The organism is Actinacidiphila epipremni (assembly GCF_012034175.1).
Taxonomy (GTDB): domain Bacteria; phylum Actinomycetota; class Actinomycetes; order Streptomycetales; family Streptomycetaceae; genus Actinacidiphila; species Actinacidiphila epipremni.
Map to the genome: position 1 here is coordinate 114,702 of NZ_JAATEJ010000018.1, position 55,737 is coordinate 170,438.

Annotated in this window: 48 protein-coding genes and 1 tRNA gene (2 of these 49 running past the window's edge); 21 read left to right on the top strand and 28 right to left on the bottom strand. The window is 74.3% G+C overall.

Annotated features, from left to right (window positions below):
• Together HCN08_RS21560 and HCN08_RS21565 are read left to right on the top strand one after the other, a co-directional pair.
• Positions 1 to 623: the 3' portion of a PAC2 family protein gene (locus HCN08_RS21560; RefSeq protein ID WP_167984828.1), read on the top strand. The gene continues 439 nt to the left of window position 1, outside the view; the window shows 623 of its 1,062 coding nt (coding positions 440-1,062); the start codon falls outside the window, past its left edge; it ends in the stop codon at positions 621 to 623.
• Positions 624 to 934: 311 nt separating this feature from the next.
• Positions 935 to 1,201 (top strand): helix-turn-helix transcriptional regulator, encoded by a 267-nt coding sequence (locus tag HCN08_RS21565; protein ID WP_167984829.1) that lies wholly within the window; start codon positions 935 to 937, stop codon positions 1,199 to 1,201.
• Positions 1,202 to 1,400: 199 nt separating this feature from the next.
• Here HCN08_RS21565 and mshC read toward each other — a convergent pair whose 3' ends face one another.
• From mshC to HCN08_RS21585, 4 genes are all read right to left on the bottom strand, one after another.
• The gene (gene mshC / locus HCN08_RS21570; protein ID WP_167984830.1) at positions 1,401 to 2,630 is read right to left on the bottom strand and encodes a cysteine--1-D-myo-inosityl 2-amino-2-deoxy-alpha-D-glucopyranoside ligase; all 1,230 of its coding nucleotides are present in this window, start codon (positions 2,628 to 2,630) and stop codon (positions 1,401 to 1,403) included.
• Positions 2,631 to 2,811: 181 nt separating this feature from the next.
• On the bottom strand, positions 2,812 to 3,723 hold the full coding sequence (locus HCN08_RS21575) for an SCO1664 family protein (protein ID WP_167984831.1): 912 nt from the start codon (positions 3,721 to 3,723) through the stop codon (positions 2,812 to 2,814).
• Complete coding sequence (locus HCN08_RS21580) at positions 3,687 to 4,277, bottom strand: DUF3090 domain-containing protein (protein WP_167984832.1); 591 nt, start codon at positions 4,275 to 4,277, stop codon at positions 3,687 to 3,689. Before HCN08_RS21580 ends, HCN08_RS21575 begins: the two co-directional genes overlap by 37 nt.
• Positions 4,278 to 4,398: 121 nt before the next feature.
• Entirely contained in the window at positions 4,399 to 5,109 is a 711-nt protein-coding gene (locus tag HCN08_RS21585; protein ID WP_167984833.1) for a histidine phosphatase family protein, read from the bottom strand.
• 223 nt (positions 5,110 to 5,332) lie between these two features.
• Between HCN08_RS21585 and HCN08_RS21590 the strand changes: the two genes are divergently transcribed.
• Positions 5,333 to 5,944 (top strand): hypothetical protein, encoded by a 612-nt coding sequence (locus HCN08_RS21590; protein WP_167984885.1) that lies wholly within the window; start codon positions 5,333 to 5,335, stop codon positions 5,942 to 5,944.
• A gap of 74 nt (positions 5,945 to 6,018) precedes the next feature.
• Here the strand turns inward: HCN08_RS21590 and HCN08_RS21595 are convergent, their stop codons facing one another.
• The gene (locus HCN08_RS21595; RefSeq protein WP_167984834.1) at positions 6,019 to 7,068 is read right to left on the bottom strand and encodes an LLM class F420-dependent oxidoreductase; all 1,050 of its coding nucleotides are present in this window, start codon (positions 7,066 to 7,068) and stop codon (positions 6,019 to 6,021) included.
• Positions 7,069 to 7,329: 261 nt separating this feature from the next.
• Between HCN08_RS21595 and HCN08_RS21600 the strand changes: the two genes are divergently transcribed.
• Both HCN08_RS21600 and HCN08_RS21605 read left to right on the top strand, forming a co-directional pair.
• Entirely contained in the window at positions 7,330 to 8,310 is a 981-nt protein-coding gene (locus tag HCN08_RS21600) for an aldo/keto reductase (protein ID WP_167984835.1), read from the top strand.
• A 155-nt stretch (positions 8,311 to 8,465) separates the two neighbouring features.
• Positions 8,466 to 10,565, top strand: coding sequence for a helix-hairpin-helix domain-containing protein (locus HCN08_RS21605; protein WP_240970300.1), 2,100 nt, complete (start codon positions 8,466 to 8,468; stop codon positions 10,563 to 10,565).
• Positions 10,566 to 10,649: 84 nt separating this feature from the next.
• On the opposite strand, the gene HCN08_RS21610 is transcribed toward HCN08_RS21605, so the two are convergent.
• The gene (locus tag HCN08_RS21610; protein WP_167984837.1) at positions 10,650 to 11,255 is read right to left on the bottom strand and encodes a hypothetical protein; all 606 of its coding nucleotides are present in this window, start codon (positions 11,253 to 11,255) and stop codon (positions 10,650 to 10,652) included.
• 47 nt (positions 11,256 to 11,302) lie between these two features.
• Between HCN08_RS21610 and HCN08_RS21615 the strand changes: the two genes are divergently transcribed.
• Positions 11,303 to 11,491 (top strand): DUF5703 family protein, encoded by a 189-nt coding sequence (locus tag HCN08_RS21615; RefSeq protein ID WP_167984838.1) that lies wholly within the window; start codon positions 11,303 to 11,305, stop codon positions 11,489 to 11,491.
• Positions 11,492 to 11,586: 95 nt separating this feature from the next.
• Here HCN08_RS21615 and HCN08_RS36650 read toward each other — a convergent pair whose 3' ends face one another.
• The 3 genes from HCN08_RS36650 to HCN08_RS21630 form a co-directional block, all read right to left on the bottom strand.
• Positions 11,587 to 12,339, bottom strand: coding sequence for a chaplin (locus HCN08_RS36650; protein WP_206319053.1), 753 nt, complete (start codon positions 12,337 to 12,339; stop codon positions 11,587 to 11,589).
• A 159-nt stretch (positions 12,340 to 12,498) separates the two neighbouring features.
• The gene (gene chpH / locus HCN08_RS21625; protein WP_167984839.1) at positions 12,499 to 12,732 is read right to left on the bottom strand and encodes a chaplin ChpH; all 234 of its coding nucleotides are present in this window, start codon (positions 12,730 to 12,732) and stop codon (positions 12,499 to 12,501) included.
• Between the two features lie 147 nt (positions 12,733 to 12,879).
• Complete coding sequence (locus tag HCN08_RS21630; protein ID WP_167984840.1) at positions 12,880 to 14,226, bottom strand: M20/M25/M40 family metallo-hydrolase; 1,347 nt, start codon at positions 14,224 to 14,226, stop codon at positions 12,880 to 12,882.
• A 224-nt stretch (positions 14,227 to 14,450) separates the two neighbouring features.
• Here HCN08_RS21630 and HCN08_RS21635 point away from each other — a divergent pair.
• From HCN08_RS21635 to HCN08_RS21645, 3 genes are all read left to right on the top strand, one after another.
• A tRNA-Leu gene (locus tag HCN08_RS21635) sits at positions 14,451 to 14,538 on the top strand.
• 129 nt (positions 14,539 to 14,667) lie between these two features.
• On the top strand, positions 14,668 to 15,627 hold the full coding sequence (locus HCN08_RS21640; RefSeq protein WP_167984841.1) for a phosphotransferase family protein: 960 nt from the start codon (positions 14,668 to 14,670) through the stop codon (positions 15,625 to 15,627).
• A 154-nt stretch (positions 15,628 to 15,781) separates the two neighbouring features.
• A complete protein-coding gene (locus HCN08_RS21645) occupies positions 15,782 to 17,020 on the top strand; it encodes a hypothetical protein (protein WP_167984842.1) in 1,239 nt (412 codons plus the stop codon).
• A gap of 23 nt (positions 17,021 to 17,043) precedes the next feature.
• Here HCN08_RS21645 and HCN08_RS36655 read toward each other — a convergent pair whose 3' ends face one another.
• Positions 17,044 to 19,254 (bottom strand): tetratricopeptide repeat protein, encoded by a 2,211-nt coding sequence (locus HCN08_RS36655; protein WP_167984843.1) that lies wholly within the window; start codon positions 19,252 to 19,254, stop codon positions 17,044 to 17,046.
• Positions 19,255 to 19,491: 237 nt separating this feature from the next.
• Here HCN08_RS36655 and HCN08_RS21655 point away from each other — a divergent pair, with 237 nt between their 5' ends.
• A complete protein-coding gene (locus tag HCN08_RS21655) occupies positions 19,492 to 22,599 on the top strand; it encodes an AfsR/SARP family transcriptional regulator (protein WP_167984844.1) in 3,108 nt (1,035 codons plus the stop codon).
• 441 nt (positions 22,600 to 23,040) lie between these two features.
• Here HCN08_RS21655 and HCN08_RS21660 read toward each other — a convergent pair whose 3' ends face one another.
• Complete coding sequence (locus HCN08_RS21660) at positions 23,041 to 24,063, bottom strand: zinc-dependent alcohol dehydrogenase family protein (RefSeq protein ID WP_167984845.1); 1,023 nt, start codon at positions 24,061 to 24,063, stop codon at positions 23,041 to 23,043.
• Between the two features lie 53 nt (positions 24,064 to 24,116).
• Positions 24,117 to 25,895: a multicopper oxidase family protein gene (locus tag HCN08_RS21665; RefSeq protein ID WP_167984846.1), complete on the bottom strand. Its 1,779-nt coding sequence runs from the start codon at positions 25,893 to 25,895 to the stop codon at positions 24,117 to 24,119.
• Between the two features lie 274 nt (positions 25,896 to 26,169).
• Between HCN08_RS21665 and HCN08_RS21670 the strand changes: the two genes are divergently transcribed.
• Complete coding sequence (locus HCN08_RS21670) at positions 26,170 to 27,285, top strand: LacI family DNA-binding transcriptional regulator (protein ID WP_167984847.1); 1,116 nt, start codon at positions 26,170 to 26,172, stop codon at positions 27,283 to 27,285.
• Between the two features lie 13 nt (positions 27,286 to 27,298).
• Here HCN08_RS21670 and HCN08_RS21675 read toward each other — a convergent pair whose 3' ends face one another.
• From HCN08_RS21675 to HCN08_RS21690, 4 genes are all read right to left on the bottom strand, one after another.
• Positions 27,299 to 27,691, bottom strand: a complete 393-nt coding sequence (locus HCN08_RS21675; RefSeq protein WP_167984848.1) for a VOC family protein — start codon at positions 27,689 to 27,691, stop codon at positions 27,299 to 27,301.
• A 70-nt stretch (positions 27,692 to 27,761) separates the two neighbouring features.
• Positions 27,762 to 28,205: an SRPBCC family protein gene (locus HCN08_RS21680; RefSeq protein WP_167984849.1), complete on the bottom strand. Its 444-nt coding sequence runs from the start codon at positions 28,203 to 28,205 to the stop codon at positions 27,762 to 27,764.
• 64 nt (positions 28,206 to 28,269) lie between these two features.
• Positions 28,270 to 29,301, bottom strand: coding sequence for an aminoglycoside phosphotransferase family protein (locus HCN08_RS21685; RefSeq protein ID WP_167984850.1), 1,032 nt, complete (start codon positions 29,299 to 29,301; stop codon positions 28,270 to 28,272).
• Between the two features lie 63 nt (positions 29,302 to 29,364).
• Complete coding sequence (locus tag HCN08_RS21690; RefSeq protein ID WP_167984886.1) at positions 29,365 to 30,777, bottom strand: SDR family NAD(P)-dependent oxidoreductase; 1,413 nt, start codon at positions 30,775 to 30,777, stop codon at positions 29,365 to 29,367.
• A 297-nt stretch (positions 30,778 to 31,074) separates the two neighbouring features.
• On the opposite strand from HCN08_RS21690, the gene fahA reads away from it, so the two are divergent.
• The gene (fahA, locus tag HCN08_RS21695) at positions 31,075 to 32,310 is read left to right on the top strand and encodes a fumarylacetoacetase (protein WP_167984851.1); all 1,236 of its coding nucleotides are present in this window, start codon (positions 31,075 to 31,077) and stop codon (positions 32,308 to 32,310) included.
• Between the two features lie 255 nt (positions 32,311 to 32,565).
• Here the strand turns inward: fahA and HCN08_RS21700 are convergent, their stop codons facing one another.
• Entirely contained in the window at positions 32,566 to 35,544 is a 2,979-nt protein-coding gene (locus tag HCN08_RS21700) for a beta-galactosidase (protein WP_167984852.1), read from the bottom strand.
• Positions 35,545 to 35,840: 296 nt separating this feature from the next.
• On the opposite strand from HCN08_RS21700, the gene HCN08_RS21705 reads away from it, so the two are divergent.
• Positions 35,841 to 36,347, top strand: coding sequence for a DUF6328 family protein (locus HCN08_RS21705; protein WP_167984853.1), 507 nt, complete (start codon positions 35,841 to 35,843; stop codon positions 36,345 to 36,347).
• A gap of 176 nt (positions 36,348 to 36,523) precedes the next feature.
• A complete protein-coding gene (locus tag HCN08_RS21710; RefSeq protein WP_167984854.1) occupies positions 36,524 to 37,777 on the top strand; it encodes a copper resistance D family protein in 1,254 nt (417 codons plus the stop codon).
• A 91-nt stretch (positions 37,778 to 37,868) separates the two neighbouring features.
• On the opposite strand, the gene HCN08_RS21715 is transcribed toward HCN08_RS21710, so the two are convergent.
• The 7 genes from HCN08_RS21715 to HCN08_RS21745 form a co-directional block, all read right to left on the bottom strand.
• Positions 37,869 to 39,122, bottom strand: a complete 1,254-nt coding sequence (locus HCN08_RS21715) for a cytochrome P450 family protein (RefSeq protein WP_167984855.1) — start codon at positions 39,120 to 39,122, stop codon at positions 37,869 to 37,871.
• Positions 39,119 to 40,378: a cytochrome P450 gene (locus tag HCN08_RS21720; protein ID WP_167984856.1), complete on the bottom strand. Its 1,260-nt coding sequence runs from the start codon at positions 40,376 to 40,378 to the stop codon at positions 39,119 to 39,121. The genes HCN08_RS21715 and HCN08_RS21720 overlap by 4 nt, the downstream gene beginning before the upstream one ends.
• A complete protein-coding gene (locus tag HCN08_RS21725; RefSeq protein ID WP_167984857.1) occupies positions 40,375 to 40,971 on the bottom strand; it encodes a GTP-binding protein in 597 nt (198 codons plus the stop codon). The genes HCN08_RS21720 and HCN08_RS21725 overlap by 4 nt, the downstream gene beginning before the upstream one ends.
• A complete protein-coding gene (locus HCN08_RS21730) occupies positions 40,952 to 41,308 on the bottom strand; it encodes a DUF742 domain-containing protein (protein WP_167984858.1) in 357 nt (118 codons plus the stop codon). Before HCN08_RS21730 ends, HCN08_RS21725 begins: the two co-directional genes overlap by 20 nt.
• Positions 41,305 to 41,754, bottom strand: a complete 450-nt coding sequence (locus tag HCN08_RS21735) for a roadblock/LC7 domain-containing protein (protein ID WP_167984859.1) — start codon at positions 41,752 to 41,754, stop codon at positions 41,305 to 41,307. Before HCN08_RS21735 ends, HCN08_RS21730 begins: the two co-directional genes overlap by 4 nt.
• Positions 41,747 to 43,168, bottom strand: a complete 1,422-nt coding sequence (locus HCN08_RS21740) for a histidine kinase (RefSeq protein ID WP_240970301.1) — start codon at positions 43,166 to 43,168, stop codon at positions 41,747 to 41,749. Before HCN08_RS21740 ends, HCN08_RS21735 begins: the two co-directional genes overlap by 8 nt.
• Positions 43,169 to 43,237: 69 nt before the next feature.
• Positions 43,238 to 43,438 (bottom strand): hypothetical protein, encoded by a 201-nt coding sequence (locus HCN08_RS21745; RefSeq protein WP_167984860.1) that lies wholly within the window; start codon positions 43,436 to 43,438, stop codon positions 43,238 to 43,240.
• A 1,126-nt stretch (positions 43,439 to 44,564) separates the two neighbouring features.
• Here HCN08_RS21745 and HCN08_RS21750 point away from each other — a divergent pair.
• The 3 genes from HCN08_RS21750 to HCN08_RS21760 all read left to right on the top strand — a co-directional run bounded on the left by HCN08_RS21750 (position 44,565) and on the right by HCN08_RS21760 (position 48,241).
• Positions 44,565 to 45,716, top strand: coding sequence for a permease (locus HCN08_RS21750; RefSeq protein WP_167984861.1), 1,152 nt, complete (start codon positions 44,565 to 44,567; stop codon positions 45,714 to 45,716).
• Between the two features lie 312 nt (positions 45,717 to 46,028).
• Complete coding sequence (locus tag HCN08_RS21755; protein ID WP_167984862.1) at positions 46,029 to 47,504, top strand: cellulase family glycosylhydrolase; 1,476 nt, start codon at positions 46,029 to 46,031, stop codon at positions 47,502 to 47,504.
• Between the two features lie 110 nt (positions 47,505 to 47,614).
• Positions 47,615 to 48,241 (top strand): TetR/AcrR family transcriptional regulator, encoded by a 627-nt coding sequence (locus HCN08_RS21760; protein ID WP_167984863.1) that lies wholly within the window; start codon positions 47,615 to 47,617, stop codon positions 48,239 to 48,241.
• 15 nt (positions 48,242 to 48,256) lie between these two features.
• Here HCN08_RS21760 and HCN08_RS21765 read toward each other — a convergent pair whose 3' ends face one another.
• The 3 genes from HCN08_RS21765 to pdxR form a co-directional block, all read right to left on the bottom strand.
• Positions 48,257 to 49,501 carry a globin domain-containing protein gene (locus tag HCN08_RS21765; protein WP_167984864.1) on the bottom strand — a complete coding sequence of 415 codons (1,245 nt, stop codon included), beginning with the start codon at positions 49,499 to 49,501 and terminating at the stop codon, positions 48,257 to 48,259.
• A gap of 152 nt (positions 49,502 to 49,653) precedes the next feature.
• A complete protein-coding gene (locus HCN08_RS21770) occupies positions 49,654 to 50,100 on the bottom strand; it encodes an RrF2 family transcriptional regulator (RefSeq protein ID WP_167984865.1) in 447 nt (148 codons plus the stop codon).
• An 81-nt stretch (positions 50,101 to 50,181) separates the two neighbouring features.
• Positions 50,182 to 51,588 carry a MocR-like pyridoxine biosynthesis transcription factor PdxR gene (gene pdxR / locus HCN08_RS21775; protein ID WP_167984866.1) on the bottom strand — a complete coding sequence of 469 codons (1,407 nt, stop codon included), beginning with the start codon at positions 51,586 to 51,588 and terminating at the stop codon, positions 50,182 to 50,184.
• A gap of 47 nt (positions 51,589 to 51,635) precedes the next feature.
• Here pdxR and HCN08_RS21780 point away from each other — a divergent pair, with 47 nt between their 5' ends.
• Together HCN08_RS21780 and HCN08_RS21785 are read left to right on the top strand one after the other, a co-directional pair.
• Positions 51,636 to 52,847 carry an MFS transporter gene (locus HCN08_RS21780; protein ID WP_322974600.1) on the top strand — a complete coding sequence of 404 codons (1,212 nt, stop codon included), beginning with the start codon at positions 51,636 to 51,638 and terminating at the stop codon, positions 52,845 to 52,847.
• Positions 52,848 to 52,948: 101 nt separating this feature from the next.
• On the top strand, positions 52,949 to 53,848 hold the full coding sequence (locus HCN08_RS21785) for a ketopantoate reductase family protein (RefSeq protein ID WP_167984867.1): 900 nt from the start codon (positions 52,949 to 52,951) through the stop codon (positions 53,846 to 53,848).
• Between the two features lie 71 nt (positions 53,849 to 53,919).
• On the opposite strand, the gene HCN08_RS21790 is transcribed toward HCN08_RS21785, so the two are convergent.
• On the bottom strand, positions 53,920 to 54,567 hold the full coding sequence (locus HCN08_RS21790; protein ID WP_167984868.1) for a CGNR zinc finger domain-containing protein: 648 nt from the start codon (positions 54,565 to 54,567) through the stop codon (positions 53,920 to 53,922).
• Positions 54,568 to 54,588: 21 nt separating this feature from the next.
• Between HCN08_RS21790 and HCN08_RS36660 the strand changes: the two genes are divergently transcribed.
• Both HCN08_RS36660 and HCN08_RS21805 read left to right on the top strand, forming a co-directional pair.
• Positions 54,589 to 55,608 (top strand): VOC family protein, encoded by a 1,020-nt coding sequence (locus tag HCN08_RS36660; protein WP_322974601.1) that lies wholly within the window; start codon positions 54,589 to 54,591, stop codon positions 55,606 to 55,608.
• Positions 55,609 to 55,671: 63 nt separating this feature from the next.
• Positions 55,672 to 55,737, top strand: the 5' portion of a protein-coding gene (locus HCN08_RS21805) for an aldo/keto reductase (RefSeq protein ID WP_167984869.1). The gene runs 873 nt beyond the window's last position; only the first 66 of its 939 coding nucleotides appear in the window; its start codon is at positions 55,672 to 55,674; the stop codon falls past the right edge of the window.

Here is a 55,737-nt window from a genome sequence, read left to right on the forward strand (position 1 = left end):
ACCCGGACCTGGCCACCGCGCTGAACCTGGAGGAGTCCCGCTACGAGGGGCCCACCGGCATCGTCGGCATCCTCCAGGAGGCGTGCACGCACGCCGGCATCCCGGCGGTGAGCCTGTGGGCGGCGGTGCCCCACTACGTGTCCCAGCCGCCCAACCCCAAGGCGACCCTGGCGCTGCTCAACCGGCTGGAGGACCTGCTGGACCTGCGCATCCCGCAGGGCGAGCTGCCCGAGGACGCCCGGGCCTGGCAGGTCGGCGTCGACCAGCTGGCCGCCGAGGACAGCGAGGTCGCCGAATACGTGCAGACCCTGGAAGAGGCGCGCGACACCGCGGAATTGCCCGAGGCGTCGGGCGAGGCGATCGCCAAGGAATTTGAGCGTTATCTGAGGCGCCGCGATCCGCAGCCCGGCGGTTACGCGAGCGAGGGCGCCGACGGGGTGCCGCAATTCCGCGAGCACGGCCGGCAGCGGCCGGAGGAAAAGGACACCGGCGACGGCCCCGACGCGCCGGAAAACGACACCGGCGGCGGCGCCCACGGCACCCGCGGCACCCACGACTCCGACAGCTCTGACGACACCGGCGGCACCGGCGGTTCCGGGGACGACGGCGGCACCGGCCGATAGGGCCCCGCGGCCCCGCATGCGACGCATCGTCAAGACAGCGGGCACGCACTGCCAATGCGGAACCCCGCCCGCCGCTGCCATGCTGGGCGTGCCCGGTCGGCAGCGAAGGCTCAGGGCCGATCGGGCACCGGAGGCAGCAGTGCACAGGGAGCACACAGCGGGCGGATACGGTCTTTCCGTACGTTGCATGCGCCACCCGGGTACGGCCCGGCGGCGTGACATTCACCGGATCGTCAATTGCGCCGCTGAACTGTCACCGGTTACCATGAGGCGGATTCATCCGTTGGCGTACCTTCCCCGGGGGGGGGATCATGGTAATCGACGAACGCATGGACGACGTGGATTTCCGGATACTGGCATTAATGCGTGAAGGGTTTTCCGACGCCACTATCGGAAGAAAGCTCAGTTGCGGGCACCGGACGATCCAGCGCCGCATCTGCCAGATGATGAACAGTCTCGGCGTCACCGGCCGGTTCGCACTCGGCCTGAAGGTGGCGGAACTCAATCTGCTGGCGGCCGGGGAGATCGTCCCCGCGCACGCCGGCGAGCTGGCCGGGCACGCCCCGGCCGGCTCGTGACAGACCGGGCTCCCGCGAGGGCGCCCGACCGGGGGGGATGCAGGGGGGAACCCCGGAGGTAAGGGGGGACGAGGGGCGGTCATCGACCGGGCGACCGGCGGTGCTCGCCCCTCGGCATGTCCGGGTACGGGGGATGCCGCGCCGGTGCCCGGCCTGACAGCCGGGCACCGGGTCGGTCATCCGCGGCTCGGGCGCCGGATCACAGGGCCACGCCGAGCAGCGCGTCGACCGCGCGGCTCACCAGGCCGGGGGCGCCGGTGTCGGTGCCGCCGCCGGCCTCCTGGGCCGCCGCCCAGGCGTCGACGGCCGCGAGCGCGCCGGGCGCGTCCAGGTCGTCGGCCAGCGCCGCACGGATCTGCGCCAGCAGCTCCTCGGCGGCCGGTCCGTCCGGCCGGGACACCGCGGCCCGCCAGCGCGCCAGCCGGCCGAGCGCCTCGGCCAGGACGGCGTCGGTCCACTCCCAGTCCAACCGGTAGTGGTGGGCCAGCAGCGCCAGCCGGATCGCGGCCGGGTCCACGCCGTCGCGCCGCAGGGTGGAGACGAAGACCAGGTTGCCCTTGGACTTCGACATCTTCTCGCCGTGCAGCGCGACCATCCCGGCGTGCACGTACGCCTTGGCGTACGGGTACTCGCCGGTGAGCACCTGGGCGTGCGAGGCGCCCATCTCGTGGTGCGGGAAGACCAGGTCGGAGCCGCCGCCCTGGACGTCGAAGCCCATGCCGAGGTGGTCCAGGGCGATGGCGACGCATTCGATGTGCCAGCCGGGCCGCCCCGGGCCCAGCGACGCGCCGTCCCAGCTGGGCTCGCCCGGGCGGGCGGCCATCCACAGCATCGGGTCCAGCGGGTTCTTCTTGCCCGGGCGGTCCGGGTCGCCGCCGCGCTCGGCGGAGAGGGCCCGCATGGCGGCGGCGTCGAAGCGGGAGACACTGCCGAAGTGCGGGTCGGCCTCGACGGAGAAGTAGGTGTCGCCGTCCAGCTCGTAGGCGGCGCCGGCCTCCCGCAGCCGCTCGATGAGCGGCACGATGCCGGGGATGGCCTCGACGGCGCCGATGTAGTGCGCCGGCGGCAGCATCCGCAGCGCGGTCATGTCCTCGCGGAAGAGCGCGGTCTCGCGCTCGGCCAGGGCCGTCCAGTCCTCGCCGGTGGCGCCGGCGCGCTCCAGCAGCGGGTCGTCGACGTCCGTCACGTTCTGCACGTACTGGACCTGGTGCTTCGTGTCGAGCCACACGCGCTGTACGAGGTCGAACGCGTTGTAGGTGGCCGCGTGCCCCAGATGGGTGGCGTCGTACGGGGTGATGCCGCAGACGTAGAGGCGGGCGACCGGGCCGGGCTCGATGGCCACCAGGCCACCGGTCGCCGAGTCGTGGAGACGGAGTTCGCGTCCAGTGCCGGGAAGGGCAGGGACGTCGGAAGCGGGCCAGGCATGCATGTCATGAGATTAACCGCCCGGGACCGGGTCAAACGACCGGGAGCAGCACGTTTGCCCTGGCAAGGGGCCCATCCGCTGCGTTTCGGTCAGCGATACGCCTTTCGGCTCGGCCGACGGTCGTACCGCGGGTCGTATCGCCGGTCTCGCCGGTCATCGCGCCCGGCGGGCCGTACCCGCCGCTTCACACCGGCGGCCACGGTATGGACGGCCAGTCGCCGCCCGGCCCCGGGTGCACCCCGGTCTCCAGCAGCCGCGCCACCCGGGCCCGCAGCGCCGCGATCTCGGCCGCGGTGAGCAGCGGCTCCAGCCGCGCGCCGAGGTCGCCCGCCAGCGCGGTGGCCAGCGAGCCCAGCACCGCGACGGCCTCCGGCGGCAGCGGCTCGCCGGCCCAGCCCCACAGCAGGGTGCGCAGCTTGTCCTCGGTGTGGAAGGTCACGCCGTGGTCGATGCCGTAGAGCCGGCCGCCGGGTGCGGGCAGCAGGTGGCCGCCCTTGCGGTCGGCGTTGTTGATCACCGCGTCCAGCACCGCGAGCCGGCGCAGCCGGTCGTCGTCGGCGTGCACGAGCAGTGCGGTGCGGCCCTCGCCGACCTCCGCCTCGGCCACGGCCTTCCAGCCGGGCGCCGGCTCGTCGTCCTCGGTGAGCGCCAGCAGCGCGGGGCCGGCGGCTTCGGGGGCTTCCGCGGCTTCATCGGCCCCGGCGTCCCCGGCGTCCCCGGCACCGTCGGGCCCGTCGGCCCCGCCTGCTCCGGCCGCCTCGATCCACAGCTGCACCATGCCCTCGCCGTACGGGCCGTCGCGCAGCACGGTGGGCGGCACCAGGCCCCAGCCGGTGGCCTCGGAGACCAGATACGCGGCGACCTCGCGCCGCGCCAGGTTGCCGTCGGGGAAGTCCCACAGCGGGCGCTCCCCCGCGACGGGCTTGTACACGCAGGCCGCGGTCCGGCCCTCGTGGGCGACCTCGCAGTAGAGCACCGCGTTGGACGCGTCGCGCACCTGGCCGCGTACGGTCAGCTCGCCCTCGGTGAGGAGGGTCAGCTCCGGCGCCGCGGTGGCGCTCAGGCCGACCTCCGGTACCCGTTCTGACGCGGGCATACGTGTCCTTCCGGATCCAGGGGCAGGCTGCACAGCGGGCACGGCGGCCGGCCGGCGGAGACCACGTCGAGGGCGCGCTTGGCGAAGGAGCGGGCCTGGGCGCCGGTGAGCAGCACCCGCAGCAGCGGCGGGCCGTTCTCCTCGTCCTGGAGCATCTGCTCCTCGGCGGCCTCCAGGTCGTCCTCGTCGTCGCCGCTGAGCTCGACCAGCGCCTGGGCCTCGATGACCATACGGTCGTGGGCGCCGTCCCAGGCCAGCGCCATCGTGCCGACCCGGAACTCCTCCTCGACCGGTACGTCCAGCGGCGCGGAGTCGGCGAGTTCGGTGGGGGCGACGGCCGGCACCGGGGCGTTGCCGCCGCTGCGCCGTACGACCTCGTCCAGCAGCTCGTCGATGCGCTCGGCGAGCGCGGCCACCTGGGTCTTCTCCAGGGCCACGCTGGTGGTCCTGCCCTTGGCGGTGGCTTGCAGGAAGAACGTACGCTGACCCGGCTGGCCGACCGTACCGGCCACGAAACGGTCCGGGTGCTCGTAGAAGAAGACCTGGCGGGGCACGTCCTGCTCCGTTTGCTGGGCTAGTGGATCCGGCTGGGGTTTCGACTGGGGTTTCGGCTGGGGTCACGCGGTGGGTGTCACCGTGCGGAGGCTGTGGCCACCACACTACTGCGGAAGCCGATCACGGGGCGCCCGTGGAGCCGCCGACGACCGCGTCGCCGGCGTCGGCGGCGGTGTCGCCGGGCGGCGCGGGCTGCGGGGCCAGGCCGCCGAGGTCGCCGGTGTCGCCGAGCCGCAGCAGGAAGGGGCGGTGCGGGGTGTAGCGGATCGCGGTCACCGAGCACGGGTCGGTGCTGATCCGCTGGAAGAGGTCCAGGTGCATGCCGAGCGCGTCGGCGGCCAGCGCCTTGATGATGTCGCCGTGCGAGCACAGCAGGTAGAGCGCGTCCGCCCCGTGCTCGACCTCGATCCGGGCGTTCCAGTCGCGTACCGCCTCGACCGCGCGGGCCTGCATGGAGCGCAGCGACTCGCCCTCGGGGCCGGGGAAGACCGCGGCGGAGGGGTGCCGCTGGACGGTCGTCCACAGCGGCTCGTCGGCCAGTTCTGCGAGCTTGCGGCCGGTCCAGTCGCCGTAGTGGCACTCGCCGATCCGCTCGTCGGTGTGCAGCGGCAGCCCGGCGCGGGTGTCCAGCAGCGGACGGACCGTCTCCTGGCAGCGCTGCAGCGGGCTGCACACCACGGCGGCCAGCGGCAGCGCCGCCAGCCGGGCGGCCAGCGCGGTGGCCTGCGCGCGGCCCGTCTCGTCGAGGGCGACACCGGGGGTCCAGCCGGCCAGCACCCCCTGCGTGTTGGCGGTGGACCGGCCGTGCCTGACAAGGATCGCGGTGGGCATGTCCGCCACCGTAACCCTTTCCCGTCGCGTCCGTTGTGCTGGGTGACGGCCGTGGCGGGGATGATCCCCCCGAGCCCCCACCACGGCCGCGGAATTCCGCGCGGCTCCCGGAGATTCGCACGATCCGCTGTCGCCGGCATAGGTCCGGCGCTCCCGCCCCCTCGGTAAGGTGCACCAGGGGTCGAGTGGGCCCCGGGACGCCGGTATCGCGAAGCGGGTGGAGATGTTCAGCAAGGCGACGAGAAGCCGCCCGGCTGCGAGCGGGACGCATCCCGCGGGCACCGACTGGTCTCCGTACGCACGGCTGGAGGACGCCGCCGAGGTGTACTTCCTGCACGCGGACGTCGCGCTGGACGCCATCACCGGGGTGCTCGGCAGGCGGCGGGTGCGCGGCTTCACGCTGGAGCGGGTGGTGGACCTGACCGAGGCGGGCGCCTCGGTGTGGCAGGAGGCCGCGGTGTGCGACGGGCGGCGGCTGATCCTGTGGCACAGCGAGGAGCTGGCCGACTCCTCCGCGCCGGGCGGCACGGTGCTGGACTCCTCGGTGCAGGTGCTGCCGCTGGACGCGATCGGGCATGTGGGGATGCGCACCCTGGTCGGCCACGACCAGCTCGGCCGGCGCATCGACCGCGGGGTGTACCTGGTGCTGGCGACCGCGATGCCGCACGAGCTGAGCGCGGTGCCGGCCGACCCGGACGCGGCGTTGCCGGTGGCCTCGGCGAAATTCCGGCCGGAGGCCTTCCGGTTCAGCAAGTCGCTGGACGACGGGGGCGCGGGCCAGATAGCCCGCCTCATCGACTTCGGCCGCCTGCTGGGCCGCCTCGTCCCGGGCTGAGCCGCCCCGCGGGCCCTCGGCGCGCGTACGGGCCCGCGGGGCGGGCGTGGGTGGGGCGTGGCAGGGCGTTGGCGCTACGCCAGTCCGGCGTGCTCCAGGGCCTCGACGCCGGCCCGCAGGCCCGCCACGCGCTCGTCCAGGGTGAAGCCGGCCGGGGCGAGGGTCAGCGTGGTGACGCCGGCGTCGGCGTACGCGCGCATCCCGTCGGCGATCCGCTCGACCGGGCCGAGCAGGCAGGTGGACTCGATGAGCCGCTGCGGTACGGCCGCTGCCGCGCCGTCCTTGTCGCCGCCCAGGTACTTGTCCTGGATCTCGGCGGCCTCCTTCTCGTAGCCCATGCGCTGGGCGAGCTGGTTGTAGAAGTTCTGCCGGCGGCTCCCCATGCCGCCGACGTACAGCGCGGTGTACGGCCGGAAGAGGTCGGCGAGCGCGGCGACGTCCTTGCCGACGGCGAGCGGCAGCGTCGGGCAGACGTCGAAGCCGTCCAGCGTGCGGCCGGCCTTCGCGCGGCCGGCGCGGATGTGCCGCAGCGCGGTGTCCTCCAGGTGCGCGGCGGAGGGGAAGATCAGCAGGGCGCCGTCGGCGATCTCGCCGGTCTGCTCCAGGTTCTTCGGGCCGATCGCGGCGATGTAGAGCGGGATGTGCTCACGCGTGGGGTGCACGGTGAGCTTGATCGGCTTGCCGGGGCCGCCGGGCAGCGGCAGCGTCCAGTGCTCGCCGTCGTACGACAGCCGCTCGCGGGCCATGGCCTTGCGGACGATCTCGACGTATTCGCGGGTGCGCGACAGCGGCTTGTCGAACTTGACGCCGTACCAGCCCTCGGAGACCTGCGGGCCCGAGACGCCGAGGCCGAGCCGGAAGCGACCACCGGACAGCGAGTCCAGCGTCGCGGCGGTCATCGCGGTCATCGCCGGGGTGCGGGCCGGGATCTGGAAGATGGCCGAGCCCACGTCGATGCGCTCGGTCTGCGCGGCGACCCAGGACAGCACGGTGGGCCCGTCGGAGCCGTAGGCCTCGGCGGCCCAGCACACGGAATAGCCGAGCCGGTCGGCCTCCTGGGCGACGGCCAGGTTGTCCGCGTCCATCCCGGCACCCCAGTAGCCGAGGTTGATCCCGAGCTTCATGGCTCTCCCTTGAGCTGGTCGGTGGCGATGTGTCGGTGGTGCTGTGTCGGTGGTGCTGTGCGGTGGTGCTGTGTCGGTGGCGATCGTGCCGCGCCCTGCTCGGCGCGGTACGTCCCCGGTGGGCGCCGGCACCGCCACGGGTGCCGTACTCGCCGGTAACGTCGTTGTCCCACCGGACTGTAGCGTGCGCCGCCGCCACGGGACCTGTCAGGTACGTCACTGCCGCCCATTCGGGCGGTGCGGGCAGTAATCTCAGCGCCCATGGAGCAAAGGCACCTCGGCCGTACCGGTTTGCGCGTGTCCCGGCTCGGGCTCGGCACGCTGACCTGGGGCCGCACGACCGGCGAGCGCGACGCCGCCGACCAGCTCAAGGCGTTCTGGAGCGCCGGGGGCTCGCTGGTCGACACCGCCGACGTCTACGCCGACGGCGGGGCCGAGTACCTGCTCGGGCGGCTGGTGGAGGACCTGGTGCCGCGCTCCGACCTGGTGATCGCGACCAAGGCGGGCAGCGTGCCCGACCCCGACCGGCGGTTCGACACCTCGCGCGGGCATCTGCTGGCGGCGCTGGACGCGTCGTTGCAGCGGCTCGGCACGGACTACGTCGACCTGTGGCAGGTGCACGCCTTCGACCCCGGCACCCCGCTGGAGGAGACGCTCCAGGCCCTCGACATCGCCGTGAGCTCCGGCCGGGCCCGCTACGTCGGGGTGTCCAACTTCTGCGGCTGGCAGCTCGCGAAGGCCGCGACCTGGCAGCTGGCGAGCCCCGGGCGGACGCCGCTGGCCAGCACGCAGATGGAGTACTCGCTGCTGCAACGAGGGGTGGAGCGCGAGGTGCTGCCCGCCGCGCGGGACCTCGGGCTCGGGCTGCTGCCGTCCTCGCCGCTCGGGCGCGGCGTCCTGACCGGCAAGTACCGGGGCGGTACGCCGGAGGACTCGCGCGGCGGCTCGGAGGACCTGGCCGCCTTCGTCGCGCCCTACCTCGACGACACCGCCCGGCTCATCGTGGACGCGCTGGCCATAGCGGCCGACGGCCTGGCCGTCTCACCGCTGCACGTCGCCCTGGCGTGGGTGCGCGACCGGCCCGGCGTGACCGCGCCGCTGCTCGGGGCGCGCAACGCCCAGCAGCTCACGGCGGCACTGTCGGTGGAGGCGCTTACGCTTCCGGATGAGATCTGCATGGCGCTCGACGACGTGTCGGCGCCGCTGCACCGCTACCCGGACCACGACTGGAGCACGCTCTGAACGCGCGCACCACTCCTTCCACGGAGGCCGCGATGCCCCCCGCCGACCCTGCTTCCCCCGCTACCCCCGCTGCTCCGGCTGCTTCGGCTGCTCCCGCCGCTCCGGCGCCCGGCGCTGGCCGGCCGGCGGCCGATCTCGCCGGCCTCGCAGCCGCGATGCGCTCCATCGAGCGCGGCGAGAGCGCGGCGGCGCCTGCTCCGCGCGGTGACGCGGCGGCGGCCCGGCGAAGGCGCCGGGAGGCGATGGCGGCGGAGGCGGAGGCGCTCCGGGCCGCGGAGGCGGCGCAGGCCGCGGGCGTTCCGGCGCCGGCCGCCGCGGCGGGCGAGCCGGGGGCTGCTGCCGAGGGCGCTCCGGACGGGGGTGGAGCCGGCGCGGACGGCGCCGGGTCGGGCGCCGCGGCGGCGGAGCAGGGCGCGGAGCCTGAGCCGGAGCCCGGGGCGGACGGGGGTGCCCCGCGGCCGGGGGGCGCCGGGCGCGCTGCCCGGGCGCGCGGTGAGGGCAGGCGGGCCGCGCGGGGCGAGCCCGTCGCCGTGGACCCGGCGGCCGTCGCGGCCGTCGCCCAGGTGCTCGGCGAGGGCGGCGCGCCCGCGGAGCTCGCCGCCGGGGTCGTACGGCTGCTCGGCGAGGGGGCCGCGCAGGTGCTGCGGGACGACCCATGGGCGCTGCTCGGGCTCGCCGGCGTACGGGTGGAGCAGGCGGACGGCTTCGCGCGGGAGCTGCTCGGCGCGGCCTGCGGCCCGGCGGACGAGCGGCGGGTACGGGCGCTGGTGACGCGGGCGTTCGAGGACGCGGCGCTGCGCGGCCACACGGCGCTGTCGCCGGCGGACGCGCTCGCCGCGCTCGGGCGGTACGGACTCCCCGACGCGCAGGGCGCGTTGGACGCGGCCGTCGCGGAGGGGCAGGTGCTGGTCTTCCGCGAGGGCGGCGCGGACGCGGCGGACGGCTCGGCGGACGGCTCAGCGGACGAGGAGGAGGGCGCCGGGGAGGGCCCGGTGCTGCTCGGGCTCGACCGTTACGCCATGGCCGAGGACAGCCTCGCCGAGGGCTTCTTCCGGCTGCTGCGCTCCTTCGCGGAGTCCGGCGCCGGGCAGGAGTGGGATGCCTCCGCGGCGCCGTCGCGGTCGGCCGCGGAGCTGATCGGCGCGGTCGCCGGCAGCGGGCTCGTCGCGCACACCGGCGGCGAGGCGGCAAGGGCCGAGCCGGCGGCGCTGGTGGTGGCCGCGCGGGCGGCGGGCCTGCGGGCGTACGCGGCTGCGTACACCGAGAACGGCCGGCGCAGGCTCGCCGCGCAGGTCGGTGCGGACGCGGCGGTGACCGTGGACGGGCTGATGTCGGGCGCCGAGGGGCCCGGCCGCGCGCCCGACGGCAGCCTGGACCTGGACCTGCTGGCGGTGCTGGACGCGCCGCAGTTGTCCGTCGAGGAGGCGGCGACGCTGGTGGAGTCGGTGCCGGACGGGGCGCGGCTGGTGCTCAGCGGTGATCCGCACGGCCTGTGGTCGGCCGGGCCCGGCCGGGTCTTCGCCGATCTGCTGGCCTCCCGGGCGTGCCCGCGGGTGGTGTCCCGCACGCCGGACCCTGGGCCGATCGGCGAGCTGGTCTCGTGCGTCGGCGAGGGTGAGCTGGTCGCGGTGGAGGCGCCGGGCAAGGAGGTCGTGGTGGTGCCGGTCCGCGACCCCGGCGAGGCCGTGCACCGTACGGTCCAGCTGGTCGCGGACTCCGTGCCGCGGGCCTTCGGCGTCGAGGGGCCGCAGGTGCAGGTGGTCACCACCGGGCACGGCGGCCCGGTCGGCACACAGGCGCTCAACGCGGCGCTTAAGGAGCGGCTGAACCCGGGGCCCGGGCGCTTCGGCGGCTTCGACGCGGGCGACCGCGTCGTGTACGTGCCCGGGCCCGGCCGTGCCGTCCCCGCGACGGTGGCCGGCGCCGAGCCGGGCGGCCTGCGGCTGGAGGCCGAGCGCGGCCCGGTGCTGGTGCCGCGCGAGGACGTCCCGACGGCCGTACGGCACGGCTGGGCGGTGACCGGCCACCAGGCGGCGGGCATGCGCTGGCCGGCCGCGGTGGTCGTCGTCCCCGGCGACGCGGGCCCGCTGCTGACCCGCTCCTGGGTCCACACCGCCTTCAGCCGCGGCGAGCGCCACCTGTCGGTGGTGCAGGGCGCGGAGGGCCGGCTGGCCCAGGCCGTGGCGGGCCCCGCGGCCCCCGAGCGCACGACCCGCCTGACGGCGGCGCTGCGCGAGCTCACCGCGCAGAGCTGAGCGGACCGCCCCGGGCGGGGGCGGCGGGGCCCCGGGCGGTCCGGCGGCCGGCCGCCCGGGGGCTAGTCCGGGGCCGGTCCGGGGCTAGTCCGGGTCGAGGAGGCTCAGCTCGTCGTCGAAGACGGCGCTGACGTCGAAGCGGCAGATGACCAGGCGCGGGTCGGCCTGGTCGAAGGGTGCCTCCAGCCACTCCCCCGGGTCGGCGGGCTCCGCCGCGGAGACCCACACCGTGGAGTCGCCCTCCTCCAGCCCGAAGTCCTTGTGGCGCTGGGCGATCTCGTCCGGCTCGTACTCGCCGAAGATCACCCCGAGCGCCGCGTTGACGGACGCGGTCGCCGAGCCGTCGGTGTCCTCACTGGCATGTCTGGCCTGCGAGTAGAGCCGGTCGGGCGCGACGATCGTGTAGTCGCGGCGGACGAGCACGGTGATCGCCTCGGGCTCCTCGGGGCCCTCGTACTCCGGCATCTCCCCGCCGGGCACTTCCAGCGGCGTGACCTCGTCGTAGACCTCGTACAGCAACTCGTCATACGACTCGGCCGCCGAGGCCAGCGCCTCGAACGCCTCGTGAACGGCGGGGTCGTCCTCGCCGCTGCGCTTCTCGATCGCCTCGAGATGCCGGTCGAGCGCGGCCTTGACCACCTCGACTGCGGCACGAACACCGGCCGCCGTGGGCTGTACGTCATCAGACATGAGGCAGACGCTATCCGCACCGGGGCGTTGCTTGCACAATAGATGCGATGCCGGAATACGAATTCAGAGAGATGTACGTGCCGCGCGGGGTCTCCCGCAAGGACGCGGCGCGCCTGCTGACCGACGAGGCGGAGTATGGCCACTGGGAGCTGGACCGGCTCCGCCTCTACCCGGACGGGAGCAGGCGCGTGCGGCTGCGGCGACGGATCATCCGCCAGTTGCGGGCGACCTGGTGATGTGACCGGGTCGCCCTCACCCGTCCCCTGACCCTGCTCTTGCCTCTGCTTCAGCCTCAGGCTCAGCCTCAGCCGCTACCGCGGGCTGCCGCCGCTCAGCGTCGAGCGGCCCGGCCGCGGCGGTAGAGCACCGCGCCGCCGAGGACGAGCGCGCCGGCCGCGAAGGCGCTGAAGCCCATGGCGTCGGTGCCGGTGTGCGCGAGTTCGGCTGCGCCGGGGCCGGCGGGGACGTCGACCGGTGTGGTGCGACCGGGTGCGCTGCTGCCGCCGCTGCCCGGGGTGTCCGTGCCAGGGGTGCCCGGGGTGCTGGGCGTACCGGGGGTGCCAGGGGTTCCGGGCGTTCCCGGGTTGCCGGGCGTACCGGGCGTACCCGGAGTGCCGGGGTTGCCCGGCGTTCCCGGGTTGCCGGGGGTTCCGGGGTTGCCGGGCGTTCCCGGAGTGCCGGGCGTACCGGGGTTGCCCGGCGTCCCAGGGGTGCCCGGATTGCCCGGCGTCCCAGGTCCTCCCGGATTCCCGGGGTTGCCGGGGTTGCCCGGCGTACCGGGGTTGCCGGGGCCTCCCGGGGTGCCGGGCCCGCCCGGCTGGGAAGGCCCGCCCGGCGGGGTGTCGGTGTTGGCGCAGTGGTTGCCGAACGCCGGGTTCAGCAGGCCCACCACGTCGATGGTGTTGCCGCACACGTTGAGCGGGATGTGCACCGGGATCTGGACCGCGTTGCCGGCCAGCACGCCGGGCGAGCCGGCGGCCGTACCGGACGCGCCCGCGTCGGCGTGGGCGAGGCCGCCCGTGGCGGCGAGGACGCCGCCGGTCGCGATCACAGTGAGCAGGCCCTTGGTTGCGACCTGTCGCATTGCTCTTCTCCTTGCTTGCCCTGCGCCTCGCGCAGCCCCGCCCCTGCGGGCGCCGCGCGCGCACATGCGGAAAATGCCGAGCGGCCCCGGAGCGCGCGAGGGCGCGCCCGGGGCCGGTTCTGGGCCGCCGGCCGCGGTCGGACCGCGGCCGGGGCGGGATCACCCGTTGACGCAGGCGTTGCCGAAGGCGGGGTTGAGCAGCCCGATCACGTCGATGGTGTTGCCGCACAGGTTGACCGGGATGTGCACCGGGACCTGGACGACGTTGCCCGACAGCACGCCGGGGGACTGCACCGCGGCGCCCTGGGCGCCGGAGTCGGCGGCGGCGATGCCCGCACCCGCGAGCACCAGACCACCGGTGGCAGCCGCAGCCGCGACGACCTTCTTGAGCATGTACTTCCTCCTCATGGACACGTGCGGTCCCAGCCTGCGGACCACACCGTCGTAACGACGCCCGGAGGAATAGAGCTACGAAAGCACCGGCCCCTTCACCCGTACCGGCGACGCCGACCGCCGGTACGGGTACGGGTGTTCGGCCGCTCAGCTGTGTTCGATGAAGCGGTCCAGGACGCGGACGCCGAACTTCAGCCCGTCGACGGGCACGCGCTCGTCCACGCCGTGGAACATCCCGGCGAAGTCCAGCTCGGGCGGCAGCTGGAGCGGCGCGAAGCCGAAGCAGCGGATGCCGAGGTCGTCGAAGGACTTGGCGTCGGTGCCGCCGGAGAGCATGTACGGCACGGCGCGGGCGGCCGGGTCCTCCGCGACGAGCGCGGACTGCATGGCGTCCACGAGGGCGCCGTCGAAGTCGGTCTCGACGGCCTTGTCGGAGTGCACGGACTCGCGCTTGACGCGCGGGCCGAGAATCCGGTCGAGGTCGGCGAGGAACTCGTCCTCGTAGCCGGGCAGGAAGCGGCCGTCGACGTGCGCGGTGGCCTGGCCGGGGATGACGTTCACCTTGTAGCCGGCGCCGAGCATGGTGGGCGCGGCGCTGTTGCGCAGGGTCGTGCCGATCATCCGGGCGATGCCGCCGAGCTTGGCGAGGGTGGCCTCCATGTCCTCGGGGTCCAGCTCGGTGCCGAGCGCGTCGGACAGCGCGTCGAGGAAGCCGCGGACGGACTTGGTGACCCGCACCGGCCACTCGTGCCGGCCGAGCCGGGCGACGGCCTCGCACAGCTCGGTGATCGCGTTGTCGTTGTTGGTCATCGAGCCGTGGCCGGCGGTGCCGTCCACGGTGAGCCGCATCCAGTGCATGCCCTTCTCGGCGGTCTCGATGAGGTAGAGCCGCAGGTTCTCGTTGACGGTGAAGGAAAAGCCGCCGACCTCGCCGATCGCCTCGGTGACGCCCTCGAAGAGGTCGGGGTGCTTGTCGACCAGGAAGCGGGCGCCGTACGTGCCGCCGGCCTCCTCGTCGGCGAGGAAGGCCAGCACGACGTCGCGCGGCGGCTTGCGTCCGCTGCGCAGCCGGTCGCGGACGACCGCGAGGGTCATGGCGTCCATGTCCTTCATGTCGACCGCGCCGCGGCCCCATACGCACCCGTCGGCGATCTCGCCGGAGAAGGGGTGGTGGGTCCAGTCGTCGGCGTTGGCCGGGACGACGTCGGTGTGGCCGTGGATCAGCAGCGCGGGCCGCGAGCGGTCCTCGCCCTCGACCCTGGCCACGACCGAGGCGCGGCCCGGGTGGGACTCCAGGATCCGCGGTTCGAGCCCGACCTCGGCCAGCTTCTCCGCGACGTATTCGGCCGCGCCGCGCTCGCCGGGCCCGGAGTGGTCCCCGTAGTTGCTGGTGTCGATACGGATCAGCTCGCTGCACAGGTCGACGACCTCGTCCTCGCCCGTGACTCCCCCGCCGCTGCCGCCGGCCCTGCCGCCTGGCCTGGACTCGCTCACGCTGTCTCTCCCTTGTCGTCGCCCACCCGCCCGCCGCACGCGCCGGATGCCACCCCCATCCTGCCCCCCGACCCACCACCCGCCCAAGGCTCACCCCGCCTGCCTGCCCTTTTCCCCACCCTCCGGCCCCCGCCCCGCAGCTGATCGGCCGGTGATCGGCCCCTCCCGATCTTTGCTATGGTTTACCCCGTCGCCACGGCCCGGAGGCCGTGACGTCAACACCCGTCCGGGTGGCGGAATGGCAGACGCGCTAGCTTGAGGTGCTAGTGCCCTTTATCGGGCGTGGGGGTTCAAGTCCCCCCTCGGACACCACCAGAAACCCCAGTCCACCTGGGGTTTTTCTGTTTTCCCGGCCTACCGCACAACCGACCGCGCGGCGGGCCGCGGGCGGGGCCGGATAACCGGTTGCCGGCCGGTGGCCGGGTGCATAGCGTCCCCGCCATGGCGCAGCCTGATCGACCGCCCCTGGGGGCGGGGTGGGCCGAGGGGTTGCTGCGGGAGGTGTACCCCGCAGCGGAAGTGGTCGAGGCGGTGCCGCGGACGGGCGGCCGGTCGGGTGCGGTGTACGAGGTCCGCTGTGCGGATCCCGCGCATACGGTGATCTTCAAGGTGTACGCGCCTCGGTGGGCGTGGAAGCAGGCCAAGGAGGCCCGCGTCTACCGGATGCTCGCGGGCCTCGGGTCCCTGCCGGTGCCGAGCGTGCTGCACCGCACGCCGGGCGGGGGCCCCGGCGGCGGGGCCGTCACGATCCTGAGCCTGCTCGAAGGACGCCCGCTGTCCGAGGCGTCCAAGGATCTGGACCAGCGGCTGATCCCGTCCTTCTACCGCGAGATGGGCGCCGTCCTGGCCTCGGTGCACCGGGTCGGCCAGGAGGCGTACGGATACCTGGCCGACGGGATCGTCGATCCGGTGGCCGGCAACGGGGACTACATGCGCCGCCGGTTCGCCGCGAAGCTGGCGGAATTTCGGGAGTTGGGCGGCGACGAGCGGCTGCACGACGCGGTCGCCCGGCGGGTCGCGCGCGACGGGGCGCTGTTCGACAACTGCGGGTCCGCGGTGCTCTGCCACAACGACCTGCACGAGGGCAATGTGCTCGTCGCACCCCGCCCGGGCGGCTGGGCGGTGACCGGCGTGATCGACGTCGAGAACGCGATCGCCGCCGACCCGCTGATCGACCTGGCCAAGACCACCTACTACGCGCTCGGCCGCGGCGCCCCGGAACACCGCGCCCTCCTCGAAGGCTACGGCCCACTCCCCGCCGACACCCCCGACCGCCTCGCCCTCTACCAGCTCTACCACGCCCTCGAACTGTGGGACTGGTTCCGCTCGCTCGGCACGACCGAGCCCCTGCCCGGCATCACCGAGGACATCGCCCGCCTGACCGACCACCCCGCCCGATGAGCCGGCCCGCGGCGCGGCGAGTACCGCCGCCCGGAACCCGGCGGCAGCAAGAATTCGTCAAGCCCGCGCCAAGGCTTCCGCCGGAGCAGGAGGACACCACTCTCTCGTACGGTCCCACCGCCCCGGCAGGGGCTGATGACAAACGAGGAGTGTCGTGTTCAACGGGGAGTTCACGGAAGGCCGGACGACCGAAGGAGGGGGTGCCGACCGGTGGCGTACGCTCACCGGCCGCAAGAAGCTGCTGGTCCTCGCGCACACCGAGGTCTATCGCCGGCGGCTGCAGGATCTGGTGGCGCTGGTGGAGTCCGACCTGCGGGTCGAGGTCACCTTCACTGTCCCGCCGCACGCGTTCAACGGCGGGGTCGCCCGCTTCCTGACCGGGGTCGGGGCGGAGGTCATGCCCTGGGCCGAGGCGGTGCGCACCGATTTCGACCTGGCGCTGGCCGCGGGGTCCAGGGGAATGGAGCAGGTACGGGCGCCGCTGCTGCGGGTGCCGCACGGCGGCGGGGAGATGTCACTGGTCGCCGCGGCGCCCGGGGCGGCATCGGGGGATGCCGTCCGGGTACGGGAGCCGGCCGGGATCACCGGCCGGAGCTATCTCACCTGGCGGGGCGCGGTCGTGCCGCGGGCGGTCGCCCTGCCGCACCGTGACGACCTGCGGGCGCTGCGCCGCTGGTGCCCCGAGGCGCTGCCGGTCGCCGAAGTGGTGGGGGACCCCGCGTACGACCGGATCGCGGCGAGTCTGCCGTTCCGCGAGGCATACCGCGCGGCGCTCGGCGTGGAGCCCGAGCAGCGGCTGGTTCTGGCGACCTCAACCTGGGGTCAGCGCTCGCAGTTCAACCATCTGGACGCGCTGCTGCCCCGGCTGCTCACCGAGCTGCCCAGGCGGCACTTCCGCACCGCTCTGCTCATCCACCCCAATGTACTCGCCCGTCACAGCCGTCTGCGGGTGCGCTCGTGGCTCGCCGACTGCAGCAGGGCGGGCGTGCTGGTCGTACCCCCGGAGGCCGACTGGCGGGCGGTGCTCGTGGCCGCCGACCTGGTGGTCGGGGATTTCAGCTCGGTCACCCTGTACGCGACGATGACCGACGCGCCCATCCTGCTGGCCCGTTACCCGTACGCGGACGCGAACCCGGCCTCGCCGGGTGTCGACATGGCGCTGGCCGCGCCCGCGCTCAGCCCCACCTGGCCGCTGGCCGACCAGCTGGCCTACGCCGCCGCCCACTACCCCAGGCGCGAATACCGCAGGATCGCGCGCCGCATCTCCTCCGAGCCCGGCCGCTTCGGGCTGCGGACGCGCAGGCTGATGTACCGGCTGCTGGGTCTGGGCGAGCCGGCTTTCCCACCGGTGACGGAGCCGGTCGCCCTGCACGCCGGGGAGCTGGCCCTGTGACCCGCGCCCCCGTCCCGGAGCGCTCAGCGCTCGTCGAGGCCCCGTAGCCGTTCGCCGAGCCGGTGGGCGTCCCGGGGGCTGATCGGCCCGTAGCGGGCCAGGGACTGCCGGTAGCAGTCCCTGGCCCGCCCGTAGTCGCCGCGTTCCTCGGCGTTCACGCCCTGCATCTCCAGGACCCGGGCCTGCCAGCCGACGGCACCGCACGCGTCGAGTTCGCTCAGTGCCTGGCCCAGCTCCCACTCGGAGAGCGCGATGTCGGCCTCGGGCCCGGTGGCGTGGGCGACGCCGAGGAAGGCCAGGGCACGCGCCGCGTCGTACGGGTCGGGTACGGCCAGCAGGTCGGCACGGGCGCGGGTCAGCAGGTCCACCGCTTCCCGCGGTGAGCCGGCGTCGAGCGCCAACTGGCCCAGCGACAGCCGGGACAGCGCGGCGCCCCGGGTGTATCCGATGGCCTCGCGCAAAGCGAGGGCGTGGCGGTAGTAGGCCGCCGCGCTCTCCGGCCGGCCGCCGAACTGGTGCGCCTGGCCCAGCCCGTGCAGGGCCTGCGACTGCGCCCTCCGGTCGCCGGTCTCCTCGCCGAGGCTCAGCGCGCGGCCGAACCACTGCGCCGCCTCGTCGAACAGCCCGGCGTTGCACAGCCCTCCCCCGCCGGTGGTCAGCATCTGCATGACCGCCGTCGGCCGCCCCGCGCGGTCTGCCGCGGCCAGGCCCAGCCGGTGTGCCTCGACCCACATCTCCGCGGGGCGCAGCCTGACCCAGAGCGGCTGCATGCTGTCGACGATCTGCCAGGCGGTGTCGTCGAAGCCGAACCCGATGGCCGTGTGGACGGCCGCCATCAGGTGCAGGCGCTCCGCGTCGAGCCAGGCGAGCGCGCCGGCGGGGCTGTCGAAGGGGGGCTCCTCCTCGGGTATGCGCACATAGTCGCGGCGCAGCCGGACATGGGCCGGTGCCAGCAGCGCCCGCGCCTCGGTGGCCGTCCACAGGTACCAGTCGAGGGCGCGGCGCACGGTCGTCGCGCGGACCGCCTCGGTGTCCTCGGCCGCCGCCCGCTGCGCGGCGTGCAGCCGGATCAGGTCATGGAAGCGGTAGCGGTCGGGCCCCAGCTCTTCGAGCAGGCTGACGTCGACCAGTTCGTCGACCAGCTCCCGCGCCGCCGCGGAGGGCAGATCGCAGGCCGCTGCCGCGATCCCGGCACCGAAGTCGGTCACCGGCAGCAGCCCCAACTGCCGGTATCCGGCCGCCACGTCGACGGCCAGTGCTCCGTAAGCCCCGTCGAGCACCGTCTGCACGGCGAGGTCCCGGCCGGCCCTGAGGCTCGCCAGCCGGTCACCGTCCCGGCTCATCGCCGCGACGAAGGCGGTCAGCGACTGGCGCGGCCGGGCGGCGATCCGGGCGGCGGCCACGCACACGGCGAGCGGCAACCCCGCGCACAGCCGGGCGATCGAGGCCACCGCCTCCTCCTCGCGCGCCGCGCGTTCCTCCCCGAGTCGTCTGCCGAGCAGTTCCACGGTGGCCGCGGGGGGAAGGACGTCGAGGTGGTGGAAGCGCGCTCCGTGGACACCGAGGCCCGGCAGCCGGTTGCGGCTGGTCACGACGACCAGGGAGCCGGGCGACGCAGGCACCAGCGGGAGGACCTGTGCGGCGCTCAGAGCGTTGTCGAGCAGGACGGCGACCCGCAGGCCCGCGGTGACCGTGCGCCATAACGCTGCCATCTCGGCGAGTTCTGCGGGCAGCCGGTCGACCCCGAAGCCGCGCAGGAACCGCCCGAGCACGGCGTCGGGCGGTACGGGATCGCCGTCGTCCGCGTGCCCGCGCAGGTCGACGTAGAGCTGGCCGTCGGGATAGTCGCCGACCCCGTGGTGCAGCCAGGTCACCGCCAGCGCCGTCTTGCCGACACCGGCCGCTCCGGTGACCACGACGAGCGGTGCGCCGCTGCCGCCGCCCGCGCTGCGCAGTGCGTCCAGCGCCACCAGGTCGGCTACCCGGTCGGTGAAGTGCGCGGGGGGCGGTATGAGTTGTCGCGGCACCGGGGAGGCGGAGGCGTGCGGCGGGCCTTGCGTACGGTATTCGTGCAGGTGGATGCCGCCGGTGACGCTGCCGGCCTGGACGACGGGGCCGCTCACGGTGGCGCCGGAGACGGCGTTGCGGGTGGCGTTGCGGGGGGCCGTTTCCGCGGCGGGGAGGGTGTCGCCGCCCGCGGTGGGCTCCGGCTCATGGATGGGCGCCTGGTCCACGTCTGCCTCCTGGTGCGTCCCGACGCCGTGTCACCGCGCCCATCCAACGGGGTGGCCAATACCCGCTCGGACCTGCGCGCACCACAAAAGCCCGTTCTCGACCATGAAAGACCGGTAACGACAAAGTAAGAAACGATTCGGCCAATCATTTTCCACGTTCGAGTGACCCTATTGCTCGAAGTTGACGGCGTGTCACTCTTGACTCCCAGGGTGTGTACCGGCGTGAGGAGCGTGCTGGTGGACATCGACATCCGGGTCCTCGGCCCGGTGGAACTGTGGGTCGACGGCCACTGCCGTATGTCCGGCGCCGCCAAGGCGACCCACCTGCTGGCCGCCCTCGCGATGGACGTCGGCCGTTCGGTGCCGCTCGACACGCTCGCCGACCGGCTGTGGGACGACTCCCCGCCCAACAAGCCCCATGCGTCCCTGCATTCCTACGCGACCCGGATCCGCGACAAGCTCGGACGCGACCGCGTACCGCACCTGGCGCATGCCTACCGGCTCGACGTCGAACCGGACGCGGTCGACCACCACCGCTACGAGCGCCTCACCGCGCAGGCCCGCGCCCTCGCGGCCGGCGGTGACGACGCCCAGGCGCTGGAACTGCTGCGGCAGGCCGAGTCGCTGTGGCGCGGCACACCGCTCACCGGCTTCACGGGACTGTGGAGCGAGCAGGTCAGACGCCGGCTGGCAGAAGCGCAGCTGGGGGCGAGGGTGCTGCGGGCGGAGGTCGTCATGCGCGCCGGCCGCTTCGCCGAGGCACGCGCGGACCTCGCGGACCTCGCCGAGCAGCACCCCGAGGACGAGACGGTCGCGGCGCTCCTGCTGACCGCCGCGTACGGGGCGGGCCGCCAGTCCGAGGCGCTGCGGGCGTACGAGACGCTGCGGCGGCGGCTGCGGGTCCACGGCGCCGAGCCCGGCGAGGCGCTGGTGCGCGTCTACCACGGCATCCTCCGCCGGGCCCCGGCCGGCGAGCTGCTGGCGCATCGCTCCCCGGCACCGGCGGAGACCGCGCCCAACACCCTCCCGGCGCACAGCCCCGTCCTCATCGGCCGGGCGACGGAACTGCGGGCGCTGCGCGCGCCGGAGCCGGGGGTGGTGGCGCTCCAGACGGTCACCGGTATGCCGGGCGTCGGCAAGACGCAGTTGGCACTGCATGCGGCGCGGCGGCTGGGTGAGCGCTATCCGGCACAGGTCTACATCAACCTCCAGGCTCACTCCGGCCGGGCCCCGCTGTCCCCGCACGCTGCCATGACCGTACTGCTGCGGCGGCTGGGGGTGCCGGCCGAGACGCTGCCGCACGACGAAGACGCTCTCGCCGCCGTGTGGCGCACGGTACTGGGCGGTCGGCGCGCTCTCGTCGTGCTGGACGACGCGGCGGGGCCCGAGCAGGTGCGGCCACTGTTACCGGGGGACTCGCAGTCGCTCGTGATCGTCACCAGCAGACGCCGCCTCACCGGGCTGCCGGGCGTCCGGCACCTCACGCTCGACGTACTCCCGCCCGCGGATGCCGAGACGCTGTTCACCACGCTCGCCAACGACGGCAGGACGCACGACCCCGCCGACGTGACCGCGCTGGCCCGGCTGAGCGGCTACCTGCCGCTCGCCCTGGAACTCACCGCTGCCCGCCTTCGGTCGCACCCCACCTGGACCGCCTCCCGCCTGGTCGCAAAGCTCTCCCGCAGCCCTGGAGGCAGGCTCGCCGAGATCCGGGACGGGCAGAAGGAACTGACCCACGCATTCGCCGGGTCCTACGACGACCTCCCGCCGACGCACCGCCGGGTCTTCCGCCTGCTCGGCTTGCACTTCGCGCCCACCTTCTGCGCGCACTCCACCGCAGCGCTCGCCGGCCTGAGCCCCGTGGAGGCGGAACGGGTGCTGGAGGCGTTGCACGATTTCCATCTCATCACCGAGCCGGCACCCGAACGGTACGAGCTCCATGACCTCCTGGCCGTCTACGCGCGTTTCCTGGTGAACCAGGAGCCACCGGAGGAGCGCCGGTCGGCGCTCGACCGGCTGGCCGGTTACTACGTGAGCGCCACGGCGACCGCCGACCGGGCGCTCTTCAGCCGCCGTCTGCGGCCCGATCTCGAACCCCTTGAATCCGCCTGGCCGGCGCCGCCATGGGCCGACGAGAGCCAGATACGGGAATGGCTCCAGCGCGAAGCCGACGCCCTCGTCGCGGCCGAGCTCCATCTGCGGGGGCGAGGGGAGCGTCGGCAGGCAGCACGCCTGGCGCACCACGCGGCTTCGTACCTCGACGCCGAGGGACGCTGGGCGGAAGCGGAGAACATGCACACGAACGCCGCCGCATGGTGGCGTTCGACGGGTGAGCTCTCGGCAGAAGCGCACGCGTTGCTGGCGCTGGTGGTGGTGCAGACCCAGACCGGCCGCTACGAACCGGCCGGCCGGAGTGCCGAGCAGGCCCGGATCGCGGCAGCCGCCGCCGGTGACCGGGCGGCCGAGGCGGAGGCGCTGTCCGCGGCAGGGCTGGTGCGCTGGAACCTCGGGCAGTACGCCGAGGCCCGGGATCTGCACCGGCAGGCGCTCAGCCTGGGGGAGCAGCTCGGCGACCCGTACAATATTGCCCGCTACCATAACAATCTGGGCATCGACCAGCTGCACTTGGGCGAGCACGCGCCGGCGATGCAGCAGTTCCGCGAGGCATTGGCAGGGTTTGCGGGGACCCGGGACCTTCGGGGCGAGGCGCAGGCACTCAACAATCTGGGCAATCTGCACCATCTCCTCCTTGAGCCCGAACTCGCTCGCACGGCCTTCCATCGCGCCCTGGACCTCTTCCACCGCGCGGGCAGTCGCCACGAGGTGGCCGTCGCCCGCCTCAACCTGGCCGGGGTGATGCCCCTGCCGGAGCAGTTGGCGCCCGCCCTCGACATGTGCCGCGAGGCGCTTGCCGTCTTCCGGCAGATCGGCAGCCGACGCGGAGAGGCGGCTGCCCTCAACACCATCGGCACCGCCTTCAGAGGCGCGTCCCGGGACGATGAGTCCGTGGCCCACCACACCGCCGCGCTGGCGGTGGCCCAGTCCATCGGCGCAGGCCAGGAAGAGGTCGAGGCCCTCCAGGGAATCGGCCTGGCCGAACTTCACGCGGGGCGCATGCCCAACGCCGCCGAACGGTTGTCCGCCGCACTGCTTCTCGCTCAGCGCATCGGGGCGTCGGAGCACGAGGCGAATGCCCACACAGCACTCGCCGACTGGCATGCGGAAGCCCATCAGTACGATGAGGCAGAACGACACTTGCGCGTAGCTCACACGATCCAGATGAGGCTCCACTCTCCAATGGCCGCGCTCACCCTTCGCCGGCTGCGCCGGATAGCCTCCACCTGATCAACCGTCAGAAGCGGCAGGTGACGCGCATACCATGCGCAAGTCAAGATCGACCAGCGTGACGGACAGACACCGGGCGATCACCTTATAGTGCTTACCCAATCGCCGTGCGAGGCACGCATTTACTACGCAGAACCTCGCGCGCAGTACGCACTATGGAGCCCAGAGTCCTATGCTCATCACCCTGCTTGTCCTCACCTTTTCCCTCAGCCCTTCGCCGATCATCAGCGGCGGGCAGGACGCTTCCGTCCACTGGGCGCAAGCCGCCGAGGTGATATCGGAGCCCACCAGCGCGAGCGAGCCGGCACACGGCCCGACCCGCATGGAGCCCGCCGGTCTCTGCACTCCGTCACTGGCCGGTTCGCCGTGGCGAGCTGAGCCGCTCCCGAATGACCCCGCAGCCCCGTCACGCGGGGTGCGGGGTCACGGCGTGAGGGCGGGTCAGGGGATCAGGACGGCCGCGCCGTTGATGTGGTCGGTGGCGAGGTCGTGGAGGGCTTCCGGGGCGGCGGTGAGGGGGTAGCGGGTGATCGTGGGGTGGAGGGGGATGCGGGTGGCGGTGGTGAGGAAGTCCGTGCCGTCGGCGCGGGTGTTGGAGGTGACGCTGCGCAGGTCGCGCTCCTGGAAGAGGTGGTCGGCGTAGGTCAGGGCGGGGATGTCGGTGAGGTGGATGCCGGCGATCGCGAGGGTGCCGCCGCGGTCGAGGGCTTCGAGGGCGACGGGGACGAGGTCGCCGACCGGCGCGAAGAGGATCGCGGAGTCCAGGGGCTCGGGCGGGGCGTCGTAGGCGTCGCGGGCGGAGGCCGCGCCGAGGGAGAGGGCGAGGTCGCGGGCGGCCTGGGCGCGGGTCAGGACGTGGACGGTGGCGCCGTCGGCGAGGGCCACCTGGGCGGCGAGGTGGGCGGAGGCGCCGAAGCCGTAGATGCCGAGCCGGCCGCCGGGCGGCAGGGCGCTGCGGCGCAGGGCGCGGAAGCCGATGATGCCGGCGCACAGCAGCGGCGCCAGCTCCGCCGGGTCGGCGTCGGGCGGCAGCGGGTAGGCGTAGTCGGCGGGAAGCAGGGTGCGCTCGGCGAAGCCGCCGTCGGCGTCCCAGCCGGTGTAGACGGAGTACGGGCACAGGTTCTCACGGCCCGAGCGGCAGTAGCGGCAGGTGCCGCACGTGCCGCGCAGCCAGGCGCCGCCGACCCGGTCGCCCGGCGCGAAGCGGGTGACGCCCTCGCCGGCGGCGAGCACCCGGCCGACGATCTCGTGGCCGGGCACGGTGGCGGGGCGGTGCGGCGGCAGGTCGCCCTCGGCCAGGTGCAGGTCGGTGCGGCACACCCCGCACGCCTCGACCTCGACCAGGACCTCGCCCGGGCCCGGCGCCCCGACCGTGCGGCGCACCGGCTCCAGTGGCCCGCTCGCGACCGGCCCCGGCGTGCCGACGGCCCAGGCCCGTACCTCTTCTGCGTGCGCGGAGGTCATACCTCCAGGATGCTGCGGGCCCCGGCACCGGGCAATCGGCGGGCCGGGAGGGGTCAGACGGTGACCCGGTAGCGGGCCATCATGCAGTCGTCCTCGTGGTCGAGGATGTGGCAGTGCCAGACGTAGCCCTGGAGCGGTGAGCCGTCCAGCGCGGTGAAGGCGGCGTCCGGGTCAAAGCCGAGCTCGGCGGCGTCGGGGAAGCGGACCAGGACGCGGGTGACGGTGGCCGGCGGGCACGCCACCGTGTCCTTGACGCCCGCCTCCCACGCCTCCGGCGGCTGCACGGCGCCGACCAGGTACGCGTCGGGGGCCGGCGTCCAGGCGGTGCCGGCGGCCGGGCGCGGGTTGGCCTTGACGTACGACTCCAGGTCGACGCGCTGCCGGCCGACGATGCGCATGTGCACCAGGTGCAGGTGCATGGGGTGGGCCTGCGGGGAGATGTTGACGAACTCCCACAGCTCGGACGTGCCCTGGCGCGGGGCGAGGATGGGCGTGTTGTCGTAGAGCATGTTGTTCATCGTCATGCCGGCGGGCGGGTAGCCGGGGACGCGGGCCGGGGTCAGGGTGATGACGCGGCGGCGGTCGAAGGTGGTGGGCAGGGCGGGCAGCGGGGCGGGTTCGCGGGCGCCGCCGCGCAGCCGGGGCGGCGGGGGCGCGGCGAAGCCGGGGGTGCCGGTGCCGATGAAGCGCAGGACGTCGGTGACGGGGGTGACGCCGGTCGCGGCGACGACCTCGGGGGCTTCCTGGAGGTCGTTGGTCAGGTCGATGTGCTCGCCGGCGCCGAGTCCGCCGAAGTCCACGACGAGGTCGAGGCGTTCGCCGGGGGTGAGGCGCACAGAGGTGGTGCGGACCGGCGCATCCAGCAGGCCGCCGTCGGTGCCGACGACCCAGAACGGCATCTTGCCGGCGGAGCCCGAGGGGCCGGAGGAGCCGGCGGCCCCCGAGGCGCCGGAGAAGGAGAGCCGGTAGCCGCGGGCGTTGGAGGCGTTGAGCACCCGCAGCCGGTAGCAGCCGCGGGCGACCTTCACATACGGGGCGACGACGCCGTTGACGGTCATGGTGTCGCCGAGCATGCTGCCCTCCCAGCGGCCCTGCGGCACGGCCGGCGAGGTGCGGAAGTTCAGCGAGCCGTCGGCGTGGAAGCGGCGGTCGGCGAGGGTGAGGGGCAGCTCGAACTCGCCGGCGGGCAGGCCGAGCGGGTTGCCGGCGGCGCCGGTGTCGTACGCGTCGCGCAGCAGGTACTGGCCGGCGAGGCCGGCGACCGCGTTGAGCCGGGTGATGCCCATGGCGTGGTCGTGGTACCAGAGGTGCGCCGCCTGCTGCCCGTTCGGGTGCCGGTACGTCATCGTGCCGCCGGGGCGGTACGTGTCCTCGGGGTGGCCGTCGGCCGCGGGCGGGGTGATCGCGCCGTGCAGGTGGACGGCGGTGCGGGGGCGGGTGCGGTCCAGCTCGGAGGCGCCCATGAGGCTCGGGTCGATGTCGGCGGCGAACAGGTGGTCGCCGAAGGCGTTGTCGAAGGTCAGCGACAGCGGCTCGTCGCGCCGTGCCTCGATCGTCGGCCCGTAGTAGGGCTGCCCGCCGTACGACCAGGTCGGCGCGATGCCGAGGTCGCGGTGGAAGCGGTGGGTCGCGGGGGCCATGACCAGCGTCCGGTCGCCGGTGAGGACGGGCGGCACGGGCAGCTCGTCCACGTACGGCGTCAGCTGCGGCGAGGCGAAGGCGGCGGGCCCGGGGTCGTCGGCGGCCCTGGCGCCCCCCGCGCCGCCGAGCGCTCCGAGGGCGCCGAGACCTGCGGCGGTGAGCAGCGAGCGACGGGACGGGCCGTTCGGCATACGGGCTCCTCGGGGGTCGGCGGACCCGACCATAAGCAGACAAATACGGCGGGGTCAACGACCCGGCCCCCGTGTCCCGCCGCCCGCCGGAAGGGCGCCGCACCCCGCCACGGCACGCCACCCCGGCGTCGGGCGGGGGGCTTCGGGGCGCGCCTCGCGGCAAGGGGGCGGCGCGGGCGGCTCGCCCGTACGTACCCGGGCACGCGGGGCGGGGCCGCGGCGGGATAGTTTCGCGGGGGCGCGCAGGGGGCGCGGCGGAAGAGGAGGCGTGGAGATGGCCGGCACGGGCGACCGTCCCCGTCCCGAGGGCACGACCCCTCCCGAGGGCACGGGCCGCTCCGAGGGCAAGTCCCGCCCCGACGCGAGGACCCGCCCCGAGGGGAAGACGCTCGCGGTGATCGCCGCGGAGGCGGGCGTGTCGGTGTCCACCGTGTCCAAGGTGCTGCACGACCGCTCGGACGTCGCCGCCCGCACCCGGGCCAAGGTGCAGCGGCTGCTGGCGCAGCACGGCTACCCGGCCAGGAGCGGTCCCGCCGCGACCGCGCTGGCGGCCGGCGGGCTCATCGACTTCGTCGTGGACGAGATCGACGGCGCCTGGGCCACCGAGCTGATCCGCGGCGCGGAGGAGGCGCTGGACGCCGCGGGGCTCGGCCTGGTGGTCTCCGCCGCGCACGGCCGCGGCAGCATCGCCCGGCGCTGGCTGGACGCGCTCGCCGCGCGGCGCACGCTCGGCGCGATCCTGGTCGTCCCCGAGCTGGACCTGCGCCAGCACGAGGAGCTGCGCCGGCTCGGCATCCCCTTCGCGCTGATCGCCCCCGCCGAGGAGCCGCCGCCCGGCGTGCCGTGGGTGGGCGCGACCAACTGGCCCGGCGGGCTCGCCGCGACCCGGCATCTGGTCGGCCTCGGCCACCGCAGGATCGCGGTGATCGGCGGCCCGCCGCACCGGCTCGCCTCCCGGGCCCGGATCGACGGCTACCGCTCGGCCCTGGAGGAGGCGGGCCTGCCCTTCGACCCCGCGCTCGTCCGCTACGGCGACTTCAGCAACGAGCCCGCCTACCACCACGCCCTGGACCTGCTGCGGCTGCCGGACCCGCCGACCGCGGTCTTCGCCGGCAGCGACCAGCAGGCCCTCAGCACCTACCGCGCGGCGGCGACGCTGGGGCTGCGCGTGCCGCAGGACGTGAGCGTGGTCGGCTTCGACGACCTGGCGTTCGCCGAGTGGGTGACCCCGCGGCTGACCACCGTCCGCACCCCGCTGGCCGACATGGCGGCGCTGGCCGCGGGCATGGTCCTCCAGCTCCTCGGCGGCGAACGCCCGGCCTCGACCCGGGTGGAGGTCGCGAGCGAACTGGTCGTCCGCGACAGCACCGCTGCTCCCCCGCCGCGCTGAGCCGGCGGGGGGGCTACCTGTCGGCGAGGAAGAAGATCTCCCAGTGGTGCCCGTCCGGGTCGTAGAAGCTGCGGGTGTGCATGGGGCTCGCCTCGTCCGTGAGCGGTGCGGGGCGGGCGCCCGCGGCGAGGGCGGCGTCGCCGATACGGTCCACGTCCGCCGCGGTGTCCTGCGCCACGGCGATGATCGCCTCCGTGGTGGTGGCGGTGTCCGGGACCGGGCGGCCGGTGAAGGACGTGAAGAAGGGCTCCGTCAGGAGCATCACGTAGTTGCCGTCGCCGAAGACCATGCAGCCGGAGCGCTCGTCGGTGAGGTCCGGCGCGAAGACGAAGCCGATGCGCTCGAAGAAGGCGATGGAGCGCGGCAGGTCCTTCACGGGCAGGTTGATGAAGATCTGGCCGGGCATGCTGTCCGCCTCCACTCGGGGTCCGTACGGGGCAGGTCTCGCCGGGGTGGACCGGTCGGCGGCCCCGAACTCATCGGTCGCCGCCCGCGAGCAGCGTGTCCACGACCCGACCGAACACCCGCCGCCCGACGTACGCGGTGGCCGCGTCGGCGGTACGGGGCAGGCCGCGCACCCTGGCCTCCTCGCGCCAGCGCACCGCCGTGCCGGTGCCGTGCGGGTGGACGTCGATCTCGGCCCAGCCGGTGACGACCCGGCCCAGCTTCTCCAGCCGGCACCGCCCGGGGCGCCCGTCGCCGGGCGGTTCCCACACCGCGACCCGCATCGGGTCGGCGAACGCGGCGCGGCCCACGCCCGTACGGGCGACGACGACCGTGCCGACGCCGGTCGGCGGGAGCGTGTCGGCGCCGACCCGGGTCAGCGGCACCGTCCCGGTGTGCCGCTCCCAGTCGGTCAGCAGCCGCCACGCCTCGGCGGGCGCCAGCGGCGTATGGCGCACGATCACGAACAGGCCCACACCGTGAGGGTAGGCGCCGCCCGGCGGCTCGGCACCCCGGCGCCGGCCCGGCGCCCGGCGCGGCTCAGTCGTCGAGCCGGCTGCGCAGCCATGCCAGCGCGGCCCGCCCCTGCCCGGCCTGGAAGGGCCGCAGCGTCGGCAGCCCCGGCGGGGCGGGGCGGCGGGCGTTGCCGAGGAAGAAGCCGGCGACGGCGGCGACGAGCGAGGTCACGGCGCCGGGGTCGGCGACCGGGTGCCGCACGAAGAGCGACTGCGGCGGCGGGCCGCCCTGCATGCGCACGCTCGGCAGCAGCAGGACCAGGTCGTACCAGGGCGCGGCCAGGCACGCCCACGGCCAGTCGACGACCACGACCCGGCCCTCCGGCGTGATCAGCAGGTTGTCGGCCCGCAGGTCGGCGTGCGCGAGGGTGTCGCCGGCGGCGCCCTCCGCCCAGCCGGCCTCCAGCGCGGCGAGCGCGTCCAGCTGCCGCGCCGCCCACGGGTCGAGCCCGGCGAGGTCGTCGGTGCCGGCGGCGTGGTCGGCGGCGAGGGTGCGCCAGCCGCGGAAGGCGCCGTCCTTGCCCGCGACCGGCGGCGCGGCCACCGGGCTCGGGGTGAGCAGTCGGGCCAGCTCGGCGACGGTGCGCAGCACCAGGTCCAGCTCGTGCGGCACCCAGGGCTGCGCCGGATGCCGACCCTCGACGTCCTCGAAGAGCAGCGCCACCCAGCCGTCGGCCTCGATGGCGGCGAGCAGCCGCGGCGCGGGGACGGCGGCGGTGAGCGCCCCGGCGATACGGGCCTCGTCGCGGTGGAGGCGGGGGCTCTCGGGGTTCTGGGCGGCGCTGACCGCCTTGACGAAGGCCCGCCGCCCGTCGGCGAGGCGCAGCCGGGCGGCGACGCCGGGCGAGAAGCCCGCGGGCTGCGTCGCGGCCACGAGGACCGGGGAGCCGAGCCGGCTCTCGACGGCCGCGCGTACGTCCGGGGGCAGCGCCTCCCACGGGGTGCGCACGCCGCGCGCCGGCGGGGCGGGCTCTCCCCCGCCGAAGCCGTCCGTCCGTGTCCGCCGGCCGCTGCCGCCGTCGTGGTCGTGGTCGCCGTGGTCGCCGTCGCCGCTCATGCCGGAGATCGTGGCCCGGACCGTACCGGGCGGTCGATCGGTTTTCCGCCCGGGGCGGTGCCGTCACCAGGCGGCGGGGGCGTAGTCCTTCAGGAAGCAGCCGTACAGGTCCTCGCCCTGTTCGCCGCGCACGATCGGGTCGTAGACGCGGGCCGCGCCGTCGACGAGGTCGAGGGGCGCGTGGAAGCCCTCGGCGGCGAGCCGGATCTTGTCCGGGTGGGGGCGCTCGTCGGTGATCCAGCCGGTGTCCACGGCGGTCATCAGGATGCCGTCGCTCTCCAGCATCTCCTGCGCGCTGGTGCGGGTCAGCATGTTGAGGGCGGCCTTGGCCATGTTGGTGTGCGGGTGGCCGGCGCCCTTGTAGCCGCGGGAGAACTGGCCCTCCATCGCGGAGACGTTCACGACGTACTTGCGCCGGGCCGGCGAGGCGGCCATCGCCGGCCGCAGCCGGCTGACGAGTATGAAGGGCGCGGTGACGTTGCAGAGCTGGACCTCCAGCAGCTCCACCGGGTCGACCTCGCCGACGGTCTGGATCCAGGTGTTGGTCGGGTCGAGGTCCGGGACCAGGCCGCCGGCGTCGATCGCGGTGCCGGCCGCGATCCTGGCGGGGCTGGCGGAGCCGGTCACCAGCGCGAGGCCGGTGACGTCCTGCGCGGTGAGGGCGGGCTCGCCGCGGCGGGGCGCGGGCAGTGCGGCGGCGGTGCGGGCGCCGCTGCCGAAGGCGCCGAAGACCTCGGTCGCGGGCAGCTCGCCGGCCGGCAGCGGGGCGCCCTCGGCGGTGACGAGCTCGCGGTAGGCGGCGGCGGAGCGGCGTACGGTCTGGGCGGCGTTGTTGATCAGGATGTCCAGCGGGCCCTCGGCGGCGACCGAGTCGGCGAGGGCGACCACCTGGGCCGGGTCGCGCAGGTCGATGCCGACGATCTTGAGCCGGTGTATCCACTCGGCGCTGTCCGGCATCGCTGTGAAGCGGCGGACGGCGTCGTGGGGGAAGCGGGTGGTGACGGTGGTGTGGGCGCCGTCGCGCAGCAGCCGCAGCGCGATGTACATGCCGATCTTGGCGCGCCCGCCGGTGAGCAGCGCGCGGCGGCCGGTGAGGTCGGTGCGGGCGTCCCTGCGGGCCCGGTTCTCCCGCGCGCAGTCCGGGCACAGCTGGTGGTAGAAGGCGTCGACTTGGACGTAGCGGGTCTTGCACACGTAGCAGGAGCGGGGGCGCTCCAGGATGCCCGCGATCTCGGTGCTGACGGAGGGCGCGAGGTGGATGCCGCGGGTCTCGTCGTCGATACGGTCGGCGGCGCCGGTGGCGGTGGCCTCGGTGACCCGGCGGTCGTTCTCGGTCTTGGCCGCCCGGCGCTCCTGCCTGCGGCGCTGCTTGACCGTGCGGTAGATGCCGGCGGTGGCGCGGCGCACGGCGATCGCGTCGGGGTGGTCGACGGGGAGGGCGTCGAGCTCGGCGAGCACGGAGAGGCAGATTTCCATCCGGGCCGGGTCGATCCCGGGGGGTGTGTCCGCGCCGGGAGCTGTCTGCCCGGTGGGAGCTTTGTCCTCGGCGGGGGCCGTCTGCACGGTGGGAGCTGTCTCTTCGGCGGCCGTGAGCGACTGCGCGTTCGTGCCGGGTGCTGGTGCGCCGTGCGTGGTCGCCGTCATGCCGCTGCTGCTCTCCGTGTCCGCCGGGTCCGCCTTTGGGGGGAACTTTACGTTTGACCTGCGGGCAGCTCCAAACCCGGCGGCTGGGTAGTCTCGGGGCGGTCACGCCGCCGCCTTCCTGGAGGTCCGTTGAGCGCCGCGCCTTCCGCCGAGAGCCCTGGTCCCGCCCCCGCGGCGGACCCCTTCGCCGTACCGCACGACGATCCGTTCGGGCCGCACAACCTTCCGTACGGGGTGTTCACGACCGCCGGGGACCCGGCGCCGCGGCTGGGGGTGCGGTACGGCGGGCACGTCCTGGACGCCGGTGCCGCGGCGCGGGCGCTGGGGGCGCCGGCGGAGGTGGCGCGGCTGCTGGGGGCGCCGGTACTCAACCCGCTGCTCGCGGCGGGGCGGCCGGCGTGGACGCGGGTGCGGGCGGCGCTCACCTCGTGGCTCACCGAGCCGGCGCACCGGGAGGCGGTACGGCCGCTGCTCGTGCCGCTCGACGCGGTGACCTTGCATCTGCCGTTCGAGGTCGCCGACTACGTCGACTTCTACGCCTCCGAGCACCATGCCGCGAACGTCGGCCGGATCTTCCGCCCCGGGGCGGATCCGCTGCCCGCGAACTGGAAGCACCTGCCGGTGGGCTACCACGGGCGGGCCGGGACCGTCGTGGTGTCCGGTACGCCGGTCGTACGGCCGTGCGGGCAGCGGCGGCTGCCGGGCGAGGACGCGCCCTCGTACGGGCCGTCGCTGCGGCTGGACGTGGAGGTGGAGCTGGGCTTCGTCGTCGGGGGGCCCACGGAGCAGGGGTCGCGGGTGCCGATGGGCGAGGCGGATGAGCACGTCTTCGGGGTGTGCCTGCTCAACGACTGGTCCGCGCGGGACATCCAGGCGTGGGAGTACGTGCCGCTCGGGCCGTTCCTCGGGAAGTCGTTCGCGACGTCGGTGTCGCCGTGGGTGGTGCCGCTGGATGCGTTGGCGCATGCGCGGGTGGCTCCGCCGGGGCGGGATGCGGCGCTGTTGCCGTACCTGGACGATGCGGGGGTTACGCCGGGGTGCGGGTTGGACGTGCGGTTGGAGCTGGCGGTGAACGGGGTGGTGGTGGCGCGACCGCCGTTCGCGGCGATGTATTGGACGTATGCGCAGATGGTGGCGCATATGACGGTGAACGGGGCGAGTTTGAGGGCGGGGGATTTGTTCGGCTCTGGGACGGTGAGTGGGGCGGGGGCGGATGAGGTGGGGGCGCTCATCGAGTTGTACGGGGGTGGGGGTGGGTTTCTGGCGGACGGGGACGAGGTCACGATCACCGGGGTTGCGCCGGGGGCGGGTGGGACTCGGGTGGGGTTCGGGGCGGTGACCGGGCGGGTGGAGGCGGCTCGGTAGCTCGTCGCTAGGGTGCGCGTGCTGCCGGGGGGTGGGGTCGGGGCCGCTTCGGGGGGTACCTCCTCGGACTGCGCACCATGACCTGACCCCGCATTCGGTGGCCTCTTGTCGTGCGCAGTCCTGCGGGGGCACCCCCCGAATCAACCCCTCCCTACGTCCGTTGGCGACTTTCCCGCCGTTCACCTTCCGGCGGTTCCGATGCGCCGTGGACTTCCGGCCGTGGGGCTTCTGTCCGTTCCGGTGGGCCTGACCTGTTCAGCCGCGGTAGCTCGGGGACGGGACGGTGTGGACCGGGACGCCGCCCTCCGTGGTGTGGAGGAGGGTCAGGGTGGGGGTGGGGAGGCCGGAGGGGGTGGTGGGGGTGGAGAGGAGGGCGAGGGCGAGGGTGTTGGTGGAGGTGGTGCGGAGGATGCCGTTGGGGAGGGGGAAGGTGTGCTGGGGGCCGACGTCGTTGGCGTATTGGCCGAGGTTCCAGCCGTTGAGGAAGATCTGCGCGCGGTAGGCGCGGGTGGGGTCGTCGGTGAGGGTGAGGGCGATCGAGGCGTCGGTGGTGGGGGCGATGTCGAGGGTGAACTGCGTGCGGTACCAGGTGACGCCCTGGCGGGTCTGGGTGTGGGGGGCGGAGACGCGCTGCCAGTGGTGGTCGGGGTAGCCGGGCAGGTGCCAGCCGGCGCGTTCGCCGTGGAGGCCGCCGGTGTTGAGGATGCCGCGGACGGGGTCGGGGGCGGGGGCGCCCTGGATGCGCCAGGTGGGCGGGGTGCCGTCGAGGGTGGCGGAGAGCAGGCCGCGGGCGGCCTTGAAGGCGTCGTTGGCGCCGCCGTCCTCCGCGTGGGCCATGGGGCGGACGAGGACGGCGACGGTGTGCGGGCCGGGGCCGCGCAGGTTCGCGGGGACGGTGAAGTCGGCGGTGGCGGTCCAGCTGGCCACGGTGTCCTCGGACTTGGCGGGGGTGGGGAGCTGGTGGGTGCCGAGCGGGGTGCCGTCCCACCAGGCCATGAGGAGGCCGAGGGTGCCGCCCTGGTAGGTGAGGGAGAGGGCTTCGCCGGCCTGGACGGTGGCGCGGTACCAGACGTCGCCGTAGTAGCAGCCGTAGTCGTCGGCGTAGAGGACGGTGGGCTGGCCGGCGGGGAGCTTGGTGGAGCTGTGGGACGTCGTGAGGTCGCACACGCGCCAGCGGCTGTCGTCGTAGCCGGGTGCGGACTCCGGGTTCTCCGGGGCGTAGCGCCAGTCGGTGAGGGCGGGCAGGTGGACGGGGGCGGGGCCGGGCAGGGGGCGGGTGGCGGCGAGGCTGCCGTCGCGGGTGGTGCGGGTGTCGGTGCGGCGGCCGTTCCAGGTGAGGTGCTTGACGTGGCCCGGCGCCCACACTTCGAGCGGCGTCGCGGTGTCGGTGTCGCCGGTGAGGTCGAGGTTCGCGCCGTGGGCGGCGGCGGTGCGGACCAGGGCGGGGCCGCGTACGAGCAGCGGGCCGGCGTCGGTGGTGCGGGGCCAGAGCGTGGCGGCGGCGGTGTCGTCGGCCAGGAGCAGCAGCAGCGGGGTGGGGCTGCCGCCGCCCTGGATGCGGATACGGGTCAGGCCCGCCAGGGTGGCGGTGATGCGCAGGGTGCCGGAGGCGTACGAGGTCTGCGCGCTGCCCTCGGTGACGGTGACGGTGGGCCGGGAGCGGCAGGCCAGCACGGTCTCGACGGGGTCGCCGGGGCGGCCGGTGAGCAGCGCCAGGTCCTGGGTGTCGCCGGTGGCCCGCCACATGGGCTGGGCGGTGGTGGACAGCAGGGCGCGGCGGCCGAGGGAGAGGTTGGTCGCGAGGACCTTCATGTCCTTGGCGGCCACCCGTACCTGGGCGGTGGTCTCGCCGGCGGCGGTGCTGACGGGCAGCGTGCAGGTGGCGTCGGTGGAGTTGTCGTTGCGCAGGAAGTACAGGTGGGAGCCGCGGTCGGGGCTCGTGAGGTGGTAGACGCGGACGGCGCCGCCGGTGACGGGTGTGGCGGTGACGTCCTCGGCGCGGTCGAGTCGGCCGAGGTCGGGGAAGGCGGCGAGCATCGAGCCGATCTGCCGCATGGGCAGCAGCTTGGACGTCTGGCCGCGGCCCTCGTCGATGGCGGCGCCGTAGTCGTAGGAGGTGTAGACGACCGGGGCGGGCAGCCAGCCCCAGGAGGTGCCGCCGAAGGTCATGTAGACGTTGTGGATCTTGATGCCGTTGGCGAGGTTGGTGAGGTAGAAGCGGCGCTCGAAGGCCGCGTCGCGGGTTCTGCGGGATTCGGCGTAGCCGAGGCCGCCGAATTCCGCGCCGCCCCACGGGTCGAACCAGCCGCCGCCGAACTCGGCCATGAAACCGGGGGTGCCGGGGCTGGCGGTGGCGCCGCCCTTGGCGCCGCCGGTGCCGAAGTAGCCCCAGTCCGGGGGCAGTCCGGTGGGCGAGGGGTAGCCGTCGAAGGCGTAGAGGTAGCGGCCCTCCTCGCCGCCGGTGTCGAAGGCGCCGGGGACCCAGTAGCCGTTGCGGCCCTTGTCGTTGTGGAAGAGCGGTACGTCGATGCCGTCGGCGCGGACCTTGGCGTAGAGGTGGGCCATGTAGTCGGTGCCGGTGGGGCTGGTGACGAACGAGGCGTATTCGTTCTCCAGTTGGTAGAGCACGACGGTGCCGTCGCCCTTGGTGTGCAGGTGCCGGCCGATCACCGCGTCGACCGCGGTGAGCCATTCGTCGGCGTGGGCGAGGTAGGTGGGGTCGCTGGTGCGGGCCCGGCCGGGGGTGGTGGCCAGCCACGCGGGATAACCGCCCGCGTCCACCTCGGCGTTGATGTACGGGCCGGGGCGGGCGATGACGTACAGGCCCGCTTCGGCGGCCATGTCGAGGAAGCGGTCGAGGTCGCGGACGCCGGTGAAGTCGTATCTGCCGGGCGCGGGTGAGTGGAAGTTCCAGGCGACGTAGATGCTGACGGCGTTGTAGCCGTTGGCGGCCATCTTGTGCAGGACGTCGAGCCACAGCGACGGGCTGGGCAGCCGGAAGGGGTGCACCTCGCCGGACCACAGCGGCACCGGGCGGCCGTCGATGAGCAGCGCGTACTTGTCGAAGGTGACGGTGTGGCGCCGGCCGCCGGGGGCGGGGCGGTGGGCGTCCCCGGCGGGTGCGGCGGGCGTGGCGGGTGCGGCGGGTGCGGCGTGGGCGGTGCCGGCGGGCAGGGCGAGGGCGGCGGCGGCCGTGCCGGTGAGGGCGGTGAATGTGCGGCGGGACAGTTCCACGGCGGGGTTCCCTTCGGCGGCTGGGGCGGTGAAGGCGTGTGGAACGTAACTTCAGGTGGGGTGGCACGCAAGGGTTTCACACATAATCCCTCATAAACGCGCGGCAATTCCTGGGGTGCCGCGGGATATTGGCGGGAGCTTGCCTCAGATTCGGACAGTTTCAATCATGGTTCAATGCGATGCCCTGAGCTTCCGACACTTTCGACCAGCTGCGGCGCGGCAGAACCGATGAGCCGGGCGATCGGGGGCAGATTCTCCAGGCGGGGCGGGATCGCGGCGGAGGAGGAGCAGCGGCCATGACAGAACACGCACCGGACGGCAGGGGCGGCCACGGGCGGGACGAGACCCCGGAGGAGCGGGCGGACCGGCGCTGGGCGGATCTGCTGCAGGAGCTGCGGGTGGCGCAGACCGGTGTACAGATCCTGTTCGGCTTCCTGCTCACGGTGGTCTTCCAGCAGCGCTTCCCGCAGCTGTCCGACACCGACCGCCATCTGTACGCGGTCACGGTGGTCCTCGGCGCGGCGACCACGGGCGCGCTGGTGAGCCCGGCGGCGATGCACCGGCTGCTGACCGGGCGCCGGCTCAAGCCGGAGACGGTGGTGTGGGCGTCCCGGCTGACGGTGCTGGGGCTGTTCCTGCTGCTGTGCACGATGACCTGCGCGCTGCTGCTGGTGCTGCGGCTGGTGCTGCCGTCCTCGACGGCGGCGTGGCTCGCGGTGGGGCTGGTGGTGTGGTTCGCGGTGTGCTGGCTGGCCGTCCCGCTGTGGACCGCGCGCCGGGCGCGTAACGGGCACTCGGGCTGAACACCCCTGGCCGGCATTCCGGTTGGCCGCCGGAAAGGTGTCGAGGGGTCGGTGGATACGGATGCGCGGGCGGTTCCGTTCAGGGCCCCGGGGGTCGGATGGATCACATTGACCAGGAAATTTAGGTGAGCCTAACCTAAGCCGCGTTTCGTCCCCGCGAGCAAGGGTTTCCCGTCATGCCCCTCCCCCTCCCGCCGTCCGACGTGCTGCCGTACACGGCCGCGGCGGCGCCCTCCACACCGCTCGGGCCGTTCGAGGACAGCGCCGTGGCATGGACCACCTGGGCCACGCTGATGGGCTTCACCGGCCTGGTCGCCCTCGCCCTGCTGGCCGCCGGCCCCGCGGCTGCGCGGCTCACGCCGGGCACGCTCGCCGGGGTGACCGCGCGGCTGGCCCGGGCGGCGGCCGTGCTCGGCGTGCTGGCGGTGCCGGCCGTGCTCACCGACCTGGCCCACGGCGCCTCGGAGAACGGCGGCTACGACTACTCCGCCGCCTGGTCCGCGCTCTACGACGGCAGCAACGCCGGGCGGCTGCTGGGCCTCGAAGTCACCCTCGTCCTCGCCGGCGCCGTCCTGGTCGCGCCGCTGACGCTGCGCCGGTACGCGGCCGGGCCCGCCCGGCGTCCGCTGCTGGCGGCCGGGCTCGCCGCCGGGGCCGTCGCGCTCGGCACCACGAAATTCCCCGACGCCGTGCCCGACGACTGGTCGCGTACGACGTTCGAGACCGCCATGTGGATGCTGCACCTGCTCGGCGGCGCCGTATGGACCGGCGGCCTGGTCGGGCTGCTGCTGCTCGCCGCGCCCGGCGCGGTCGCGCCCGCCGACCGGGGCGCCTTCTGGTCGCCGGCGATACGCCGCTTCTCCGCCGCCGCGATGAGCTGCGTCACCGCGATCGCCCTGTCGGGGCTGTTCCTGTACTGGGAGCACGTCGACGGCCTGTCCCAGCTGCTCTCCACGATGTACGGGCGGGTGCTGGGCGTGAAGATCCTGATCTTCGGCACCCTGCTGCTGCTCGGCGCCTTCAACCAGTTCTGGCTGCACCCGCGGATCGACGCGCTGCGGGAGGCGGGCGACCGCCGCCCGGCGCACGTCCTGCTGCTGCGGACCTTCCCCTCGGTCGTCGCCGCCGAGGCGGTGCTGGCGCTGAGCGTGCTGTTCGTCGCGCCCTTCCTGCACGGCTCGGCCCGCAACCAGGCCTACCAGGCGGACGTGGCCGCGCACTCCCCCACCGTGGACCCGGGCAACCTGCCGAAGCTGCCGCAGAAGGAGGTCAGCGCGGCCACCTGGGTGTGGGGCACCGGCGAGACGCTGCTGGTGCTCGCGCTGATGGTCGGCGGGTACGTGCTGTCCGGCCGGCTCGCCCGGCGCCGCGCCGCCCGCACCGCGGACGCCGCCCCCGTGCTGGCCGCGCCGGTCGGTGAGGCGCTGTGACGGCCGGGTAGCGCCGCCGTGTGCCCCCGTACGGCCGTACGGGGGCACACGGCGGTGACCTGCGGGTGCTACCCGCGTAGCGCGGGGGCCGTCAACTCGCCACGGGGGCTGGGGTGTTGAGGCGGATCGGGACGTAGGACATGTCGTTGCCGATGAAGGTCGGCTGCGGCACCAGCTCGGCGGCCGGGACCTCGACGCTCAGGTGCGGGAAGCGCGCGAAGAGCGCCGGGATGGCGATCTCGCCCTCCAGCTTGGCCAGCGGGGCGCCCATGCAGTAGTGCATGCCGTAGCCGAAGGCGAGGTGGCTCTTGTCCTCGCGGTCCATGTCGAAGTCCAGCGGGTTCTCGTGCTGGCCGGGGTCGCGGCCGTGGGCGCCGAAGCCGACGATGATCGCGTCGCCGGTGCGGATGACGACGCCCTCGCCGAGGTCGATGTCGGCCGTCGCGTACCGCAGGGGCATATGCATGATCGGCGGGTGCAGCCGCAGCGTCTCGTCGATGACGTCCAGCCAGCGGGCCGGCTCGCGCTGGGCCGCCGCGAGCTGGTCGGGGTGCGCGACGAGCTCGCGGACCGCGTGGCTGATCATCGCGACCGCGGTCTCGCTGCCGGCGCCGATCATCAGGATGAGGGTGGAGATCAGCTCGGTCTCGCTGAGCCGGTCGCCGTCCTCCTCGTGGGCGCCCAGCAGCAGGCTCGTCATGTCGTCGCCCGGGTCGTGCCGCTTGGTCTCCACCAGGCGGTACATCGCCGCGCCCATGTCGTTGTTGATGGCGGCGGCCTCCTCCTGGCCGACCCCGCTCATCGTCAGCACCCGGTCGATGACGCCCAGCATGTTCGCGCGCTGGTCCTCCGGGACGCCGAACAGGTCGCATATCAGCCGGGTCGGCACCTGGTAGGCGTAGTCCGCGCGCAGGTCGAAGACGGTGCCGGGGGCGTTGCGCTCGCGCTCCTCCAGGGTGTCCAGCAGGTCGGTGACGATCCGCTCCAGCACCGGCCGCATGGCCTCGATCCGGCGCGGGGTGAAGGCGCGGCTGATGAGCTGCTTGAGCCGCTGGTGGTCGGCGCCGTCGGAGGTGAACATGCTCTTGACGTCGACCCAGGAGAACAGCCACGGGATGGCGCCGGGGACGTAGCCGGGCCAGGACTTGCGGGCGTCCTTGGACACGTCGTTGCTGCTGAGCAGCTTGCGTATGACGTCCCCCCGGGTGACGGACCACGCCGTCACGCCCTCGGGCAGCTGGACGCGGACGGCGGGGCCGGCCGCGCGCAGTTCGTCGGCTTGTGCGTAGAGGCGGGCTCCGCCGCTGGCTTCGAGCGTCACTTCGGTACCGGTGCTGGTGGTCACGCTGTACCTCCACTGGGTGCGGCGGCGGCCTGGATGGCCGCCGCGGACTTCGGGCGGAACGTCACGGGCATGGCGACCGGGCACTGGTGGAACGGCCCGTGGCGGAGGGCGATCTCGTCGTCCGCCACGGCCAGCTGCATGTCCCACAGCTGGTCGAGCGCCGTCTCCAGGCCGGTCTGCGCGATGACCGTGGCCTGGCTGATGGCCGGGCAGCGGTGCGGCCCGGCGGACCAGGCCAGGTGCGAGCGGTTGTCGTAGCCGAGGTCGGCCGGCAGGGCGGGGTCGGTGTTGGCGGCGGCGTGGCTGATCAGGACGGGCACGCCGGCGGGCACCTGGACGCCGTGCAGGGTGGTGTCCTTGCGGGCGAAGTGGACGGAGAAGTTCGCCATCGGGCTGCGTACCCACAGCGCCTTCTCCAGCGCGCGGCGCACGGTGACGGTGCCGGCGGCGAGCGTGCCGGCGTAGGAGTCGTCGCGCAGCAGCAGGTGCAGCGCCCAGCCGACCCACGCGGCGGTCGGGATCACGCCGGCGCCGACGGTGGTGTAGAGCTGGTTGAGGGTCTCCTCGTCGCTGAGTCCGGCGTCGTGGCCGAGCATCCAGGAGGTGAGGTCGTCGCCGGGCTGCTGGCGGCGCAGCTGGATCAGCTCGTAGAGCAGGCCGGCGTAGTCGATGGCGCCCTGCGCGGCCTGCGGTCCGGCGCTGATCATCGCCTGCGCGTAGCGGACCATCCGGCCGGCCATCTCCGAGGTGCAGCCCAGCAGTTCGGCGAAGACCAGCAGCGGGAGGGTGTCGGCGAAGTCGGCCATCATGTCGGCCTCGCCCTTCTCCGCGACCCCGGCGATCAGGGTCAGCGCGCTGCGCCGGGTGATCTCGCGCAGCCGGTGCGGGCTGATCCGGGCGATGCAGTCGTCCAGCGCCCAGCGCAGCCGGGTGTGGTCCTCGGCGTCGGCGTAGAGCACCGAGGCGCGCCAGGCCATGAGCGGCAGCACGGGGCTGTCCTGCGGGACCTTCCCGGAGTTGAGGTCGGCCCACAGCCGGGAGTCCTTGGCGTACGTGGCCGGGTCGTTGAGCAGGTCGACGGCCGCGCGGCGGGCGGTCACGACGAGCGCGTGCACCCCGGGGGCGATCTCCGCCCAGCCGGCCGGGCCCTGCTTGCGCAGCTGCTGGTAGACCTCGGGCGAGTGGGCGGCGAACGACTCGCCGTGCAGCACCGGGCAGCCGCGCTTGGACAGCGGCAGGTCGGGGGTGCTGGTCATGAGGCGGGCTCCAGACTGGAACGGGACAGCAGGTGGGAGACGAGCGCGATCAGCACGGCCTTGGCCGACTCGCGCTTGCGGACGTCGCACATCACCAGCGGCGTCCACGGGTCCAGGTCGAGCGCGGTGCGCAGCTCGGCCTCGGTGTACTTGGGCGAGTTGGGGAACTCGTTGACCGCCAGGACGTACGCCAGGCCGGCTTCCTCCAGCCGCTCCATCGCGTCCCAGGACTCGGCCACGCGCCGGGTGTCGACCAGGACGACGCCGCCGAGCGCCCCGTACATCAGGTCCTCGATCATCGCGGCGAACCGCGGCTGGCCGGGGGTGCCGAACAGGTACAGCACGATGTCCTCGGTCAGCGTGAGCCGGCCGAAGTCGTGCGCGACGGTGGTGGTGTCCTTGTCCTCCAGGCCGCGCAGGTCGTCCACCAGCTCGCCCGCCTGGGTCAGCCTCTCCTCGGTGGAGGCCGGCTTGATCTCCGAGACCGCGCCGACGAAGGTCGTCTTGCCGACGGCGAAAGGTCCCATCACGACCAACTTGACCGGGGTCACCCCGGCGTCGAGGTAGTGACCGTCAGAGCTGTTGGAGTGCATTCAGGATCCTCTCCAGCAGCGCCCGGTCGTGCTTTTGTGCGGCGGGCGCTGGGTTGCGGGCGATGAGGTGGCCGCTGTCGACCAGGTGCGCGGCCAGCACTTTCGTGACGGCCCCGGGCAACTGGAGATCGGCGCTGACCTCGGCCACCGACAGCGCACCCGGCAGGCAGTGCTCCATCACGCGGTAGGCGTGCGGGCTCAGGCCGTGCAGGGGCATGTCGCGGTCGGCGATGAGGATCGTCGCCAGGTCCAGGCTGCGGCGGGTCGGCGCGGCATGCCCCTCCGCCGGCGTGTACGGGCGCACCATGCCGGTGCGGCGGCGGCCTCGGGGGGTCATGACGTGGCCGCCCCCGGTGCGGACGCCGCCCGCCTGCGCTCACGTGCCGACAGGGCGTCCCGCAGCCCGTTGATCGCCTTGATGGTCGCGGCGGAGGCCACGGCCACCTCGGGGCTGGTCATCTCGGCGTCGATGGCGACCGCGAGGGCGGTGCCGTGGCCAGCGCTGAAGACGAGGATGCAGTGCTCGGGCAGGTCGATGATGATCCGGTGCGGGGCGGTGCCGTCGATCTCGGCGAACTCGCTGATGCTGCGGCCGAGCGCGAAGGCCGCGCACGCGTTGGCGGCGGTGCGCTCGGCGGTGGCCCGCTCCAGGTCCGCGGTGGCCGCGAGGACCAGTCCGTCGGCGGAGAACAGCACCGCGTGCAGGACGCCCTTCTCCTTCTTCAGGTGCTCGAGCACCCAGCTCATGTCGTGGGTGTCGGCGGTGGGCTGCTGCTCAGTCATCGGTGGGCTCTCCTTCAGGGTGCTGGTCCTCGCCGTCGCGGATGGCTGCCGCCAGGCCGGCGAAGCCCTCGCTGAACGCCTCGGGGTCCTCTTGCGGGGCCGGTCCGCCGGCGCGGCCGGCAGCGGGGTCAGCGGTACGGGGCGTGCGCCGGCGCCGCTGCGGCAGTCCGCGGCTGCTGTCCGGCCGGGTCTCGGCCGCCGGGGTCTCGGTGAGGGCCGACACGCCCATGGCGGCGCGGGCCTCCCGGCGTTCGGCCTCCTGCTCCTCCTGCGTCGGCCCGGTGCCGAGCAGTTCGCGGGGCACGTGCAGGACCGCGCGGACGCCGCCGTAGGGCGAGGTGGAGCTGACGTCGACGCGGAAGCCGTAGGCGGCCATGAGCCGGCCGATCACCGGGAAGCCGAGGCTGAGGGTGTCGGGCACGGTGGTGACGTCCAGCACGGTCTGCTGCGACAGCAGCCGCTCGGCCTCGGAGCGCTGCTGCGGGCTCATGTTGAGGCCGCTGTCGTCGACGACGATCACCCAGCCGGTCTGGGTCTGCTGGACCTCGACGAGCACCTTGCCGTCGGAGTAGGAGGTGGCGTTGGACAGCAGCTCGGTGAGCGCGATGGTGACCGGCTCGACGACCCGGCCCTCCACCCACACGCCGCCGCTGATGGGCTCATGGGTGTAGTGGACGCGCAGGTAGGGGTCGATACGGCCGCGGGCGGACTCGACGATCTCGGCGAAGGTGCAGTCGGCGCGCTGCAGGCCGGGCCAGGAGCCGGCGAGGATGCGCAGCCGCTGGAGGGTGTGCACGGAGCGGGTGAGCGGGTGGTCGATGTTCATCAGCCCCTGCTGGAAGGCGGTGGCCTCGGGGACCTTGTTCATCTCGTCGATGACCGCCAGCTGGCAGCGCACCAGGTAGGTCTGCGCCTCGTCGACCAGGTCGCGCACCGAGGACCGGGCGGCCAGCCCGATGGTCTCCCGGGTCAGGCCTATCGCCTCGGTACACAGGTCCAGCACGGTCTGGTGATGGTCGTCGACCGGCATGCCCTTGAGGGCCTCGTCCTTGAGCCCGGGGACGGTGATGCCGCGGTGGCCGCGGGCCTGGGTGTCGACGAGGGCCGGCAGCCGCACCGTGGCCAGGTGCTCGATCTCCGCGGAGAGCGCGGCGGCGTGCTGCTGGGCCTCGCGCAGCCGCTCCTCCAGCTCGCCGGTGCGCACGCCGGCCGCCCGTTCGGCGGCGCGGGCCCGCTCCTCCAGTTCGCCGGTGCGGACGGTGACGGAGTGCTCGGCCGCCCGCAGGCGGTCCTCCAGTTGTCCGGCGCGGGCGTTGGCGGCCCTTTTGGCGCGGGTCTGCGCGACGAGGCCCGCAGCCGAGGCGGCGAAGCCGCCGCCCAGCAGCGTGGCAGTGGTGACCAGGGGCTCGATCATTGGGGGTCCTTGGACGGCGTCAGATGAGGGGCACGTACGAGTGCACGGCCGCGACGGCACGGGGGCGGCTCACGCCGTGGTGCGCTGCGCTGGAGGCGGAGCCGGAAATGCGCGGCCGGGCCGGATGGGGGGCGTGCCGGCGGGCGCGGGAAAGAACACCGAATCATGACCGAGACTGCACAGTGGAGGCCCAACCTGGTAAGCGTTGATTCGTAAACCTTTGAGCGCGTGCATCCCCATCCACAGCTCGGTGCGCACGATGTCGATCACGATACCACCCGCGGGGGTATGCCGGGGAGTTTGAGCGAATTGAATGCGTCAGGGCCGCGGAGTGCCGAAATTGAGGGAATGCCGTTGTGCCGGCCGCGGCCCAAACGGCAACCAGCCTGGCGGTCCTGACGGGGTGTCGACACGCCGAATTTCGGCCACATCGTGGCTGGTTCCGACCGGTGCATGGAAGCCCCGGGGGCGTCGCGGGCAGTAATGGGCGAATGTGCGTGGAGCGTAGCGCGATGCCCGAATCGTGCCGGAGCGGCGGGGATTTCCGGGCGCTAAACCGAAGACGGCCGCCGGACGGATGTGGGGGGCAACTATCACTTTCCGCTATTAATGCACAGCGCCACGGTCTTCGATATCGGCGTTTTGGCCAGGTCGTGGAAGCTGATTGTCGTTTGTTCCCGTTCAACCGAAATGCCCGACTGGCCCCGCTCGGCGCGCCGGGCCCCGGCGCGGGGAAGGCAATGGCCTCCGGGAGAGCGCGTGCCGTATTTCCGCGCCGCTTTTCCCATGACCCGCCGGGATATCGCACGCCCGGGGTTGGAATTCCGCCGGCACCAGGCAATGCGCCGGTTGCGGCGCACTCCGGAATCGATCCCGCTCCCGTGTGCCCGCGCACTCCCGCCGGTCCAGGGTCCGGTTGGGAGTCCGGCCCCCGGGGCACCGGCCTGCGGCCGGCCGCCGCACCGCACCGCCTTCTCCCAGCTTGCCGCGCCGAACGCCCGCCCCTCGACCTCCCGCCGCGAACCGGCCGCCGCGGCACCGTGACCGGAAGCGTGCCCCCGGACGGCGGGACCCGACATCGCCTCCCGGGAATGATTCCGGTATTCCGGCGCCGCGCTGTCGCCCCTCGGTACGCCGACGCCTCGCCGTTGCCCTTCAGCGTCCTTCGGCGTCCTTCGGCGGGAATTCCGGGCAGTGCCGCCAGGTGCGGCGGCGGCAAAGGAATTCGCCGGAAGCAGGCGGCCTCGGCAGCCCGTCGAAGGGCGCGGTCTTCGCGGGTCTGGTTGCCGACCTGCGGGTGGCGGCGCGGCAGCTCGGGGGGCGGGGCGCCGGGTCGTAGCGTGGGCCGGGCCCGCGGGCGGCGCGGCGGCGACCCCTACGCAGCGAGGTTCATGCGATGCACGCGCTGTTGCACGCGCTGTCGATCACCGGGTCCATGACCTGGGAGATCGCCTGGGCGCTGATCCTCGGCTTCGCCCTGTCCGCGGTCGTCCAGGCCGTGGTGCGCCGGTCCACCGTGGTCGCGCTGCTGGGCGACGACCGGCCCCGTACGCTGCTGACGGCCGCGGGGCTGGGCGTGGCGTCCTCGTCCTGCTCGTACGCCGCGGTCGCGCTGGCCCGGTCGCTGTTCCGCAAGGGCGCGGACTTCACTGCCGCGATGGCCTTCGAGATCGCCTCCACCAACCTGGTCGTGGAACTCGGGGTGATCCTCGCGCTGCTGATGGGCTGGCAGTTCACGGTGGCGGAGTTCGTCGGCGGTCCGGTGATGATCGTCGTGCTGGCGGTGCTCTTCCGGCTGCTGCTGAGCGACCGCCTGCTGCGCGCCGCCCGCCGGCAGGCCGAGCGGGGCGTGGCCGGGTCGATGGAGGGGCACGCGGCGATGGACATGTCCGTGCGGGGTGAGGGCTCCTTCGCCCGGCGGCTGCTGTCCGCCGAGGGTTTCACCGCGACCGCGCACGTCTTCGTCATGGAGTGGGCGGCGATCCTGCGCGACCTGGTCGTGGGGCTGCTCGTCGCCGGCGCGATCGCCGCGTGGGTGCCGGACTCCTTCTGGCGCGCCTTCTTCTTCGACGGCCACCCGTTCGCGTCCAAGGTGTGGGGCCCGCTGGTCGGCCCGCTGGTGGCGATCGCGTCCTTCGTCTGCTCCATCGGCAATGTGCCGCTGGCGGTCGTGCTGTGGAAGGGCGGCATCAGCTTCGGCGGGGTCGTCGCGTTCGTCTTCGCCGACCTGCTGATCCTGCCCGTCCTGAACATCTACCGGAAGTACTACGGCGCGCAGGCGGCCCTCTTCCTGCTCGGCACGTTCTACGTCGCGATGGTCGTGGCCGGATACGTCGTCGAGCTCGTCTTCGGCGGGCTCGGGCTGGTGCCCGACCAGGCCGGCGCCGAGGTGCCCGCGCAAGGCGTGCGGTGGGACTACACGACCTGGCTCAACATCGTCTTCCTGCTGCTCGCGGCGGTGCTGCTGGTGCGGTTCGCCCGGACGGGCGGCCCGGCGATGCTGCGGATGATGGGCGGCCCGCCGGACTCCCCCGGGCACGGCTCGTAGCGCCGGGAACTCCCCGCGCCGGCCGGTGTCTTGCCGGGGCGCCGAGCACGGAGCTATGGTCCAGTCCAACAGTCAGGAGCTAGCAGCTACTAACCAGTCAGCTCACCGGACCACCGCGCCGGTTGCCGGCGCCTCTCTCCTGACGTACCGCACAGCACTACGCCCTGCACGCAGGGCGGCAGGTCGCGTCTCCGGCCCCACACGGGCCGCACCTGACATCCTTGGAGGAAGTGCACCATGCGAGCTTCACTGCGACGGCGGGCCAGACCCCGCCCCCTCCGGGCGGCGCTCGCCGTCGCCTCGGTATGCGCCATGGCCCTGGCCGCCCTGTGGACCGGGCCGGGCACCGCGTCGGCCGCCGTAGCCACGCCCGGCACCATCGTGGGCGGCCAGAGCGGACGCTGCGTCGACGCCGCGGCAGCCGGCACCGCCAACGGGACGGTGGTGCAGATCTACGACTGCAACGGCACCGGCGCCCAGCAGTGGCAGGTCCGCTCCGACGGCTCCATCCTCAACCCCGCCTCCGGCCGCTGCCTGGACATCGTCTCCGGCGCCACCGCCAACGGCTCGCGCGCGCAGCTGTACGACTGCAACGGCACCGGCGCGCAGAAGTGGACCGTCAACGCCGCCGGCAGCATCACCAACCCGCAGTCCGGCCGCTGCCTGGACGCCAACGGCCAAGCCGACAGCTCCTACCTGCAGATCTGGGACTGCGCCGGCACCGCCAACCAGAAGTGGACGGTCAACGCCCCCGGCGGCGGCACCGGCGACCCCGCAGGCCCGGGCATCTGGAGCCAGGTGCGGGCGGGTTGGAACCTCGGGAACTCGTTCGACGCCACCCCGTGCGAGACCTGCTGGGGCAACCCCGCCACCACCAAGGCGATGATCGACACGATCGCCACCAAGTTCAACTTCCTGCGTATCCCGGTGACCTGGTATCCGCACCTGACCTCCGGCGCGCCCGGCTACACCGTCGACCCGACCTTCCTCGCCCGGCTCAAGCAGGTCGTGGACTGGGCGGTCGCCGACGGCATGTACGTCGACGTCAACATGCACCACGACGGCGGCGGCGACCAGTGGCTCATCCCCAGCGCCGCCCGGCTGCCGCAGGTCAGGCCGGAGTTCAACGCCATCTGGAAGCAGGTGGCCGGCTACTTCGGCGGCTACGACCAGCACCTGCTCTTCGAGGCGATGAACGAGCCGCAGGACGCCAACGGCGGCAACCGCTACGGCGGCGGCACGTCCGACAACTGGAGCGCGATCAACACCCTCAACCAGGACTTCGTCAACGACGTACGGGCGGCAGGCGGCAGCAACGCCACCCGCTGGCTGCTGGTCGTCCCCTACGGCGCCAACGCGCAGACCGGCGCGAACAACCTCGTCGTACCGAACGACAGCCATGTCGCGGTGTCCGTGCACACCTACAACCCGTGGTCCTTCTGCTCCACCACCGCGCCGAACTACACGACGTGGGACGGCTCGATGAACTACCTGCCGGACGGCGACGTGAACAACGCCGACCGGCTGTTCAGCAGCCGCGGCATCCCGGTGGTGTGGACCGAGTTCGGCGCCACCGTCAAGCCGCTGGGCGGCGGGGACAACGCCGGCCAGGTCGCCGACTACGAGACCCACATCGCCTCGTACGCCAAGCAGTTCGGGCAGAAGACGATGGTGTGGGACAACAACAGCACCGGGCTCGGCGACGACCAGTTCGGGCTGCTCGACCGCAGCACGCTCACCTGGCAGCGGCCCACCATCGTCAACCGGCTCTCGGCGGTCTACAACTGACCTCCGACGGCCCGGCAGCACCGGCCGTACGGCCTGCCGGCGCCTACCATGGCGCTGGTCGGCCGCGGACGCCGGCCGGCGCACCACGACAGGACAGGAGAAGCCCGGGTATGAGCGGGGAGGCCCCCACGTACCGCCGTGACCGTCCCCGGCTGCCCGGCCCCGAGCGGCGCCGGCAGATCATGGAGGTCACCTCGGGCCTGATCGCCGAACGGGGCTTCTGGGGCATGTCGATGCAGGACGTCGCCGACCGCTGCGGGCTGACGGTGCCCGGCGTGCTGCGCCATGTCGGCTCCAAATCCGGGCTGTTGACGTCCGTGCTGGCCTACCGCGACCTGGAGGACGCCCGCTCGCTGCGGGCCGCCCTGGGCGTGGGCGAGGACCAGGTGCCCGACGAGTGGTCCCAAGTGCGGCCGGCCGGGGTGGACTTGCGCAGCCTGTGCCTGGCGACGGTGCGCCGCAACGCCGAACAGCCGGAGATCGTCCGGCTGTTCGCCGTTCTCGAAGCGGAGTCCCTGACCCCGAGCCACCCGGCCCACGACTACTTCGTCAGGCGCCAGCGCCAGGCGGTGGCCGCCTTCGCCGCCCTCGCCGCGGACGTCAGCGACGAGCCGGACGCGCTGGCCCGGCACGTCGTGGCGATGATGGACGGCCTCCAGCTCCAGTGGCTGCGCGACCCGTCCATCGACCTGGTCGCCGCCTGGCAGGCCGCGGCCGAGGTGCTCTTCGGCGGCTGAGCGGGCCGCGGGTGCTCAGGCGGCGCCCGCCGCCGGGAGTTCCGCGGTACGCCACAGGTCGGGGCCGAAGACCTCGTAGTGGACGGCCGCCGGGTCCAGGCCCGCGGCGAGCAACTGGCCGCGTACCGCGCGCATGAAGGGCAGCGGCCCGCACAGGTAGGCGGTGGTCCCGGCGGGCAGGGGCAGGCCGGTGAGGTCCGCGCGGCCCTGGCGTACCGGGTGGCCGGCCACGGCGTCCGGTGCGCCGGCGGCGTCCTCGTACCACACGTGGAAGGCGGCGCCCGGCAGCCGGCCGACGAGCTCGGCGTGCTCCTCGCGGTGGGCGTGGGCGGCGGGCGAGCGGTCGGCGTGCACGACGGTGACCGGGCGGCGGGCGGAGGTCAGGGCGAGGTGGTCGAGCATGGCCAGCATCGGGGTGACGCCGATGCCCGCGGAGGCCAGCAGGACCGGGCTGTCGCCGTCGGGCAGCACGAGGTCGCCGAAGGGGCGGGAGACCCGCAGCAGGTCGCCCTCCCGGGCGTGGGCGTGCAGCCGGCCGGAGACCTCGCCGTCGGGCCGGGCGGGGGAGCCCGTGGTGCCGCGTTCGCGCTTGACGGTGATGCGCCAGGTCTTGCGGTCCGGGGCGGCGGACAGGCTGTACTGCCGGATCTGCCGGGCGCCGTCGGGCAGTTCGACCTGGACGCTGACGTACTGCCCGGGTCCGAAGGGCTCGGTGGGCAGGCCGTCGGTCCTGCGCAGGGTGAGGGAGACCGCGTCGTCGCCCTGCCGGGTGCGGCCGGCGATCTCCATCTCGCGCCAGACGTCGCCCTCGGCCACGCCGGCCCGCGCGTAGAGCCCGGCCTCGATCGCGACCAGGGCGTTGGCCATCAGCCAGTAGACCTCCCGCCAGGCCGCCGCGACCTGCGGCGTCACCGCGTCGCCCAGCACCTCGCCCACGGCGTCCAGCAGATGGCGGCCGACCAGGGCGTACTGGTCGGCGGTGACGCCCAGCGACGCGTGCTTGTGGGCGATCCGGCCCAGCAGCGCGTCCGGCCGCTCGCCGGGGCGTTCCACCAGCAGCGCGGCGAAGGCGGCGACGGCGCCGGCCAGCGCCTGGCGCTGGGTGCCGCTGGCCTGGTTGGCCCGGTTGAACAGGTCGCGCAGCAGCTCGGGGCGGTCGTCGAAGAGCCGGCGGTAGAAGGCCGCGGTGATCGCGTCGAGGGAGCCGGCCACGGCCGGGAGGGTGGCGCGGACGACGGGCAGGGACTGCGCGGAGAGCACAGCGGGCTCCTTTTCTGCATCTGAGATGCCGATTATCGGGCGGGCCGGGCAGGCAGGGCGCAGCGCGAGGCAGCGCGCGGGCCGCGGGGCCGACGCCTACGGGGGGGGTGGGATGCCGGACCCGGGGTTCGGGAAGGGGTCCGGGGAGGGCGTCAGGAGGGGGGCGGCCCGGTCAGGGAGAGCAGGACGGGGCCGGTGGGCGAGGAGACGAGGTCCTGGACGGTGAGCCGGTCCAGCGAGGCGTAGAAGGCCAGTTGGGCCTCGCGCAGCGCGTGCCGCAGCCGGCAGCCGGCGGCCAGCGGGCACGGGCTCGGCCCCTCGCAGGCGACCGGCTCGCGGTCCGCGCCCTCCAGCGCGCGGACCAGTTCGCCGACCGGGGCCCGCCGGCCCCGCTCGGTCAGCGCCAGCCCGCCGCCCCGGCCGCGCCGGGACTCGACGACGCCGAGGTGCTGGAGGTGGGCGATCGCCTTCGCGGTGTGCGTGTACGGCACGCGCATCGCCTCGGCGACCTCCTTGGTGGTCATCAGCTCGTGGCCGTCGGCGACGGCCAGCCGCATGGCCGCGCGCAGTGCCAGATCCGTGTACTTGGTCAGCTGCACGGACAGCAGGTTATCGAATGCGCATCTGAGATGCATATTTGGGGGGCGTGACTCCCGCCACCGCCGGCCGGGACGCGGCGCTCAGTCCCCGCGGAGCAGGTCGCCGACCGCGCGGATGCCCTCGGCGATGGCCCGCTCCCCCACCGCGCCGAAGCCCAGGACCAGGCGGGCGGGGGCCGGGGTGGGCGCGGTGTGGCAGGCGCTCATGCCGTGCAGGCCCACCGCGCGGGCGCGGGCGGCGGTGATGACGCCGTGTTCGGTGACGCCCGCCGGGAGGTGGGCCACGGCGTGGAAGCCGGCGGCCAGCCCCGTCACGGCGACCGCGGGGGCGTGCTCGGCCAGCGCCGCCAGCAGGACGGCCCGGCGGGCGGCGTAGAGGGCGCGCATCCGGCGCAGGTGGCGGTCGAAGCGGCCGGACGCCACCAGCCCGGCGAGCGCGAGCTGGTCGAGCACCGGGGTGCCGCGGTCGTCGAGGTGCTTGTGCTCGGCGACGGCCGCGGTGAGGGCCGGCGGGCACAGCATCCAGCCGAGGCGCAGGGCGGGGGCGAGGGATTTGCTGACGGTGCCGATGGAGACGACCCGGTCGGGCGCGAGGCCCTGGAGCGCGCCGACCGGCTCGCGGTCGTAGCGGAACTCGGCGTCGTAGTCGTCCTCGATGACGAAGCCGTCCCGCTCCCGGGCCCACCGGGTCAGCTCCAGCCGGCGCTCGGGGGCCAGGACGACGCCGGTGGGCCACTGGTGCGCGGGGGTGACGACGACGGCCCGGGCGCCGGTCGCGGCCAGCGCCCGTACGTCGATGCCGTCGTCGTCGACGGGGACCGGGACCAGGGACATGCCCGCGCGGGCGGCGGCAGCGGTGACGGTCGCCGGCGAGCCGGGGTTCTCGTACGCCACCGTGCGCACGCCGCCGGCGGCCAGGACCCGCAGCGCCAGGCTCAGGCCCTGGGCGTAGCCGTTGCAGACGACCAGGTGCTCGGGGTCGGCGGCGGCGGCGCGCACCCGGCGCAGATAGCCGGCCATGGTCTCGCGCAGGACCGGGTTGCCGCGCCGGTCGCCGTAGTCGAGCGCGGCGGTCGGCATGGTGCGGGCGGCCTCGCGCATCGCCCGCAGCCAGTCCTGGAAGGGGAAGGAGCGCAGGTCCGGCACGCCCCAGCGGAAGTCGGCGAGCAGCGGTGGCGCGGCCGGCGCTCCGGCCGGCGCGGCGGGGGCGGCGGTCGCGCCGGCGGCGACCCGGGTGGCGGAGCCGGGGCGGGTCACCAGGTAGCCCTCGGCCTGGAGTTGGGCGTAGCACTCCTGCACCAGGCCGCGGGACAGGCCAAGGGTGCGCGACAGCTCCCGGGAGGAGGGCAGGCGCTCGCCGATGTGCAGCCGGCCGGTCCTGATCGCGTCCCGGAGCGCCTGCTCCAGCTGGACGCGCAGCGGCCGGCCGTCGGACCGGTCGACGGCCAGCAGCAGCTCGGGCGACGAACCGGACCACTCCACGGGCACGGAACCGGATCTTACCGGCGGGTCCGCGGGGCGCTTAGCGTCCTTCCGTGACCAAGATCCTCGACCCGTGCGACGTGTCGCGGCCGACGCGACCGCCCCTGGTGACGCGGCCGTTGCTGCTGCGCTTCGTGTCGCTGCTGGGCTCGGCGACGAGCTTCTACCTGCTGCTGTCCGTCGTCCCGGCCTACGCGACGGCCGGCGGCGGGGGCGGCGGGGCGGCGGGCCTGGCCACCGGGGCGCTGATGTTCGCCACGGTCGCCGGGGAGCTGGCCACGCCCGCCCTGGTCAACCGGTTCGGCTACCGGGTGGTGCTGGCCGCGGGGCTGGTGCTGATGGGGGCGCCGGCGCTGGCGCTGGGTGCCTCGGACGGCCTGGGGTGGATCGTCGCGGTGTGCCTGGTGCGCGGGGTGGGCTTCGCGTTCACGGTGGTGGCGGGCGGGGCGCTCACGGCCGAGCTCATCCCCGCCGAGCGCCGGGGCGAGGGGCTGGCACTGGTCGGGCTGGTCTCCGGGGTGCCGTCGCTGGTGGCGCTGCCGCTGGGGGTGTGGCTGGCGGCGCACGCCGGTTACGGCCCGGTCTTCGTCGCGGCGGGCGTGGCCGCGCTCGGGGTGCTCCTCGCGGTGCCGGGCCTGCCGGACCGCGCGCCCGCGCAGGGGCGTCCGCTCGGGGTCGCGGCCGGGCTGCGGGCGCCGGGGCTGATGCGGCCGTGCCTGGTCTTCGCCGCCACGACGGTGACGGCGGGGATCGTCGTGACGTTCCTGCCGCTCGCGGTGCCGGCGTCGTCGGCGGGCCTGGTCTCGGTGGCGCTGTTCGCGCAGCCGGCCGCGGCGACCGCGGCCCGCTGGCTCGCGGGCCGGTACGGCGACCGGCGCGGCCCCGACCGGCTGGTCGTGCCCGGGCTGCTGCTGTCGGCGGCCGGCACGCTGCTCATGGCGCCGACCGGCAGCCGGGCCGCGGTGCTGGCCGGGGCGACGCTGTTCGGCGTGGGCTTCGGCGTCGCGCAGAACGCGACGCTGACGCTGATGTACGCGCGGGTGCCCGCGTCGGGTTACGGCACCGTGAGCGCGCTGTGGAACTTCGCGTACGACGGCGGCATGGGCGCGGGGGCGCTCGCCTTCGGCTGGCTCGCGGCGGGCACCGGCTACCCGTGGGCGTTCGCGCTGACCGGGGCGGCGATGCTGACGGCCCTGGCCCCCGCCGTACGCGACCGGCGCGCCGGGACCGGGCACGTACCGGCCGGGACGCTGCCGGCGCCGTGAGGGCGTCCGCGATCATGGGGCGTGCGACGCCGCAGGCCGCCCAGACCTTCGAGACCGTGGCGGCCCCGGGAACGGCCGGGGCCGCGGAGGCAGGAGTGCACATGACGACGACACCTCCCCTCAGCGTGGCCGTGCTCGGTCCCGGCGGGGTCGGCGGGCTGATCGGGGCGGTGCTCGCCCGTGCCGGGCACCGGGTGGTCTGCCTGGCGCGCGAGGAGACCGCGGACGTGCTGCGGCGCGACGGACTGGCCCTCCGCAGCGGGCAGTTCGGGGATTTCTCCGTCCCCGTCGAGGCGGACACGCAGCTGCGCGGGCCGGCCGACGCGGTGTTCGTGACGGTCAAGGAGGCCGCGCTGTCCGCGGCCGTGGACCGGGTGCCGCCGCGGGTGCTGGGCGGCGGGGTCGTGGTGCCGCTGCTCAACGGCGTCGACCATGTCCCGGCGCTGCGCCGGCGCTACCCGGCGGACGGGCAGGTGGTGGCCGGCACGATCAGGGTGGAGGCGACCCGTGTCGCTCCCGGGCACATCGCGCACACCAGCCCGTTCGCGGCGCTGGAGCTGGCCGGGCCGCCGCAGGGCCTGGTGGCCGCGCTGCGGGCGGCCGGCCTCCAGGTGGCGGTGCGCGACGACGAGACCGCGATGCTCTGGGACAAGCTGTGCTTCCTCGCGCCGTTCGCGCTGCTGACGACCCGGCACCGTACGGCCATCGGCGAGGTACGGACCCGGTGGCGGGACGAACTGCTCGCCGTGGTGGGCGAGATCACCGCGGCGGCGCGCGCGGCGGGCGCCCCGGCCGACACCGGCGCGGTGCTGGCCGCGCTCGACGGCGCCCCGGAGGGCATGCGCTCCTCGATGCAGCGTGACGCGGAGGCGGGCCGCCCCCTCGAACTCGACGCGATCGGCGGCGCGGTGCTGCGGGCCGCCATCGCCCACCACGTCGACGTCCCGGTGACCGCCCGGCTCGTCCGGGAACTGTGCCAGGAGCAGCCGGAGCGGGGCTGAGGGGTGGTGAGGGATGGTGAGGGGTGGTGAGGGGTGGTGAGGCACCCGGGCCGCGGAGGGGGCGGTCCGGGTCAGGGGGTGGCGGCCGGCTCCTGCGGCGCGGCGGCGTCCTGCGCGGCGGCGGCGCGCTTGCCGCGGTAGGCGGCGGTGCGGGCCTTCGTGCCGCAGGCGGTGCTGGAGCACCAGCGGCGGCGGCCGGGGCGGCTGGTGTCGACGAAGAGCAGGCCGCATTCGGGGCTCGCGCACTCCCGGATACGGCCGGTGGCCGCGCCCGAGAAGAGGTCGACGGCATCACGCGCCACCGTGCTGAGCGCGGCCTGCTCGCCGCCGGCCAGGGGCACGGTCAGCCGGCTGGTCCCGGCGCGCAGGACGGGGACCAGCGGCGGGGCGGCGGCCACGGCGTTGACGACGGCCTCGTCGGCGCCCGCCGGCGGCCGGCCGGCGATGAGCGCGCGGGCGATGCGGTAGACGGCCTCGCGCAGTGCGCGGGCGGCGTCCAGGCCCGCGGGCGTGACGGCGGGCGGGTCGTCGAGCAGGCCGGCCTCGCGGTACCAGCGGGCGAGGTCCGCGGGCTCCCGCAGCCGCTCATGGCGCCCGCGCCACCGCTCGCCGACCGTCGCGGCGAAGGCCAGGCACAGGCGGCCGGAGCGGAAGACGAAGCGCAGTTCCTGCGGCGGCACCGCCAGGACGCCCGGGAAGTCGGTTGCCTCGGCGTTCATGTCACGACTATAACTCGTGACATGACGACACGTCCGAAGGATCAGCCCGCGTCCCCCTGGCCCGCCGCCGAGGAGCTGCTGCGCGAGCGCGGCGCCGGCCGCATGCCGCACCCGGGCGGCACCCTGCTGGAGCACCTGCTGCGGGTCGCCCGGACACTGGCCGACTGGGGCGCCGACCCCGACGTGCAGGCCGCGGGCCTGTGCCACGCCGCGTACGGGACGGACGGCTTCGACGACTCCCTGCTCGCGACCGGCGAGCGGGCGAGGCTCGCCGGCCTCATCGGGGAGCGGGCCGAGGCGCTCGTCCACCTCTACGGCGGCTGCGACCGCTCCGCGGTCTACCCGCAGCTCGGCCGGGCGCAGCCGCCGGTCTTCCGGGACCGCTTCACCGGAGCCGAGTTCACCCCCGCCGACGCCGATCTGCGGGCCTTCGCCGAGATCACCGCCGCCAACGAGCTCGACCTCGTCGCGCACAACCCGGACCTCGCCGACCGCTACGGCCCGGCGCTCGCCGACCTCTTCGCCCGCGCCCGCCCGCTGCTGTCCGCCCCCGCCCAGGACGCCTGCACCCGCCTGCTCGGGCCCTACACCGCCGACCCCGAACCCGGCCCCGCGCTCGACGCCGGGCCCGACGCCGAACCCGGCTTCCGGGTCAGCCGGCTGGACCACCTCGTCCTGACCGTCGCGGACCTGGACCGTACGACCGCCTTCTACCAGCGGGTCCTCAGCATGGAACCGGTCACCTTCGGCGACGGCCGCCGCGCCCTGGCCTTCGGCGCGAGCAAGATCAACCTCCACCCGGCCGGCCGCGAGCTCCTGCCGCACGCCGCCCGCCCCACCCCGGGCAGCGCCGACCTGTGCCTGGTCACCGACGACCCCCAGGACCGCGTCCTCGCCCACCTCGCGGCCTGCGGCGTCACCCCGGAAGAGGGCCCCGTCCCGCGCACCGGCGCCCTGGGCCCCTTCACCAGCACCTACTTCCGCGACCCGGACGGCAACCTCGTCGAGGTCAGCACCTATCCCCCACGTCCCCCGGCGTAGGAACCCGCACCGTCGACCGGGACGCTTGACCTGGAGCGCGCTACAGGTCCGAGCATGGGCGGCATGAACAGCACCGACCCCCAGATCGTCCTCGGGACGATGGACTTCGGCACCCGTGTCGGCACCGAC

What these genes read in the sequence shown, in the direction of transcription:
- HCN08_RS21565 (WP_167984829.1), top strand. Translation starts at nt 935, where the DNA reads ATGGTAATCGACGAACGCATGGACGACGTGGATTTCCGGATACTGGCA.
- mshC (WP_167984830.1), bottom strand. Translation starts at nt 2,630, where the DNA reads ATGCATGCCTGGCCCGCTTCCGACGTCCCTGCCCTTCCCGGCACTGGA.
- HCN08_RS21575 (WP_167984831.1), bottom strand. Translation starts at nt 3,723, where the DNA reads ATGCCCGCGTCAGAACGGGTACCGGAGGTCGGCCTGAGCGCCACCGCG.
- HCN08_RS21585 (WP_167984833.1), bottom strand. Translation starts at nt 5,109, where the DNA reads ATGCCCACCGCGATCCTTGTCAGGCACGGCCGGTCCACCGCCAACACG.
- HCN08_RS21590 (WP_167984885.1), top strand. Translation starts at nt 5,333, where the DNA reads ATGTTCAGCAAGGCGACGAGAAGCCGCCCGGCTGCGAGCGGGACGCAT.
- HCN08_RS21595 (WP_167984834.1), bottom strand. Translation starts at nt 7,068, where the DNA reads ATGAAGCTCGGGATCAACCTCGGCTACTGGGGTGCCGGGATGGACGCG.
- HCN08_RS21600 (WP_167984835.1), top strand. Translation starts at nt 7,330, where the DNA reads ATGGAGCAAAGGCACCTCGGCCGTACCGGTTTGCGCGTGTCCCGGCTC.
- HCN08_RS21605 (WP_240970300.1), top strand. Translation starts at nt 8,466, where the DNA reads ATGCGCTCCATCGAGCGCGGCGAGAGCGCGGCGGCGCCTGCTCCGCGC.
- HCN08_RS21610 (WP_167984837.1), bottom strand. Translation starts at nt 11,255, where the DNA reads ATGTCTGATGACGTACAGCCCACGGCGGCCGGTGTTCGTGCCGCAGTC.
- HCN08_RS21615 (WP_167984838.1), top strand. Translation starts at nt 11,303, where the DNA reads ATGCCGGAATACGAATTCAGAGAGATGTACGTGCCGCGCGGGGTCTCC.
- HCN08_RS36650 (WP_206319053.1), bottom strand. Translation starts at nt 12,339, where the DNA reads ATGCGACAGGTCGCAACCAAGGGCCTGCTCACTGTGATCGCGACCGGC.
- chpH (WP_167984839.1), bottom strand. Translation starts at nt 12,732, where the DNA reads ATGCTCAAGAAGGTCGTCGCGGCTGCGGCTGCCACCGGTGGTCTGGTG.
- HCN08_RS21640 (WP_167984841.1), top strand. Translation starts at nt 14,668, where the DNA reads ATGGCGCAGCCTGATCGACCGCCCCTGGGGGCGGGGTGGGCCGAGGGG.
- HCN08_RS21660 (WP_167984845.1), bottom strand. Translation starts at nt 24,063, where the DNA reads ATGACCTCCGCGCACGCAGAAGAGGTACGGGCCTGGGCCGTCGGCACG.
- HCN08_RS21665 (WP_167984846.1), bottom strand. Translation starts at nt 25,895, where the DNA reads ATGCCGAACGGCCCGTCCCGTCGCTCGCTGCTCACCGCCGCAGGTCTC.
- HCN08_RS21670 (WP_167984847.1), top strand. Translation starts at nt 26,170, where the DNA reads ATGGCCGGCACGGGCGACCGTCCCCGTCCCGAGGGCACGACCCCTCCC.
- HCN08_RS21675 (WP_167984848.1), bottom strand. Translation starts at nt 27,691, where the DNA reads ATGCCCGGCCAGATCTTCATCAACCTGCCCGTGAAGGACCTGCCGCGC.
- HCN08_RS21685 (WP_167984850.1), bottom strand. Translation starts at nt 29,301, where the DNA reads ATGAGCGGCGACGGCGACCACGGCGACCACGACCACGACGGCGGCAGC.
- HCN08_RS21690 (WP_167984886.1), bottom strand. Translation starts at nt 30,777, where the DNA reads ATGGAAATCTGCCTCTCCGTGCTCGCCGAGCTCGACGCCCTCCCCGTC.
- HCN08_RS21705 (WP_167984853.1), top strand. Translation starts at nt 35,841, where the DNA reads ATGACAGAACACGCACCGGACGGCAGGGGCGGCCACGGGCGGGACGAG.
- HCN08_RS21710 (WP_167984854.1), top strand. Translation starts at nt 36,524, where the DNA reads ATGCCCCTCCCCCTCCCGCCGTCCGACGTGCTGCCGTACACGGCCGCG.
- HCN08_RS21720 (WP_167984856.1), bottom strand. Translation starts at nt 40,378, where the DNA reads ATGACCAGCACCCCCGACCTGCCGCTGTCCAAGCGCGGCTGCCCGGTG.
- HCN08_RS21725 (WP_167984857.1), bottom strand. Translation starts at nt 40,971, where the DNA reads ATGCACTCCAACAGCTCTGACGGTCACTACCTCGACGCCGGGGTGACC.
- HCN08_RS21730 (WP_167984858.1), bottom strand. Translation starts at nt 41,308, where the DNA reads ATGACCCCCCGAGGCCGCCGCCGCACCGGCATGGTGCGCCCGTACACG.
- HCN08_RS21735 (WP_167984859.1), bottom strand. Translation starts at nt 41,754, where the DNA reads ATGACTGAGCAGCAGCCCACCGCCGACACCCACGACATGAGCTGGGTG.
- HCN08_RS21740 (WP_240970301.1), bottom strand. Translation starts at nt 43,168, where the DNA reads ATGATCGAGCCCCTGGTCACCACTGCCACGCTGCTGGGCGGCGGCTTC.
- HCN08_RS21750 (WP_167984861.1), top strand. Translation starts at nt 44,565, where the DNA reads ATGCACGCGCTGTTGCACGCGCTGTCGATCACCGGGTCCATGACCTGG.
- HCN08_RS21755 (WP_167984862.1), top strand. Translation starts at nt 46,029, where the DNA reads ATGGCCCTGGCCGCCCTGTGGACCGGGCCGGGCACCGCGTCGGCCGCC.
- HCN08_RS21760 (WP_167984863.1), top strand. Translation starts at nt 47,615, where the DNA reads ATGAGCGGGGAGGCCCCCACGTACCGCCGTGACCGTCCCCGGCTGCCC.
- HCN08_RS21785 (WP_167984867.1), top strand. Translation starts at nt 52,949, where the DNA reads ATGACGACGACACCTCCCCTCAGCGTGGCCGTGCTCGGTCCCGGCGGG.
- HCN08_RS21790 (WP_167984868.1), bottom strand. Translation starts at nt 54,567, where the DNA reads ATGAACGCCGAGGCAACCGACTTCCCGGGCGTCCTGGCGGTGCCGCCG.
- HCN08_RS36660 (WP_322974601.1), top strand. Translation starts at nt 54,589, where the DNA reads ATGACGACACGTCCGAAGGATCAGCCCGCGTCCCCCTGGCCCGCCGCC.